Origin of the sequence: Intestinirhabdus alba, assembly GCF_009711095.1 — a bacterium.
GTDB lineage: Bacteria > Pseudomonadota > Gammaproteobacteria > Enterobacterales > Enterobacteriaceae > Intestinirhabdus > Intestinirhabdus alba.
In genome coordinates, this window is sequence record NZ_WMJZ01000010.1 from 1 (window position 1) to 57,671 (window position 57,671).

At 56.9% G+C, this 57,671-nt stretch carries 48 protein-coding genes and 2 pseudogenes (1 of these 50 running past the window's edge); 30 read left to right on the forward strand and 20 right to left on the reverse strand.

Translation table 11 applies throughout. From position 1 onward, the window contains the following. Positions 1-92: 92 nt before the first annotated feature. From GJV78_RS08915 to smrB, 10 genes and pseudogenes are all read right to left on the reverse strand, one after another. The gene (locus GJV78_RS08915) at positions 93-2,192 is read right to left on the reverse strand and encodes a peptidase domain-containing ABC transporter (protein WP_155108009.1); all 2,100 of its coding nucleotides are present in this window, start codon (positions 2,190-2,192) and stop codon (positions 93-95) included. Next, the gene (locus GJV78_RS08920; RefSeq protein ID WP_155108010.1) at positions 2,185-3,471 is read right to left on the reverse strand and encodes an HlyD family secretion protein; all 1,287 of its coding nucleotides are present in this window, start codon (positions 3,469-3,471) and stop codon (positions 2,185-2,187) included. Before GJV78_RS08920 ends, GJV78_RS08915 begins: the two co-directional genes overlap by 8 nt. A gap of 241 nt (positions 3,472-3,712) precedes the next feature. After that, positions 3,713-7,867: a non-ribosomal peptide synthetase gene (locus GJV78_RS08925; RefSeq protein WP_155108011.1), complete on the reverse strand. Its 4,155-nt coding sequence runs from the start codon at positions 7,865-7,867 to the stop codon at positions 3,713-3,715. After that, positions 7,864-11,661 carry an AMP-binding protein gene (locus GJV78_RS08930; protein ID WP_155108012.1) on the reverse strand — a complete coding sequence of 1,266 codons (3,798 nt, stop codon included), beginning with the start codon at positions 11,659-11,661 and terminating at the stop codon, positions 7,864-7,866. The genes GJV78_RS08925 and GJV78_RS08930 overlap by 4 nt, the downstream gene beginning before the upstream one ends. Then, the gene (locus GJV78_RS08935) at positions 11,658-12,128 is read right to left on the reverse strand and encodes a toxin-activating lysine-acyltransferase (protein WP_167519471.1); all 471 of its coding nucleotides are present in this window, start codon (positions 12,126-12,128) and stop codon (positions 11,658-11,660) included. Before GJV78_RS08935 ends, GJV78_RS08930 begins: the two co-directional genes overlap by 4 nt. Before the next feature lie 19 nt (positions 12,129-12,147). After that, entirely contained in the window at positions 12,148-13,677 is a 1,530-nt protein-coding gene (locus GJV78_RS23300) for a hypothetical protein (protein ID WP_209439241.1), read from the reverse strand. A 674-nt stretch (positions 13,678-14,351) separates the two neighbouring features. Then, positions 14,352-14,555, reverse strand: a complete 204-nt coding sequence (locus GJV78_RS08945) for a hypothetical protein (protein WP_155108013.1) — start codon at positions 14,553-14,555, stop codon at positions 14,352-14,354. A gap of 695 nt (positions 14,556-15,250) precedes the next feature. Then, a pseudogene (locus tag GJV78_RS08950) lies at positions 15,251-15,502 on the reverse strand (integrase core domain-containing protein); the annotation flags it as partial. 18 nt (positions 15,503-15,520) lie between these two features. Beyond that, positions 15,521-15,738: pseudogene (locus GJV78_RS08955) on the reverse strand (tyrosine-type recombinase/integrase); the annotation flags it as partial. A gap of 78 nt (positions 15,739-15,816) precedes the next feature. Beyond that, entirely contained in the window at positions 15,817-16,368 is a 552-nt protein-coding gene (gene smrB / locus GJV78_RS08960) for an endonuclease SmrB (protein WP_155108015.1), read from the reverse strand. Positions 16,369-16,534: 166 nt separating this feature from the next. On the opposite strand from smrB, the gene prmB reads away from it, so the two are divergent. From prmB to GJV78_RS08990, 6 genes are all read left to right on the forward strand, one after another. Further along, positions 16,535-17,473 (forward strand): 50S ribosomal protein L3 N(5)-glutamine methyltransferase, encoded by a 939-nt coding sequence (gene prmB / locus GJV78_RS08965; RefSeq protein WP_167519472.1) that lies wholly within the window; start codon positions 16,535-16,537, stop codon positions 17,471-17,473. Between the two features lie 156 nt (positions 17,474-17,629). Further along, positions 17,630-18,715: a chorismate synthase gene (aroC, locus tag GJV78_RS08970; RefSeq protein WP_155108016.1), complete on the forward strand. Its 1,086-nt coding sequence runs from the start codon at positions 17,630-17,632 to the stop codon at positions 18,713-18,715. A 3-nt stretch (positions 18,716-18,718) separates the two neighbouring features. Next, positions 18,719-19,543: a penicillin-insensitive murein endopeptidase gene (gene mepA, locus GJV78_RS08975; protein WP_155108017.1), complete on the forward strand. Its 825-nt coding sequence runs from the start codon at positions 18,719-18,721 to the stop codon at positions 19,541-19,543. After that, a complete protein-coding gene (locus GJV78_RS08980; protein WP_155108018.1) occupies positions 19,543-20,352 on the forward strand; it encodes a sulfite exporter TauE/SafE family protein in 810 nt (269 codons plus the stop codon). Before mepA ends, GJV78_RS08980 begins: the two co-directional genes overlap by 1 nt. After that, positions 20,352-20,900 carry an elongation factor P hydroxylase gene (locus GJV78_RS08985; RefSeq protein ID WP_155108019.1) on the forward strand — a complete coding sequence of 183 codons (549 nt, stop codon included), beginning with the start codon at positions 20,352-20,354 and terminating at the stop codon, positions 20,898-20,900. The genes GJV78_RS08980 and GJV78_RS08985 overlap by 1 nt, the downstream gene beginning before the upstream one ends. A 30-nt stretch (positions 20,901-20,930) precedes the next feature. Continuing rightward, positions 20,931-21,209, forward strand: coding sequence for a YfcL family protein (locus GJV78_RS08990; RefSeq protein ID WP_155108020.1), 279 nt, complete (start codon positions 20,931-20,933; stop codon positions 21,207-21,209). A 29-nt stretch (positions 21,210-21,238) separates the two neighbouring features. On the opposite strand, the gene mnmC is transcribed toward GJV78_RS08990, so the two are convergent. Beyond that, complete coding sequence (gene mnmC, locus GJV78_RS08995; RefSeq protein ID WP_330998794.1) at positions 21,239-23,239, reverse strand: bifunctional tRNA (5-methylaminomethyl-2-thiouridine)(34)-methyltransferase MnmD/FAD-dependent 5-carboxymethylaminomethyl-2-thiouridine(34) oxidoreductase MnmC; 2,001 nt, start codon at positions 23,237-23,239, stop codon at positions 21,239-21,241. Positions 23,240-23,397: 158 nt separating this feature from the next. Between mnmC and fabB the strand changes: the two genes are divergently transcribed. The 3 genes from fabB to GJV78_RS09010 all read left to right on the forward strand — a co-directional run bounded on the left by fabB (position 23,398) and on the right by GJV78_RS09010 (position 26,931). After that, a complete protein-coding gene (gene fabB / locus GJV78_RS09000; protein WP_155108022.1) occupies positions 23,398-24,615 on the forward strand; it encodes a beta-ketoacyl-ACP synthase I in 1,218 nt (405 codons plus the stop codon). A 207-nt stretch (positions 24,616-24,822) separates the two neighbouring features. Next, positions 24,823-25,470: a CPBP family intramembrane glutamic endopeptidase gene (locus GJV78_RS09005; RefSeq protein WP_155108023.1), complete on the forward strand. Its 648-nt coding sequence runs from the start codon at positions 24,823-24,825 to the stop codon at positions 25,468-25,470. A gap of 282 nt (positions 25,471-25,752) precedes the next feature. Then, positions 25,753-26,931 (forward strand): MFS transporter, encoded by a 1,179-nt coding sequence (locus GJV78_RS09010; RefSeq protein WP_155108024.1) that lies wholly within the window; start codon positions 25,753-25,755, stop codon positions 26,929-26,931. Here GJV78_RS09010 and flk read toward each other — a convergent pair. Further along, entirely contained in the window at positions 26,928-27,935 is a 1,008-nt protein-coding gene (gene flk, locus GJV78_RS09015; protein ID WP_155108115.1) for a flagella biosynthesis regulator Flk, read from the reverse strand. The genes GJV78_RS09010 and flk overlap by 4 nt on opposite strands. Before the next feature lie 102 nt (positions 27,936-28,037). Here flk and pdxB point away from each other — a divergent pair, with 102 nt between their 5' ends. The 10 genes from pdxB to GJV78_RS09065 all read left to right on the forward strand — a co-directional run bounded on the left by pdxB (position 28,038) and on the right by GJV78_RS09065 (position 37,890). After that, on the forward strand, positions 28,038-29,174 hold the full coding sequence (gene pdxB / locus GJV78_RS09020) for a 4-phosphoerythronate dehydrogenase PdxB (RefSeq protein WP_167519473.1): 1,137 nt from the start codon (positions 28,038-28,040) through the stop codon (positions 29,172-29,174). 61 nt (positions 29,175-29,235) lie between these two features. Further along, a complete protein-coding gene (locus GJV78_RS09025) occupies positions 29,236-30,249 on the forward strand; it encodes an aspartate-semialdehyde dehydrogenase (RefSeq protein ID WP_155108025.1) in 1,014 nt (337 codons plus the stop codon). Next, positions 30,249-31,061, forward strand: coding sequence for a tRNA pseudouridine(38-40) synthase TruA (gene truA / locus GJV78_RS09030; RefSeq protein WP_155108026.1), 813 nt, complete (start codon positions 30,249-30,251; stop codon positions 31,059-31,061). The genes GJV78_RS09025 and truA overlap by 1 nt, the downstream gene beginning before the upstream one ends. A gap of 60 nt (positions 31,062-31,121) precedes the next feature. Beyond that, entirely contained in the window at positions 31,122-31,772 is a 651-nt protein-coding gene (locus GJV78_RS09035) for a DedA family protein (protein ID WP_155108027.1), read from the forward strand. Between the two features lie 149 nt (positions 31,773-31,921). Then, on the forward strand, positions 31,922-32,836 hold the full coding sequence (accD, locus tag GJV78_RS09040; protein ID WP_155108028.1) for an acetyl-CoA carboxylase, carboxyltransferase subunit beta: 915 nt from the start codon (positions 31,922-31,924) through the stop codon (positions 32,834-32,836). A gap of 192 nt (positions 32,837-33,028) precedes the next feature. Then, positions 33,029-34,297 carry a bifunctional tetrahydrofolate synthase/dihydrofolate synthase gene (gene folC, locus GJV78_RS09045; protein WP_155108029.1) on the forward strand — a complete coding sequence of 423 codons (1,269 nt, stop codon included), beginning with the start codon at positions 33,029-33,031 and terminating at the stop codon, positions 34,295-34,297. Continuing rightward, complete coding sequence (gene dedD, locus GJV78_RS09050) at positions 34,287-34,940, forward strand: cell division protein DedD (protein ID WP_167519474.1); 654 nt, start codon at positions 34,287-34,289, stop codon at positions 34,938-34,940. Before folC ends, dedD begins: the two co-directional genes overlap by 11 nt. A 243-nt stretch (positions 34,941-35,183) precedes the next feature. Further along, positions 35,184-35,672 carry a colicin V production protein gene (gene cvpA, locus GJV78_RS09055; protein ID WP_155108030.1) on the forward strand — a complete coding sequence of 163 codons (489 nt, stop codon included), beginning with the start codon at positions 35,184-35,186 and terminating at the stop codon, positions 35,670-35,672. 35 nt (positions 35,673-35,707) lie between these two features. After that, positions 35,708-37,225, forward strand: coding sequence for an amidophosphoribosyltransferase (purF, locus tag GJV78_RS09060; RefSeq protein ID WP_155108031.1), 1,518 nt, complete (start codon positions 35,708-35,710; stop codon positions 37,223-37,225). Between the two features lie 95 nt (positions 37,226-37,320). Next, positions 37,321-37,890, forward strand: coding sequence for a UbiX family flavin prenyltransferase (locus tag GJV78_RS09065; RefSeq protein ID WP_155108032.1), 570 nt, complete (start codon positions 37,321-37,323; stop codon positions 37,888-37,890). A 6-nt stretch (positions 37,891-37,896) separates the two neighbouring features. On the opposite strand, the gene GJV78_RS09070 is transcribed toward GJV78_RS09065, so the two are convergent. The 3 genes from GJV78_RS09070 to yfcG are packed head-to-tail and all read right to left on the reverse strand — an operon-like array spanning position 37,897 to position 39,873. Continuing rightward, positions 37,897-38,790, reverse strand: coding sequence for a TIGR01777 family oxidoreductase (locus tag GJV78_RS09070; protein ID WP_155108033.1), 894 nt, complete (start codon positions 38,788-38,790; stop codon positions 37,897-37,899). Between the two features lie 20 nt (positions 38,791-38,810). Then, the gene (gene folX / locus GJV78_RS09075; protein WP_155108034.1) at positions 38,811-39,173 is read right to left on the reverse strand and encodes a dihydroneopterin triphosphate 2'-epimerase; all 363 of its coding nucleotides are present in this window, start codon (positions 39,171-39,173) and stop codon (positions 38,811-38,813) included. 52 nt (positions 39,174-39,225) lie between these two features. Further along, positions 39,226-39,873, reverse strand: a complete 648-nt coding sequence (gene yfcG, locus GJV78_RS09080) for a GSH-dependent disulfide bond oxidoreductase (protein ID WP_155108035.1) — start codon at positions 39,871-39,873, stop codon at positions 39,226-39,228. Between the two features lie 248 nt (positions 39,874-40,121). Here yfcG and yfcE point away from each other — a divergent pair, with 248 nt between their 5' ends. Together yfcE and yfcD are read left to right on the forward strand one after the other, a co-directional pair. Further along, positions 40,122-40,673, forward strand: a complete 552-nt coding sequence (gene yfcE / locus GJV78_RS09085; RefSeq protein ID WP_155108117.1) for a phosphodiesterase — start codon at positions 40,122-40,124, stop codon at positions 40,671-40,673. Between the two features lie 56 nt (positions 40,674-40,729). Beyond that, positions 40,730-41,281 carry an NUDIX hydrolase YfcD gene (gene yfcD / locus GJV78_RS09090; protein WP_155108118.1) on the forward strand — a complete coding sequence of 184 codons (552 nt, stop codon included), beginning with the start codon at positions 40,730-40,732 and terminating at the stop codon, positions 41,279-41,281. A 331-nt stretch (positions 41,282-41,612) separates the two neighbouring features. On the opposite strand, the gene GJV78_RS09095 is transcribed toward yfcD, so the two are convergent. The 3 genes from GJV78_RS09095 to ackA all read right to left on the reverse strand — a co-directional run bounded on the left by GJV78_RS09095 (position 41,613) and on the right by ackA (position 46,837). Beyond that, entirely contained in the window at positions 41,613-42,659 is a 1,047-nt protein-coding gene (locus GJV78_RS09095) for a TIGR04086 family membrane protein (protein ID WP_155108036.1), read from the reverse strand. 436 nt (positions 42,660-43,095) lie between these two features. After that, positions 43,096-45,246 carry a phosphate acetyltransferase gene (pta, locus tag GJV78_RS09100; RefSeq protein WP_167519475.1) on the reverse strand — a complete coding sequence of 717 codons (2,151 nt, stop codon included), beginning with the start codon at positions 45,244-45,246 and terminating at the stop codon, positions 43,096-43,098. A gap of 388 nt (positions 45,247-45,634) precedes the next feature. Next, a complete protein-coding gene (gene ackA, locus GJV78_RS09105; protein WP_155108037.1) occupies positions 45,635-46,837 on the reverse strand; it encodes an acetate kinase in 1,203 nt (400 codons plus the stop codon). 337 nt (positions 46,838-47,174) lie between these two features. Here ackA and yfbV point away from each other — a divergent pair, with 337 nt between their 5' ends. The 4 genes from yfbV to GJV78_RS09125 all read left to right on the forward strand — a co-directional run bounded on the left by yfbV (position 47,175) and on the right by GJV78_RS09125 (position 50,787). Beyond that, positions 47,175-47,630, forward strand: a complete 456-nt coding sequence (yfbV, locus tag GJV78_RS09110; protein WP_155108038.1) for a terminus macrodomain insulation protein YfbV — start codon at positions 47,175-47,177, stop codon at positions 47,628-47,630. 81 nt (positions 47,631-47,711) lie between these two features. Beyond that, a complete protein-coding gene (locus GJV78_RS09115) occupies positions 47,712-48,206 on the forward strand; it encodes a YfbU family protein (protein WP_155108039.1) in 495 nt (164 codons plus the stop codon). Further along, complete coding sequence (locus GJV78_RS09120; RefSeq protein ID WP_155108040.1) at positions 48,178-48,876, forward strand: sugar phosphatase; 699 nt, start codon at positions 48,178-48,180, stop codon at positions 48,874-48,876. Before GJV78_RS09115 ends, GJV78_RS09120 begins: the two co-directional genes overlap by 29 nt. Before the next feature lie 78 nt (positions 48,877-48,954). After that, positions 48,955-50,787: an SLC13 family permease gene (locus GJV78_RS09125; RefSeq protein WP_167519476.1), complete on the forward strand. Its 1,833-nt coding sequence runs from the start codon at positions 48,955-48,957 to the stop codon at positions 50,785-50,787. 13 nt (positions 50,788-50,800) lie between these two features. Here the strand turns inward: GJV78_RS09125 and yfbR are convergent, their stop codons facing one another. Both yfbR and alaA read right to left on the reverse strand, forming a co-directional pair. Continuing rightward, positions 50,801-51,400 (reverse strand): 5'-deoxynucleotidase, encoded by a 600-nt coding sequence (yfbR, locus tag GJV78_RS09130; RefSeq protein WP_155108041.1) that lies wholly within the window; start codon positions 51,398-51,400, stop codon positions 50,801-50,803. 128 nt (positions 51,401-51,528) lie between these two features. Then, positions 51,529-52,746: an alanine transaminase AlaA gene (gene alaA / locus GJV78_RS09135; protein WP_155108042.1), complete on the reverse strand. Its 1,218-nt coding sequence runs from the start codon at positions 52,744-52,746 to the stop codon at positions 51,529-51,531. Positions 52,747-53,654: 908 nt separating this feature from the next. Here alaA and lrhA point away from each other — a divergent pair. From lrhA to nuoC, 5 genes are all read left to right on the forward strand, one after another. Beyond that, positions 53,655-54,599, forward strand: a complete 945-nt coding sequence (gene lrhA, locus GJV78_RS09140; RefSeq protein WP_155108043.1) for a transcriptional regulator LrhA — start codon at positions 53,655-53,657, stop codon at positions 54,597-54,599. A gap of 131 nt (positions 54,600-54,730) precedes the next feature. After that, complete coding sequence (locus GJV78_RS09145; RefSeq protein ID WP_155108044.1) at positions 54,731-54,985, forward strand: hypothetical protein; 255 nt, start codon at positions 54,731-54,733, stop codon at positions 54,983-54,985. Positions 54,986-55,536: 551 nt separating this feature from the next. Continuing rightward, positions 55,537-55,980, forward strand: coding sequence for an NADH-quinone oxidoreductase subunit NuoA (nuoA, locus tag GJV78_RS09150; RefSeq protein WP_155108045.1), 444 nt, complete (start codon positions 55,537-55,539; stop codon positions 55,978-55,980). 15 nt (positions 55,981-55,995) lie between these two features. Beyond that, the gene (gene nuoB / locus GJV78_RS09155) at positions 55,996-56,670 is read left to right on the forward strand and encodes an NADH-quinone oxidoreductase subunit NuoB (protein WP_155108046.1); all 675 of its coding nucleotides are present in this window, start codon (positions 55,996-55,998) and stop codon (positions 56,668-56,670) included. 195 nt (positions 56,671-56,865) lie between these two features. Next, a protein-coding gene (nuoC, locus tag GJV78_RS09160) for an NADH-quinone oxidoreductase subunit C/D (RefSeq protein ID WP_155108047.1) crosses the window boundary here: on the forward strand, positions 56,866-57,671 show its 5' end (the start). Its footprint extends 997 nt past the window's final position; the window shows 806 of its 1,803 coding nt (coding positions 1-806); its start codon is at positions 56,866-56,868; the stop codon falls past the right edge of the window.

Sequence of the window (57,671 nt, forward strand, 5' to 3'; positions counted from 1 at the left end):
GCATTTTTAACGTGACACAGAATTCTGAACGCTCTCGATCTTCGATAACATCATTGGCTATGTTAGTGCACATTTCCTGGTATAATCATCTATCATCCTAACTTAATGGCTCGATCGGCCGATGCAATGGTCGAAGGGCGGTGTGCGATTATGATGCGAGTGATGTTCAGTTGCGCAATTGCGTTATTGATATGTGCTTCATTTTCCAGGTCTAAGTGGCTGGTTGCCTCATCCATAAATAATATGCTCGGTCTGCGATATAATGCACGAGCGATCAGAATCCGCTGTTTCTGCCCGCCGGATAGGCTGCCGCCTAATTCTCCGATTAACGTCTCATATCCCATAGGCATATTTTGAATATCGTTATGCATATTGCAGCGACGGGCACAGGCCTCTACACGTTTCAAATCCTGCTCAGAATCAAACCCTGAAATATTTTCAGCAATAGAGCCCGCCAGCAGCTTGTCATCCTGCAAAACACAAGCAATACACTGACGATAGTTATTAACGCCAATACTGCTGATATCCATACCATCGACCATAATAGACCCGCTATCCGGCGTCAGCAGTCCACACATTAATTTCATCAATGTGGTTTTGCCCACACCAGAAGGACCAATGATCGCCACACTCTCACCCGCTGCAATGTCGAGGTTCAAATCCGAAACGACAGGCTTCGTTAGCCGATCGTATTGGTAGCGAAGGTTTCTAATTTGAAGCGCTACGGCCTTGCCTTTAGTGAATAACTGTCGAGCAGGCATCTGCTGTTCTGGTGAGGATAATACTATGTCGGCTATCCTTTCATTGTGCAAACTTAACATCCGAAGTTGAAGCATCATATCGATCAGACTGCTGGCTCGCTCAGAAAACTGGCCTCGATAAGCGTTGAAAGCAACAAACATCCCCAGCGTCATTTCATTGTCGATAACCAATGCTGCTCCTAACCACAGAATGATAATCTGGTCGCAGGTCGCAATAAATGTACCGAAGCCACCAAACATCATATTTAGTTTGGTGAGCTTAATACCGGCGTTGATCGTTTCCACTGTCAGGTTTAGCCAGTATTGCGAGCGAATTGCGGATAATCCCAGCGCCTTCAGCGTACTGATGCTATATAATGACTCCATAAAGTGTGAGCCTGCGCGTGCCGCCTTTACCAGCTGTTCTTCCGACAGTTGCCGATAGTATTGGTAAGTTGATAACCTCAGAGTAATATATGCTGCCGTAAAACCGAGTACTACCCATACCAGCCATCCACCATAGAGCAGCATCATGATAAACACTCCGACAGACATAATGCCATCAATAATACTGCTGACTATGCTGGTAGTGAATGTCGTCCTGATGGTATCCAAAGATCCAAAACGGGATTGAATATCACCGAGTTTACGCTTTTCGAAGAACGAAAGTGGCAGCTTCATCAGATGCTCGAAAACTCCGGCTTTCCACTGTACGTCTATTAATGACCCCATAACAATTGATATCCACGCTCGCAACATAGATACGCAAGCACGGAATAAAATAAAAAACAATAGTCCTATACATATCAACGCAAGAAGATCATGATCGCCAGCCAGAATGACGTGATCCATGACCAGTTGCGTTCCGACCGGCAATAACAGATTAACGGCTTCAATAATTATTGAAAGGCAAAAAATCTTCAATAATGCGCTTTTAAGACCGCGTACATTGCTCATTAATTTACGGAAACGCAATCGACTTTGTTGCTTTATAGGTTGAAACTCATTGTCAGGTGTCAGCTCAAGCGCAACACCGGTGAAATGTCGCGACAATTCATGCAACTCCATCACCTTGCGTCCGAAGGCAGGATCGTGGATCACAGCCCGCCTCCGGCTTACGCTAACAAGAACAACGAAATGCTTCATATCCCAATGCAGGATACAGGGCATTTTTAACGCCCTGAGTTCATCGATATTCAATGACAGCGCGCGTGATTGCAGCTTCAACGCTCCGGCGATATCCATTAGTGCAGACAGTGTTGCACCCCGGGAGGAATAACCGTAGCGACTGCGTAGATTAAACAAATCAATTTGCAACCCGTGGTAATGGCATACCATTGCCAGACAGGCCAGTCCACATTCTGATGCTTCGGTCTGTAAAATTTGCGGTACCCTGCGGTTTAGCGTCAGGTTCAGTTTATTCTTCAATATTTCAAAATAGGTTTCAGTCATTTATCGGGCCCACCAGACTTTTTTTCATATCGTAGAAAGGCGAGAACATCCATTGATATAAAGGCCTTTTCTCCAAAAAGAAAGTTGACTGAGCACGCATACCGTTAGTTAGTTGCAACATTTTCCCCTGATAACTGAGCTGCGTTTTTTCCAATGCGACAATAACCTTATAATAAGATGCCATCTGCTCGACCGTTTGATTGACTGGAGAACTGCTGTAGGTGGACATTTCCTGAATGGATGCCGGGACGTAAGCAATACTTTCTATTTTGCCGGAAAATTGTCCGAATTTCTCATAAGGAAAGGCGTCATAACGAATGTTAATAGCATCGCCAACCGAAACATAAGGGAGACTGCTATTCGGTAGCCATAGTACTAACTGATAAATAGCGTTACTATATGGGATAATCTGTGCCAGATTATCTCCGCTGTTTATCATTTGGCCCAGAGTGACACTGAGGGATTCAATACGCCCATTGGCCGGGGCATTTATAATCAATGTTCCGCTGGCGTCTGCTTCTGACAGTTGCCGCTCTAAATCGCTACGCTGATATTGGTATTGAGAAATCTGATTATCAAAATCAGCCGCACGTGTAACAATATCACTTTCCAGATTAGTAATCTGCAGTGATTCCTGAATATGCTGGCTGTACAGATTCTGGAATAAGTTCTGTTGCTGATAAAATGAATAGGTTTGAGAACTGAGCTGATCTTTCGTTATTAGGCCACGCTGATGATATCCTTTATAGGAAGTCATATTGTTTCGGGCAAAAGCCATCCCTTCACGTGCATTATCAAGCAATTGTCTGGATTGCATGTGTGCTGTTTCATACTGTTTTTTTTGTGCATTCAGATTATGCAGCGTTATGCTTTTATTTTCCTGGAGTTTTTTTATGATATTATCAACATGTTGCAACTGATTCTCCAGCGCCGTCCGCGTATTAGCACTGACCTTACCAGTTTCAGTCACTCGGCTGACATCAAGCTGATAAAGCTGCTGACCTTTACGAACAATATCACCAACATTAACGAAACGTTCAGCTATGAAACCCTGTTGCGGTGAAACAATGTTTATTGAATGAGGAAATGTCGTTATTTCCCCATAGACATTGATGCGCCGAGTATAATTTCCAAACATAATAAAACAGAGAAAACCAAAAATAAACACCAATGACAAGGAAACATACAACCAGACTGGCATACCTGTGATCAATAGCGCACTACCAGCCCATTTTGCGCGTTGATACTCAGTGGCTTCTTTCCGAAATAAATTTTGCATAAAATCCGTTTTTAGATTGAAATTCAAACCTGTCTGAATCTGATAAATAGAGTAAGCAAATCCAGACTATTAATTTTACAAGTTAATTTAGAGAATTTGTTACTGAAATTTCTTCGGGATAACAGAGCGAAAGAAAAACATTCACCAACATTCGGTTAATGAAAAATAAGCAACACCAGAATAACCATAGTTTCATCTGTACCCCGAAAAGTATTATTGGTTCAGCTTATATTGAATCACCTTATTTAACCGATACAGTTGATAAAGTGCCGAGCAGCCCGAGCAAGGCCCGTTGAAGCCGGGCATTATTCAGAATGTTGTAATGGGTTTCTCTGCACCAGTTGAGCTGAACGTTACATGAGGATTGTGCTTTCCATCTTTGTGAAAGCTCAGGCTGTTTACTCCGACGCTCCTCGCTGAGCCACAGCGTCACTGGAATGTCGAGCCGGGGCAGAGGACCTGCATTCTCAATCAGTTCGAACGAGCTTTTCACTGCCCGACAAAAAGCTTCTGCATGCTCAGGAGTCATTTTTTCGCCAATAACTGATTGATTAAGGGCGTAGTAATCCCTGACTTCGTCAGTGAAACTGTTTTGGACATCTGTTCCTTTTTGTCGGCATAAATCGCGCGCAATGCCGAGTGAATCAAAAAGGTTCAGGTAGCACTGCGCAACACTGAACCGGCGTTTCTTCAGCGGCTCAGAAGAGGGCAGACCACTGTCGATGACGATGGCATGAGCAAAAGGCGATCCTTGCTCTGAGGCCAGCGCGGCCATATGAACGGCTAACTGCCCGCCTAATGACCAGCCTGCGATAACGGCAAGAGCACGTCCACTTCGCGGTATGGTCGACAGATGGGCTGCGGCCAGCTGTTGCAGGGTCAGTGTTTCGCAGGCCTCAGGCTCCGCCAGACCGGGGCTGGCGATCGTGATGACATTGGCCCGAAAGCCCAGCGCCCGGATTAAACCGGTATACTGGTGTACCTGACCGCCAGCGCCGTGGACCAGATACAGCGTAGCCAGAGTAGGGCAGTTCACCTTTCCTGACAGCATCGACAGCGCCAGTGGGTGATTTTGACGAAGGCGTTCAGCCAGCGACGTGAGCTGCTGATAGCCGAGAATTTCCGCCAGCGACAGGTCAACGTTCAGGGTTCGCTTAATTCTCCCCAGTAATATGATCCCTGAGAGTGAACTACCCCCATTATCAAAAAAACTGGCGTGCATGTTTATCTGTTCCGGCGAACAATTCAGCGTCTCCGCCAGCAGCGTTTGCAGGTGCAACACTTCGGGCGTGGCAGCAGCAGGGAGACGGGAACCAGCCTGATGATGTACCGTACCCGGGGATAACTGTGAACGATCCAGTTTACCGTTGTGTGAAAGCGGAATACGTTCGATGATGTGGTACCTGGCTGGCACCATATAAGCGGGTAAGAGGGCCATCAGATGTTCCTGTATCCGCTCTTGCGCGCGGGCGTCCAATTTTCCCACTGGCGTCAGCGTAATCCAGGCTTCCAGGTAGCGTTCGTTGCTGCCTGGGTCACCGTGGCATACAACGCAGGCCTCGGCAACCAGTTCGCTGCTATTGAGAGCGCATTCGATTTCACCCAGTTCAATGCGATAACCCTGTACTTTCACCTGCAGGTCTTCACGACCAAGAAATTCGATATAACCGCTGCGGTGCCAGCGACCGCGATCGCCTGTACGGTAGAGGCGTTCGCCAGACTCCGTACAGATTATAAAGCTCTTGTCAGTAGTTAGCCGATCGCGCCAGTATTCCCGGGCAACACCTGCGCCGCCGATAAAAATATCACCAGTTACGCCATAACCGCATGGCTCAAGATTTTCATTCAGTACCCACATACTCTGGTTGGGCAGGGCGACGCCGTAGGGGATGGCGTTTCTGTATTGTGCATCCCGCGCCAGAGGATAGTGGATTGACCAGATGGCGCCTTCAGTGGCACCGCCAAGGCTGGTAATGGCCGCATCAGGACACAGCCTGTGTGCCTGTGCGATTAGCCGCGGAGAAATGCGATCCCCGCTCAGCCAGATCTGCCGCAGCTCCGGCAGGGAAGCGATATTTTCCTGCTCGCAATATTGCATCAGCATTTGCAGAATCGCGGGGACTGAATTCCAGATGCTAATCCGCTGTTGCCGTATCTCGTTCAGCCATGAGGCAGGCTCTCTGGCCGTTTTCGTCGACAGACTGACCACAGTGGCACCGGCGAGCCAGCTGCCGAACAGATCATAAACAGACAGGTCGAAAGCCAAATCTGCGATGGCTAATACATTGTCCTGAGGTGAAACGTTAAACAGATGATTCATTGTTAGCAGGGTGTTGGTGACCGCACCGTGCTCAACAGCCACGCCTTTAGGCGTACCCGTCGTTCCCGACGTGTAAATAACATAGGCGAGGTCATCAGCCTTCCCCGGTGTGAAATGAAATTCATCGCGCAGGTGAGCCGTGGAAAAAATCGCTTCGAGAGTCTGACAGCGAAGCCCGGACGGGTAGCGGGAATGCTGAGAAGTTGCATCATTCAGGACACAGTCGCAGCCTGAAAGACGGATTATATCGGCGGCGCGTTTGTCCGGTAGACCTTCGGCCAGGGGCAAATAAGCGCGTCCGGCTAAAACGATGCCCAGTACGGCGATTGCCTGCTGAGCACCGCGCGGAAGATCGACGGCAATAAGTGCCTGTCGGGCTGTGTAAATTTTCAGCCACTGCGCAATAGCGCTGGCGTTCTGTAGAAGTTCATCGTAATGCCACACACGATTGCCTTCTGTCAGTGCCGGCAGGGCCGCATGGTTCTTACCCGCATGCCACAACCGCTGCGCTAAGTTCTGGTGAAGGAAGTGCGGCATCTCCGTTCCCACAGAAAGAGTGCGCAGTCGTGGGATATCGTCAGCAGGTGTCAGGGTGTAGCGGTCAACGGGCTGCCGGGGATCGTGTGCGATTTGTTGCAGCAGCAGTGTATAAGCCTGCGCCAGCGCCCTGATACGCTGAGGTGCGAATAAGCGGCTATTATATTGCCATTCAAACTGAATGCCTTCTGCGGTGGAGATGACTTCGAGTACCAGGTCAAACTTGGGCGGCGCATAACTTCTCGGCAGAGTGGCAACCTGAGCTGCTCCAAAAGTCAGTTCGTTACTTTTACGATGCTGGCAGACAAACATAATCTGGAAAATGGGATGGAATTTACCGCGGGCAGGCTTCAGTTGCTCAACCAGATAAGAGAACGGTAATCCCTGATGCCTGAACGAGCGGGAGAATTTATCCACACTCTTTTGCAATAACGTACAAAAACTGTCGTCAGCGGCGACATGGAACTGCCAGGCAACGGTGTTGACGAAACTACCGATAGCGGTATTTAACCCGGGCTCGCTTCTGTTGGCAACCGGACTGCCGATGACCACCCGTTCCGATTTCGACTCTCTGGCCATTAACAGCGCGAAGGCCGTGTGCAGCAGGGTAAACAACGAAGTACTGGCACGTCGGGATAGCTGTGTCAACGACTGCTGTAAATTATCCGCAAGGGATTCCCTGATGATATTCTGCATCCTATCCGCTGAGGTGATAGCAATATCATATTCCAGGGCATGTTTGGCCGGAGCATTGTAAAGCTCATCAAGCCAGTATTTGAGACTTTCTTCGACATTTCCGACGGTAATAAAAGGATCTTCAAGAAAACGGAAAAAAGCATGGTCGCTGTTGAAACGTAAAAGCTCCTCCCCGGAGTGGTAGCCATGGCTGAGTTCATCAATCAGCAGGTTAGCTGTCCAGCCGTCCACGACGCAATGATGAAAGGTCAAAAACAGACAGTGGTGTTGCGCGCTTTTCTTCAGGATAAGACAACGCAGCGGCAGTTCACTGCTGAGGTCGAACGGAACGCTGCACTGCGCCTGCAGGGCATCCTTCACTCTTTTTTGCTGTTCCTCGTCATCAGCAGCGCTAATGTCTTCCAGTCGCCCTTCGACAGAGAGTGCATCAGGAGTGGCGATGTCAGCGATGATCTCCACGCCGTCGAGCCGGTAGTGGCCGCGAAGCGCGGCATGTCGTCTGAGCAATTTTTCAAGAGCAGAAAGCAGACGTGCCGGGTCAAAGGGGCCGACGATCTCCCGGGCTATCGGGATATTATACATTGCGCTTTTTTGGGTGAAATTCTCATACAGCCACAGATATTGGCTTGCATAGCGACTGACGAGGTAACCCGGTTTATCCATTTGGGGCCGGGAGGATTTTGCGGGCGCACAGGTGGAAAGGAATGCGGTGATTTCCGAGTGTGCCGCACTGATTTCGGCGTCATCAACTCCCTCGATCTCCGGATGTCGGGATGATAGTCTGCCGAATCTGGCACCCTTTTTCGCCATATCTATAAGTTTGACCAGCCCCATCACGCTCATGAATTTAATCCTTTTTCTTTTATGCTGGAGACGGTGAATACGCGCCTGGTCTGACCGCTGGCGGAAACCTGATTGAGCCAGTCAGACAGATCGCAGAGTTGCATACCTGGGTTCTTTTGCTGTGCAGCGGCGAAAGCGGCATGGTTGTCGATACTCTCGCCATCTTCGATACCCATGCTTTTCAGTACGCAACGGCTCAACCGTTCATATGCGGTATCAAACCTGATGTGTGGAAAATATCCCAGCTGCACGCAGAGAGCGATCAATTCAGACATACCCTCATCAATACGCTGAAGATGGTGGCCAGCCTTACGTATCAGCCGTAGTCTTTCGTGTCGGTAATCGCGCAACAGATCCTGCGCCAGCCTGCCGCTGTTTACCGGGCTATACAGAAAAATCATTTGTTGAACCCGACCCGATAGCATGAACAGCAGGGATGGGAGTGAATTAAGCCAGGCCACATATTGTGACGGTACCTCCGGTACGCTGAATACGGCAGCGACCAGCGGCAGCCCGGCAGTCAGGCGAACCTCATCCTCTGACGTGAGAATACGAGCCTCACACCTGGTGGCGAGGCGGTCCAGCAAATACCTTTCGTCCGTTCCGTCAGGCTTCTGGATAAAGAGCGCAGGAGGAGCCTGGGTGCTTATAGCTGTGGACAGGCACTGGCCAATGGCACAGCGGATGTCCAGGTGGTATTGACTAAGCCCATAACGCGAATGTGCCAGCTTAACCAGATGCTGGTACAAGGCCGCAGGCTCCGGATTTTCAAAAATATCCCGCAGGTTCAAATCGAGCTGGCAGTAACCGTTAAGGGTATTAATGATTTTTATTGCCTGCAGTGACTCGCCACCGAGAGAGAAAAAGTCCCCCTCGTCGCAGCCCAGTATATTCATCCACGTGTCATGGACCAGTGCCATGAACGTTGCCGGACGCGGCTCATATTCTGGCACAGGCGTCCGGGTGTGCCTTTCAAGAGTTCGGTAATCGATCTTGCCGTTAGCCAGCTTTGTCAGCGGCATTTGGTGATGTATAAAATGTTGTGGAATGTGCGAATTGGGTAGCTTTCCGTATAGCGTGCGCCGGATTGATTCGTCCAGCGGCTGAGGGCCATGATAATGCGCGAAAAGCGTGACGCCCGCGTCACCACTTTTCGCCAGCACGGCAACTTCGACAATGCCCGGCAGTTTAGCGATGCAGGACTCTGTCTCGCTCATATTCACACGCTGGCCCGCAATTTTTGTTTCGCGCACTTTTCGCCCCAGAAACAGTAACTGCCGATCGTCAACCATGCAGGCTATATCACCGGTGCGGAATGCAGGCAATTGTTGACCGTTAACCTCAAGAGATACGAATTTTTCCGCGCTCAGCGCTGGTTGATTCAGGTATCCCATGCTGACGGTCGCCCCGGCAATCAGCAACTCACCAGGATTACCAACCGGGACGGGTTTGAGATTATCGCCAACAATCGCGGTAAGGACGCCCTTGAGTGGAGTACCAATCGTAACGGGGGCATCATCATTTTTGACTGCGGCTGCCGTCGCTACCACCGTTGCCTCAGTCGGACCATATGAGTTAATCAATCGTCTGCCGCCGGGATGGTGTAAAAACCAGTGCGCCCGGGTACGCTCCGAAAGGCTTTCCCCGCCGACAATTACAGTCGTGACTGTCGGCGGTAACTGTCGCTCAGCACCGAGCGCAAACAGTAATTCGTTAAAATAGGCGGTAGGAAGATCCAGCAAGCTGATGCGATACGTTTCGCAGAACTGAAGCAGCGCCGGAAACTCATGCGTCGTTATATCTGGCGCAATGTACAGGCTGGCGCCCGATGCGAGTGTAATGAAGATTTCCTCAATACTGGCATCAAAAAAAAGCGGGGCAAACTGTAATATGCGATCGGGCGGAGCGATACAGTAGCGGTTAATGGCGGCGGCGGTGAAAGCGTTCAGAGAATGCCTGCTGCACATAACACCTTTGGGAGTCCCGGTGGAGCCGGACGTAAACATGATATAGCCGATGCCGGCGGGCAGGTCAGTGCGGCTGTCGGGTCTTCGGCATCGGAAAAGGGTGAAATGCGGGTTACCGCCCGCCAGATTTTGCCAGTGGCTCATAGCGCTTAGCAGGTTCTGACGTTTAAATGTGCGTCCGGTGATTAATATGGCGTCGTTGAATTGTTCGAGCACACGCTGATATTCCGCTTCATCGGCTCCTGAATTCAGGTTGACGAATGGCTTATTCAGCTGCAGTGAAGCCAGCATGCAGATGATTGCCTCCGGGCCTTTAGGAAGATCAAGCAAAAGCACCGTATTCGGCGAGCATACCGGGGCAAGCTGGTCGGCGCATGCCACGACATGCTGCTGCAGATGTGCATAAGTTAAATGGCTGAGCGACGCCGAAGGGTGATCCGGTGTGCAAATGGCAAGACGGTGAGGTGCCTGGTTCACTGTGTGTTCAATGCAATGCAGGACATCGTCAACTTTGCAGTTGCTTTCTTTACCGCAGACAGAGAGAGCAAAGTGCTCCCTTAACTGTTGGAGTGAAATGTCTCCCTGCTCAGCATACAGCAGCCTGTACAGTTTCTGTACCGCCTGACCGTGCCGGGCCAGGCTCGCCCGATCGTAAAGCCCCGAGTCAGCATCAATTTCAAACCGAAGCATCTCATTGTCAATATCGGGGCGTATATTGAAAACCAGATCCTGGGCGCTCCCGGATCGCAGGTTGCGTACCAGGCTACGTTGCGGCGGTGAAAACGACGTCGCGGCTTCAAAGGGAATGATATTAACGACAATATTGAACAACGGCGAAAGGTTGAAGTGACTCCGCAGGCTTTTTATCTCTTCATAGCGGAAAACCTGATGCTTTTTAATCTTTTTGAGTTCAAGCTCAATTTCCCGCGCCAGCTGCCGTCCTGTGGTGGCTTCCCCGAGAGTGAGCGCCAGCGGAAGAACATTGGTTTTACATACCAGCGCATGCCGCTCGGGATATCCTGTGCGTGCCATCATCGGAATGCCGATGACCTGTGCTTTTTCTCCTGAGCATAAATACAGATACGCCATCACGGCCGCAACAAGCCCCGATACCCATGAGGGCCGATTCTCCTGTGGAGAAAAGAATCCGGCAGGGCACGTAAAAGATTCTGTATGACGGATAACCCGCCCCGATGGCATATTGTGGCGAGCCAGCGTTGCAGGGTCGGGCAGATGGGGAACGATGGCTTGCCAGAATTGTCTGTCCGCCAGATAATTCGCAGACTCCCGGTAATCCGACTCCGCCCTGAGCAGCGCTTCTGTCGTTGGAAACTGAGTCACGCCAGGCGGAAGCGGCGGCTGATTCTGGCAGGCCTCAGCGACCTGGTGAATAAACAGACAGGTGCCATAGCCATCAAGCAGCAGATGATGGCTGCAGAAGTACCACAGAACATGGTTTTCACCCAGAATGATTATTTTCTGCCTGAATAGCGGCGGTTTATCCAGAGAGAAGGAGCGCTCCGCATCTTTTTCCATCAACGTTGTGGCGGTGGTCAGCCCATCGTCATCCCATGAGAGATCCACCACGTCCAGCGCAGATTCACATGCTGAAGTGTATTGATAAGGGACCCCGTTATCCTCTGCAAAGCCTGCATGAAGCGTCGGGTTCTGGCTTATTACCCAATTAATGGCGCGTTTCAGGTGCGCGATTTCCAGTGGATGAGTTATTTCAACATATTCCGCGATATTGTAGGCGGATTTGTTTTCGCCGATTCTGCTGCCGTAATAAAAGCCAGTTTGCGAATCCAGTAGCTTATTTTTAATCATGGTTTCATCCCAGACTCACTGTATTGTCTTTTTTTCATTGTCATCAGTTTGCCGGATTTTTTGGCCCGCCAGACAATGCGGTCACTCCCGATAACCGGTGCGACGCCTTTCAGATAGTCCATACACAGTCTGGCACTGCCGGGGTGGCAGCAGAAATCCAGAATACACAGGGTTCCCCCTTCGTTCCATTCGGAGCTATGGGGGAGAAACAGGGGATCGTTAATCAGGCGAGCCAGCGTATCATCCCTGAACCAGGCCCAGGTTATATACCCTAAAGGATTCTCCTTATGATCGAATAAAATTTTGAACTGGTTATGATTAATCGCTTTCTGTGTCCAGAGCTGTAGCGTTTTAATATGATACAGGCTGTAATTATTGTTCATCAGCATACAACTCACGGCAAATCCCAGATTTTCATACTGGCTGAATTTGTTTTTGCCATGTCGGCTTTCTGTAATAAAGCTCACAGTAATATCCTTAGATTTATTATTGCAGTGTGTTTACAGCCTTACGTTTAAAGTGAGTCTGGTACGCGCACAGTCGTTCAGAAATATTATCCGGGTCACCATGCCAGTCCGCAATCTCCTGATGGATGGCGTCACGACTCATAAAGGCACGAGAAGACAGTCTCCTGGTGACAGTATCCTTCATTGCTTTTCGCCACTCGTTAGCCGTTTTGCCCTGTGACAGTGATTCCTGAAGGTAGTCAGCGCATAGTCGATGAAATGCCAGAGAAAACCGCTCCTCCGCCGACAAGACGTTCTTCGCTGGTGTGACATTCGCTGAATCATCGATCAACCTGTGTAGCAGGGAAATGGCGGGATGTGTATCTCCCCAACCCAGCCCCTGACGCTGCGAGAAGAAACCCGCAGCCAGATCGAAAAGATTTTGCAAACGGTTGCCCAGGGCAAACAGTTCGTCGGTGAGCTGCAGTGAGTGTAAAAATGCTTTGCCAAAGCCCGCCGTGCCAAGATTTTCCAGTAAGCAGGTTTTTCTGTATGCGGTACTGAAGGACATGCTGATGGCCTGTTGTGCGGCGGCGAGAAATTCTGGCCCGAACATATATTTGGCCAGGTAAAAACCAACATCCTGAACGCCCTGCAGCAGCAGAGGGGCATCTTCAATCATTTTATTGAACTGAATGTAGCTGCGTCCGGCATCCTGGCGCTCATCGGGAAAGGCGCTGCGTACGCCGTGAAAATCGAGCAAGCGACCTTCCAGATCGCAATTAGAAGGCGAGGTCATCATGACTAAATGCCGACTGCGGCACCAGGCAATCTGAGTCGCGAGGCGTTGCGCCAGTTCACAAAGTCCGTAAAGTGCACGTTCGTCCTGCGCAAGTGCCGTCCACTGTTCTTTTTCAAACCTTACGGGACGTGGCAACATCGAAGGTGCTTCCGCGATCTGTTTTTCAACCCGCGCGCAGTCGGTTTGCTGTGAGAGCATGGCGGCATGAGGCTGATAGTAGGGGGCACGACAAAAATGGGCAGGCCGTACCACCGGTTCACGCACCAGTAAGACCCGGCTGGAATGGGCCGTTGATGAAGCCAACGGTATGCTGCTAACGAGGGCATTTTCAGTCAGTAATATCGCCTTGTTCGGCACCGCGCCATACGGCAGCAGCTTAGCCATCACGCCACCCCAGATCGCTTCCAGCACCGCGCCAGTCAACGTCAGTTCACCGTCGACCTGTCTGGACCCCTGACCAACCAGCGCATTGGCACCGATGCCCTTAACTTGCCAGCGTCCATCGAAGCCGCAGCGGGCACCCCCACCGTTGCGTGAAATTGCGCCGCCGCCGTAACGCTCGGCGTAAAATATTTTCTCATTGGTTAAAAGCGGGACGCGGATATCAAAAACAGTATGCCGCTGCTTTTCTTCAATAAGATAACTTGTCGCCTGTTTTAGCTCTTCCCGTTGAGAGTCATCTAAATCATTACTCCAGAGCAGCCGGGTTGATACTTTTTTTGTGATGAAGGGAATCAGGCATTCGGTAAGTCTTGATAGATTATTCATTTTATTTTTTATCCGTACTGAATCATCCTGTATTACCGGGCTATTATGTATACGTGGCGATCGTAACACTGGCTACTGGCGATCTAATTCTTATACTTGCCGGATCGTAAACATAAAGGTATCCACCTACAAAAGATAAGCCTGTTGACTATAGTTCGCTTCAGGCTAATGCCTTGCGGTGGATACCGTATATTAGGGAATCAGACTAATTCGTAGAAGTGTCACTCCACCAACATGTCGCACCATATCCAGCAGCTCCTCCAATTGTACCCAATAAATCTCAGTATAAAGATTTGAGCACCTGAGAGAGATCGTTAACAGATGCAGCCTTTGTAGAAGGCTGCTTTTTTAATTCTAATGAGAATAGCATCAAAAGAAATGGTGGTAACGTTATACATAGAAGACTACAAAATTCAGGTGCAAGCTATATTTTCTTTGAAGACTGCAATCTATTGATTTTCAGTATAAGGATTCTTTCCCATATGATCAGCATGCCAGTAGAAAAAACTAACCACTCTTTATTTGGTGACTGATACATTACAATCATAAAAATCAAAGCCACTACCGTAGTTAATAAAATATTAGCATACATATTCGAAAAGAGAATAGACTTCACCTCTAAGCTGATTAGCCTATCTAGCATATGCGATCTCTCCATTTTTATCTATAGTTAGTTAATTTGTTGAATCATCATAATTACTACTATTATTGCTATAAATACAAGTTCCAATGGCACTAAGGCCAGCGGCTGCTGCTGCGATGGTACCTGCAGCGACAGAAACAACCATTCCTGTCACAGCAAGAGCACAGGCGGTATCAACACTTTCATACATGGATCCTGAAACAATCGCTACTTCACTATCATTTAAATTTCTCATTTTCATCTCCTTTTATATAGATCTATCGCATTCAATAAGAATAATAACCACTTTATGTGACTGAACGCTAACACCAGATATATCACCGCTGCCCGACTATCCGGTTTCGGTATGTCGCTGATGTAATACTGCTTTATCATCTTCACGAAGCACTGAAAGATTATCTATTACACTTAATCTACCGACAATCGCGACGTAGGGTAATACGAACCAGAACCAAAGTTCAGCGATGTCTGAAGTGTTGCTGAATTCATAATAATAACCCTTTACAGTGTCTTATATCCTAAAAAAATTATAAAAGTAGTATTTTGTCGCAGTAATAAAGTATAAACACGTATTTTCTTCATGTTTTTGTCTCAGCCTGGGAATAGAAAAAACATATCACTTATATTCCTTAAAAGAGAATGATTCGTGTTTACGATTTTGGTTGAAGTTGCCATACCCGCCACACATAGTCAAGGGGTATTCTTACACTGATACAAGCCTTAAGGTTTTAATAAAACCATGATATGGATTTTTTGCAGGTGAATATTCTGGTTTTTTTGCAACAAAAAGGAATATAAAACAATCTAAAATCCAAATAAAGAATAAAATTATAAAAACAAAAAATCTATAATCTCAGAGATGGATTTGCCCCTATATTCAGACGCCCTTTCTCTTTTACGGTTGCGATAACTTCCTGACTATGACCGATATTACAGTGTGCCGTGCGGGTAATATTCGCTGTAGTGACTGAACTCCTGCGCCAGATTTATCACCGTTAGCTGGCTGTCTGGTTTTGGCATGATGCTGATGTAATCCCGCTTTATCATCTTCACGAAGCTTTCAGCTATGCCGTTACTTTCCGGGCTTCGTACTGCTTTCGTGTATGGCTCAAGCCCCAATATTCGGGCGAATGTCCTTGATTCATGCGTCCTGTAGGCTGAACCGTTACCCGTCAACCAATCCGTTGACACAATTAATAATCAATCTGCCGTATGCATGTTGCCTTTCAGCTTGGCCACAGCATCGGTCTCCGGCATCTGGAACTGCACCCGGTGGCGGGCGGCAACATCGAGCGCAAAAACTTTCGTGTAAGCCTCTGTGGAACTGATAGATTTGTGGCCCATACCTTCAGTGGAATGCCGGCGTATAGCATGTGCATCGCGTAGCTGTGGCGGAACGTGTGCGGCGTCACCGGAATTTTTCCAGCATGTAAGTTTGAGTGCGATCCAGCAGCCTCTCTACATCTTCTGCCCGGCCTCGCCGCCACGTTCAGCGGTCAGGGAAGTTCGGGCGGCTGCCACTCTTCCACTTCGATCAGCACCAGCAGCGCGGCGTCGCCGCCGTACGCCTTTGGAGCCTGGTGAAAGGCCATGACGTGCGGGTGCTGTGCCAGCCATAGCGGCGTCTGCTGCTTCAGAATGTGCTTGCCGTGGCCGTGCATGACGCAGGCGCAAAAGAGATGCTCGCGGCGGCAGGCGGCAATCAGCGCGCCTAACTCCTGTTTGGCCTGCTGCTGGGTCAGCCCGTGCAGATCGAGAAACAGCTCCGGGGAGTAGTCGCCGCGGCGTAATTTTTTTAGCTCAAAATGGCTGACGTCGGCGCGCACGTACTTTACCGGCCCTTCGCTGTTCAGCAGCGGCTGAAACTCGTCGGAAAAATAGTGGCTGGCATCCGCCTGCTCCTGAAGCAGGCGCTTCTCCGGCACCACGGTGAGCTTTTTCCGCTGCGGCTGATGCACAATCGTATCCTGCTTCATTCGCCGGGTGCCGGTCATCAGCTGGCGAAACAGCGCCTGATCCTCCTCGCTAAGCGATGTTTTCTTTTTCATTTACATTTCTCATTATTCATTTTGCGTTAGTCTAACCGACGAAGAGCGGATACGATCGCGTAAAACGTAATTTTCATCCCTTGCCGCCGTCCGGATGCTGATTTATCACCATCTTCATGGCAAACTAGCCGCCGAATTTAACGCGAGCGCGCCCGGAGGAACAGAGGTGGACAAAATTTTCGTTGATGAAGCAGTAAGCGATCTGCATACCATTCAGGATATGCTGCGCTGGGCGGTAAGTCGTTTTAGCGCGGCGAATATCTGGTATGGTCACGGGACCGATAACCCGTGGGATGAAGCCGTCCAGCTGGTGCTGCCTTCTCTCTACCTGCCGCTGGATATTCCGCCAGAGATGCACAGCGCGCGTCTGACCTCCAGCGAACGCCACCGCATCGTTGAGCGGGTGATCCGCCGCGTTAATGAGCGCGTTCCGGTTGCCTATCTGACCAATAAAGCCTGGTTCTGCGGCCACGAGTTTTACGTCGATGAGCGGGTGCTGGTGCCGCGTTCGCCGATTGGCGAGCTGATCAACAACCGCTTCGCCGGGCTGGTTGGCAAACCGCCGCGCCACATCCTCGATATGTGCACCGGCAGCGGCTGTATCGCTATCGCCTGCGCCTGGGCCTTTCCGGAGGCGGAGGTGGACGCGGTGGACATCTCCGTTGACGCGCTGGCGGTCGCCGAGCACAACATTGAAGCGCACGGCCTGATCCACCAGGTGACGCCAATTCGCTCCGATCTGTTCCGCGAGCTGCCGAAGGTGCAGTATGACCTGATCGTCACCAATCCGCCGTACGTGGACGCAGAGGACATGTCCGATCTGCCCAACGAATATCGCCACGAGCCGGAGCTGGGTCTGGCGTCCGGCAGCGACGGCCTCACATTGACCCGCCGTATTCTCGGCTGCGCGCCGGATTACCTGGCGGAGAACGGCATTCTGATTTGTGAAGTCGGAAACAGCATGGTACACCTGATGGAGCAGTATCCTGACGTGCCGTTTACCTGGCTTGAATTTGATAACGGCGGCGACGGCGTCTTTATGCTGACCAAAGCGCAGCTGATTGCCGCTCGCGAACGCTTCGGCCTCTATACAGACCAGGCTTAGTGCCTTAATCGTTCACGGACAGAGCATTCAGGCCCGGAGCACGGCGTGTGCCGTCGTCGCAGGCTCGTCCCCCTGCGCCCTGATGACGCGCCTGGCTAAGGGATGCAGCTTAAAACGCACCACCACACCACAACGTAAAACCCTAACGGAGCGGTAATGGCAGGAAACACAACAGGACAACTCTTTCGTGTCACCACCTTCGGTGAGTCGCACGGACCGGCGCTCGGCTGTATTGTTGACGGCGTGCCGCCGGGCTTTCCTCTGAGCGAGGCCGACCTGCAGCACGATCTCGACAGGCGGCGTCCGGGCACCTCGCGCTACACGACCCAGCGCCGGGAGCCGGATCGGGTCAAGATCCTCTCCGGGGTCTTTGAAGGCGTTACCACCGGCACCAGCATTGGCCTGCTGATCGAGAACACCGATCAGCGCTCGCAGGACTACAGCGCCATCAAGGACCTTTTCCGTCCCGGCCACGCCGACTACACCCTGGAACAGAAGTATGGCCTGCGCGATTATCGCGGCGGCGGCCGCTCTTCCGCTCGTGAAACGGCAATGCGCGTGGCGGCCGGGGCGATTGCCAAAAAATATCTCGCCGATCGGTACGGCATCATGATTCAGGGCTGCCTGACCCAGATGGGGGATATCCCACTGGCGATTAAGGACTGGCAGCAGGTGGAGCAAAACCCGTTCTTTTGTCCGGACCCGGATAAAATCGCGGCGCTCGATGAGCTGATGCGCACCCTGAAGAAAGAGGGCGACTCCATCGGGGCGAAGGTAACCGTGGTGGCCAACGGCGTGCCGCCGGGCCTCGGCGAGCCGGTCTTCGATCGCCTGGATGCCGATATCGCCCACGCCCTGATGAGCATCAACGCGGTGAAGGGCGTGGAGATTGGCGACGGCTTCGACGTAGTGGCGCTGCGCGGCAGCCAGAATCGTGATGAAATTACCCGCGCCGGTTTTCAGAGCAACCACGCCGGGGGGATCCTCGGCGGTATCAGCAGCGGGCAGCAGATTATCGCGCATATGGCCCTGAAACCTACCTCCAGCATCACCGTGCCGGGCCGCACCATCAACCGCTCCGGTGAAGAGGTGGAGATGATCACTAAGGGACGACACGATCCGTGCGTCGGTATTCGCGCGGTGCCCATTGCCGAAGCGATGCTGGCGATGGTGCTGATGGACCACCTGCTGCGCCACCGGGCGCAGAACGCGGATGTGAAAACTGATATTCCACGCTGGTAAAAAATGAAAAAAATCGTAATTGCGCTGCTGGCCCTGCTTGCCTGCGGCACAGGCCAGGCGGCGACGCCGTGGCAGAAAATCACCCAGCCGGTGCCGGGCAGCCCCCGGTCGATCGGCAGTTTTTCCAACGGCTGCATCGTCGGTGCCGCCACGCTGCCCGTAGAGTCAGACAGCTATCAGGTGATGCGTACCGATCGGAACCGCTACTTTGGCCATCCGGACCTGGTGCGGTTTATCCAGCGCCTTAGCGCCAGGGTGAGCGATGAGGATCTGGGGACGCTGCTGGTCGGCGATATGGGAATGCCCGCAGGCGGCCGCTTCAACGGCGGCCACGCCAGCCATCAGACCGGGCTGGACGTCGATATTTTCCTGCAGCTGCCGAAAACGCGCTGGACCCCGGCGCAGCTGCTGCGCCCTCAGGCGCTGGACCTGGTCTCCCGGGACGGTAAACGTGTGACCTCCACCCTGTGGACGCCGGAGATCGCCAGCCTGATTAAGCTGGCGGCCCAGGATAATGAGGTTACGCGCATTTTTGTTAACCCGGCCATTAAGCAGCGGCTCTGCCTGGATGCCGGAACCGACCGCGACTGGCTGCGCAAGGTGCGGCCCTGGTTCCAGCATCGCGCGCATATGCACGTGCGGCTGCGCTGCCCGGACGACAGTCTGGAGTGTATCGATCAGCCCGCGCCGCCGCCGGGCGACGGCTGCGGCGCGGAGCTGCAGAGCTGGTTTGCCCCGGCAAAACCCGGAGCAACGCCGCCCGTGAAGAAGACGCCGCCGCCGCTGCCGCCTTCCTGCCAGGCGCTGCTGGATGAGCATGTACTCTGATGGACAGTTTTCTCGATCTGTTTATGGTCTCCCCGCTGCTGCTGGGCATCCTCTTTTTTGTGGCGCTGCTGGCCGGTTTTATTGACTCACTGGCCGGCGGCGGCGGGCTGTTGACCATTCCCGCCCTGATGGCCGCAGGCATGTCCCCGGCCCACGCGCTGGCCACCAATAAGCTGCAGGCCTGCGGGGGATCGATTTCCGCTTCCGTCTATTTTATCCGGCGTAAGGTAGTTAACCTCAGCGAGCAGAAGCTGAATATCGCGATGACTTTTATCGGCTCAATGAGCGGCGCGCTGCTGGTGCAGTATGTGCGGTCGGAAATGTTGCGTCAGATCCTGCCCATCCTGGTTATCTGCATCGGCCTGTACTTTCTGCTGATGCCAAAGCTGGGGGAAGAGGATCGTCAGCGCCGCCTCTACGGCCTGCCCTTTGCGCTGGTGGCGGGCGGCTGCGTCGGCTTCTACGACGGCTTTTTTGGCCCGGCGGCCGGTTCGTTCTACGCGCTGACGTTTGTGACCCTGTGCGGCTTCAATCTGGCGAAATCCACCGCTCACGCCAAGGTGCTGAACGCCACCTCAAATATCGGCGGCCTGCTGCTGTTTATGCTCGGCGGCAAGGTGGTCTGGGCCACCGGCCTGGTGATGCTGGTGGGCCAGTTCCTCGGGGCGCGCATAGGCTCACGGCTGGTGCTGAGTAAGGGACAGACGCTGATCCGACCGCTGATCGTCATCGTTTCGGCGGTGATGAGCGCTAAGTTACTTTATGATAACCATGGACAGGAGATCCTCCACTGGCTGGGGATGAGCTAATGAACGATACGCACCATTATGAACAGCTGATTACTATTTTTAACCGCTGCTTTGCCGATGAGTTTTCCACCCGTCTGGTCAAGGGGGACGACGAGCCGATCTATCTTCCCGCCGACAGCGAAGTGCCCTACCACCGGATCGTCTTTGCGCACGGCTACTACGCCAGCGCCCTGCACGAGATTTCCCACTGGTGTATCGCCGGGAAAGCGCGCCGCGAGCTGGTTGACTTTGGCTACTGGTACTGCCCGGACGGCCGCGACGCCCGGACCCAGAGCAAATTTGAAGATGTCGAAGTGAAGCCGCAGGCGCTGGACTGGCTGTTTTGCGTGGCGGCGGGCTATCCGTTTAACGTCAGCTGCGACAACCTCGACGGCGACTTTGAGCCGGATCGCGTGGCCTTCCAGCGTCGGGTACATGCGCAGGTCATGATCTATCTGGAAAAGGGCATTCCGGAGCGCCCGGCGCGCTTTATCCGCGCCCTGCAGGATTACTATCACACGCCTGAGCTGAGGGCGGAACAGTTTCCGTGGCCGGAAGCGCTCGTCTGAGCCGACGCCACGTTCTTATGAGGAAAAAAGATGATCGCAGAGTTTGAAACACGCATTCTGGCACTGATTGACGATATGGTAGAGCACGCAAGCGATGACGAGCTGTTTGCCAGCGGCTATTTGCGTGGGCACCTGACGTTAGCCGTGGCCGGGCTGGAAAGCGGGGACGACCACTCTGCGCAGGCGGTTTACGCCAGCGTTATCCACAGCCTGGAAAAAGCGATTGAGGCGGGCGAACTCTCTCCGCGCGATCGGGCGCTGGTCCGGGAAATGTGGGACGCTCTGTTCCAGAAGGCAAACCAGCCCTGACCGCAGGCCGGGCGCGCCGACGCCCGGCATCACTTCACCGCCTTTCCCTTGAGCAGCTTGCGCACCCACAGACGATTCGGATGCAGCGCCGCCAGCGTGTCGGCGTCCAGCGGGATGGGTTCGCCGCTCATCTGCGCGGCGAGGATCTCGGCGCACAGCGGCGCGGAGCACAGCCCGCGCGAGCCTAGCGCGCCCAGCATATAGAGATCGGGGTGGACCGGCGCGCCTGCCGCCTTCGCCGTCGAGTGGGCCAGATCGGCGTACTGCGCCAGCGTGGCCTCGTAGTCCGGCACGCCTCCCACCATTGGCAGATGGTCGCGGGTGGCGCAGCGAACGCCCACCCGCGCGTCATTGGCGCTGACGTCCACCTCCTGCGCCCAGACGGCGTCCGGGAAGCAGTCAATCAGACGCTGGCGGTTGCGCTGCTGATCCTCCTCGCTGAAGGCCATCTCGCGCACGCCGCGATGATAGCTCGCTCCGATACAGTGGCTGCGGGTGGCCGGATTCTGCGGCGTCAGGTAGCCGTCATAGCAGAGCACCTGACGAAGCTGCGAGAGGGCCTCGCCGCCGGGAATATGGCTCACCTGGCCGCCGACGGCGTATACCGGCAGCTGCGCCGTCTGCGCCAGCTGATTGAGGTTATGCCCGGTCGCCAGAACCACGCTGGCGGCGGGGGCGGTTTCGCCATCGCTAAAGCGCAGCTGCCACCGGTCCGGGTGCCTGTTGAGCTGCACCAGCCGTTTATTCCAGTGAATGACCAGGCCCTGCCGCTGCGCCAGGGCTAGCGCGGCGGCGGTCAGCTGCGCCGGGGAGAGCCAGCCGCCGGTCGGATACTGAATGCCGCCGCAGCCGGTGTCGACGCCCGCCGTGGCGGCGACGTCCCGGGCGGTGACCGCCCTGGCAAGCGCCTCCGGCAGCGCCAGCGATAACATCTGGTCAATTTTCTGCTGGCTCTTTTCGTCCCAGCCGAGCTGGGTGACGCCGCACCACCGGTGGTCAAACTCAACGGGCAGCGAATCATACAGGCGGCGGGCGAAGGTAAAGGCCGCCGGAAAAAAGGCCGCCAGCGCCGGATCGTGCGCGCTCAGCAGCGGGTACAGCGCCCCCTGACGGTTGCCGGAAGCGCCCTGGGCGGGCTGCCCGTCGGCGCAGTAGAGGGTAACCTGCCAGCCGCGGCGCAGCAGCGCCAGCGCCAGCAGGGCGCTGGCGATACCGCCGCCGATGAGCGCCGCTTCGCGCCGGCTGCTGCCGACGCGGGCGAACCAGGGGGCGGCGGAGGCGATGGGGGCGGCCGCCGACATCGTGCCGCAGAGCATCTCACGCTTGCGGCCAAAGCCTTTGTGCTTGCGCATCGTGAACCCCGCCTCCTGCAGTCCCCGGCGCACAAAGCCTGCGGAGGTGAAGGTTGCCAGCGTGCCGTCGGGGCGGGCCAGCCGGGCCATCGCGTTAAACAGGGATGGGGTCCACATATCGGGATTTTTTGCCGGGGCGAAGCCGTCGAGAAACCAGGCGTCGACCTGCCGGTTCAGGGAGTCGTCCAGTTTTTCGGTCAGCGCGTTGATATCGCCAAACCACAGGTCCAGCGTGACCCGCCCGTCGTCGAGCAGCAGCCGGTGGCAGCCGGCCAGGGGCTGCGGCCACCGGGCGTGCAGCTGCTCCGCCCAGGGAGCCAGCTCCGGCCAGCGCCGGTGCGCCTCACGCAGATCCGCCAGGGTCAGCGGAAATTTTTCAAAGCTGATGAAATGGAGCCGCCGCAGGGTTGCCCGCGGGGTCGCCTGATGAAAGCGGGCAAAGGCCTGCCAGAGCGTCAGAAAGTTCAGCCCGGTGCCGAAGCCGCTCTCTGCCACCACCAGCTGCGGCCGGGGATGTTCTGCAAAGCGTTCCACAAGACGGTTGCCGCCGAGAAAAACATAGCGGGTCTCTTCAAGTCCATTATCATTAGAAAAATAGACGTCATCAAAATCTCGGGAAACAGGTGTACCCTCAGCGTTAAATTCGAGGTTGGCGGGGTGTATCGCGTTATATTTCACGTAAGTTACTCGTCCGGCAGGCAGTGCACCGATCTTAATGCTGTGGCTCCCCGGGCGCAAATTTCCGCAGATTTTGGCTGATCGGACTTGTTCAGCGTACAAGTGTACGCTATTGTGCGACTCGAAACTTACTATAGTGCGACTTACAGAGGTATTGAATGAAACGTGCAGTGATTACTGGCCTGGGCATTGTTTCCAGCATCGGTAATAACCAGCAGGAAGTCCTGGCATCTCTGCGTGAAGGGCGTTCAGGGATCACTTTCTCTGAAGAGTTTAAAGATTCTGGTATGCGTAGCCACGTATGGGGGAATGTCAAACTGGATACCACCGGTCTGATCGACCGTAAAGTGGTCCGTTTCATGAACGATGCCTCTATCTATTCCTGGCTTGCCATGCAGCAGGCCGTTGAAGATTCCGGACTGAAAGATGAGCAATATCAGAATAATCCTCGCGTCGGCCTGATCGCCGGTTCCGGCGGGTCTTCTAAATATCAGGTTTTCGGTGCCGACGCGATGCGCAGCCCGCGCGGCCTGAAGGCGGTGGGTCCCTATGTGGTGACCAAGGCGATGGCGTCTGCGGTTTCCGCCTGCCTCGCCACGCCGTTTAAAATTCACGGGGTTAACTACTCCATCAGCTCCGCCTGCGCCACCTCCGCGCACTGCATCGGCAACGCGGTAGAGCAGATCCAGCTGGGCAAACAGGATATCGTGTTTGCCGGCGGCGGCGAAGAGCTTTGCTGGGAGATGGCGTGCGAGTTCGACGCCATGGGCGCGCTCTCCACCAAATACAACGACACGCCGGAGAAAGCTTCCCGCACCTATGACACCAAACGCGACGGCTTTGTTATCGCCGGCGGCGGCGGTATGGTCGTGGTGGAAGAGCTGGAGCACGCGCTGGCGCGCGGGGCGCATATCTATGCGGAAATCGTGGGCTATGGCGCGACCTCTGACGGGGCCGACATGGTTGCCCCATCCGGCGAAGGCGCGGTGCGCTGTATGCGGATGGCGATGCAGGACGTTGACACCCCAATCGACTACCTCAACTCTCACGGCACCTCCACGCCGGTTGGCGACGTGAAGGAGCTGGGGGCAATCCGCGAAGTGTTCGGCGATCGCAGCCCGGCCATTTCCGCGACCAAAGCGATGACCGGCCACTCTCTGGGGGCGGCGGGCGTACAGGAAGCCATCTATTCCCTGCTGATGCTGGAGCACGGCTTTATTGCCCCAAGCATCAACATCGAAGAGATGGACGAGCAGGCGGCGGGTCTGAACATCGTGACCGAAACCATCGAACGCGAGCTGCACACCGTGATGTCCAACAGCTTCGGCTTTGGCGGGACTAACGCCACGCTGGTTATGCGCAAGCTGAAAGCGTAAGCGGAATTTGCTTCAGGCCGCGCGCTGGCCGTGGAATGCCCCGACGCCTCCCGGAACCTGGGCATTTCGGGCGAGTCTCACGGATGAGACAAGCAACCAAAGCCAACGCTCAGCTAACATGCACGGATACTGACGAAGAACGGGTCCCCTGACGGCGGCCGGTTCTTTTGCCATTCAGGAAGAGTGAATAACAGGGATGTATAAATAATGGATAGCGTATCAAAACGTCTGACGCACAGCAGCTTCTGCGTCGCGGTGTTCGTCGGCTGGTTCTGCTGCCTGTTTCTGAGCGGGCTGCTGCCGGGCTTTGCCACCCTATATCAACTTGGGCTGGCGATGGCGTTTTTGCATATGGGCATTCTGCTGCCGTACGCGCTGTTTTGCTGGCGCAGCTACTCCCGGCGCTGGGCCTACCTGCCGCTGGGGCGCTTTTCTCTGCGCGACCTGCTGCTTCCCGCGCTGGCGCTGTTCGTATTGATGCTGATCCACGGACACTTTGCCCGGCCTGAAACCTGGATGAACGAACTGTTCAGAAAAAGCGTCGGGGTGAACGTGCTGACGATCCTCACGCTGTGCCTGGCGGCACCCATTGGTGAAGAGATTATTTTTCGCGGCTTTGTGCTGAACAGCAGCATCGGCTGGGGCGGGGGGGCAAAGAGCGTCGGTATTGTGACGACCTCGCTGCTGTTTGCGGTTGTTCATATGCAGTATCAGTCCGCAATAACGCTGGTTTTTCTGTTTGTTTTTTCAGCGATACTGTGTGTTGTCAGAATGCATACCCGCAGCCTTATCGCCCCTATCGCGCTGCATATGCTGAATAACGGCTGGGTCGTGCTGGCCCTGCTGAGCCAGTAAACGCGGCGGCCGGATAAATCCCATTGACACCCCGTTGCCCGCGCTGGCAAACTCCACCGCCGATATTATACCCAATCAGGTTAAGGCGGCCTGGGGCTGCCGGACGTGTCGCTCGTCCATCGCATCATTCGGCCTGACGGCCTCTCTCCCGCAGCGTTGCGGTTTTTCAAAACGTGAAGCCTGAGCGGGTAAGTCGCGCAGGCCTGACAATCTTCCCCGACCAACCGTAAGCGGCCATTATGCGTCGGGGCGCAGCGTAACGTTAGCAATCTGGAATAACGTATGACAGCAGTAACCCAAAAAAATGACGCGCCCGCCGCGAATGTTCAGCTATTTCGCATCGCCTTCGCCGTCTTCCTGACCTATATGACGGTCGGCCTGCCGCTGCCGGCGATCCCGCTGTTCGTCAGGCACGAGCTGGGCTATGGCAACACCATGGTCGGCATTGCGGTGGGCATTCAGTTTCTGGCGACGGTCTTAACGCGCGGCTATGCCGGACGGCTGGCGGATCAGTATGGTGCCAAACGCTCCGCGCTGCAGGGGATGTTTGCCTGCGCGCTGGCGGGAGCGGCGTGGCTGCTGGCGGCGCTGCTGCCGGTTTCCGTTCCGGTTAAGTTCGGCCTGCTGGTGGTCGGCCGGCTGATCCTCGGCTTTGGCGAGAGCCAGCTGCTGACCGGCACCCTGACGTGGGGAATGGGGCTGGTGGGGCCACGGCAATCCGGGAAGGTGATGTCGTGGAACGGTATGGCGATCTACGGCGCGCTGGCGGTCGGTGCCCCGCTCGGTCTGCTGATCCACAGCCGCTTCGGCTTCGCCGCGCTGGCGGGAACCACCGTGGCGCTGCCGCTGCTGGCGTGGGCGTTCAACGGCACGGTGCGCAAGGTTCCGGCCCATGCGGGCGAACGTCCGTCGCTGTGGAGCGTAGTAGGGCTTATCTGGAAGCCGGGGGTTGGGCTGGCGCTGCAGGGGGTCGGTTTTGCGACTATCGGCACCTTTGTCTCCCTCTATTTCGTCAGCCGGGGCTGGGCGATGGCGGGCTTTACCCTGACGGCGTTCGGTGGGGCATTTGTTCTGATGCGCGTGCTGTTTGGCTGGATGCCGGACCGCTTCGGCGGCGTGAAGGTGGCCGTCGCCTCGCTGCTGGTGGAAACGGCCGGGCTGCTGCTGCTGTGGCAGGCCCCTTCGGCGTGGATGGCGCTGCTGGGGGCGGCGCTGACCGGGGCAGGCTGCTCGCTGATCTTCCCGGCGCTGGGCGTTGAGGTGGTGAAGCGCGTTCCCTCCCAGGTGCGGGGAACCGCGCTGGGCGGCTACGCCGCGTTTCAGGATATCTCCTACGGCGTCACCGGCCCGCTGGCCGGGCTGCTGGCCACCTCCTGCGGCTATCCGTCGGTGTTCCTTGCCGGGGCCATCTCCGCCGCGGTGGGGATCGTGGTTACGCTGCTCGCCTTCCGCCGCCCTTAGACCAGCAGCCAGAAAAGCAGCAGGATGACGAACAGCGCGATAAACAGCAGGCCGGGCCGCCCGGTCGCCGGGCGCAGCAGATCGAGCACCGGCGCGAAGGGGCTGAAAATGGGCTGGACGTAGCGCGGATCGTTAAGTTCACGATCCCGCTCCCGCTCCACCCGGCGCAGCACGATCTGATTCAGCAGATCCTGCACCTGGGCTGCGGTCAGCACGCTTTGCGGCTGAACCTGCCAGGCCTGGCGGGCATACTCCGTTAACGAACGTTGCTCCTCCGGCTCCAGCGGCTGCTTCAGCGCGGCCTGCAGCGAGTGCAGGGTGGGGGCGCTCTGCTGGCTCAGGGTCTGTCGCGCCGTAAGCCAGGTCGTCAGATGGGGAAACTGCTTCGCCGGAATAAGATCGCCGCGCTTTACCCCGGACAGCTCCAGCATCGACTGCCAGATCTGCTTGCCGGATTCGCCGGTGGCGGCGGCCAGCCGGGTCACCATCTGGTTGAGCGTGCTATGTTCGGCCGGCAATAAGGGGCGGTCGGTGGCCGGGCGCTGCTGGGGCTGCGGGATCGACAGCTCGCCCTGGCGCAGCATAGTTAGCACGGTTTTCAGCTGCTCCGGCGTCAGCTGGCTCAGGGCCGTCTGGCCGAACTGCTGGCGAATAAAATCGCTGACCGCCTGGCGGTTGTTGCCCTGGTTCAACAGCCCGGTGAGCTGCGCCAGCACCTGCCGGGTGGCGTGATTCTGCGTCGCCGCCTCCAGGCGCTGGTTCAGGTTCTGTTCGGCGGCGGGAAAGTGGCGCGACAGCAGCGGGGAGCCGCTCTTGACGCCAAGATCGTGCTTGATTCCGGCCCACACCTCGGCCCCCTGCTGACGGGTCAGCGAGCAGAGCTGGGTGATAAGCTGTTCCAGCACGGTGCGCTGCCGGGTGGACAGCGGCAGTTCGCCGGCGGCAGGAGGCGCGTTCAGCCCTTCGCCGGGAGGACGTGCGGGAGGGCCGGAGAGGGGTTGCATCATCACGTATCCTTAAACCATAAATCCGGGCAAGTATGCCTGGCGGCCAGATTATGGCACACTTGTCCGGCTAACTCTCGTTCTTAAACAGGTACGACAGACGTGAAAATCCTCGTTGATGAAAATATGCCTTACGCCCGCGAATTGTTCAGCCGTCTGGGCGAGGTGAAGGCGGTTTCCGGCCGCCCGATCCCCGTCGCCGAACTGGACGATGCGGACGCCTTAATGGTGCGTTCGGTCACCAAAGTAAACGCCTCGCTGCTCGACGGCAAAGCGGTGAAGTTCGTGGGCACCGCCACCGCCGGCACCGACCATGTAGACGACGGCTGGCTCCGGCAGGCGGGGATCGGCTTCTCCGCAGCGCCGGGCTGTAACGCCATCGCGGTGGTGGAATATGTTCTTTCCGCGCTGCTGATGCTGGCCGAGCGCGACGGCTTTGCGCTAAGGGAGCGGACGGTGGGCATCGTCGGCGTCGGCAACGTTGGCGGCCGCTTGCAGGCGCGGCTGGAGGCGCTCGGCATCCGCACGCTGCTGTGCGATCCGCCGCGTGCCGCGCGCGGGGAGGAGGGCGATTTTCGTCCGCTGGAGGCGCTGGTCCGGGAGGCGGATATCCTTACCTTCCATACGCCGCTGTTCAAGGACGGCCCGTATAAAACCCTGCATCTGGCGGACGAGGCGCTGATCCGCCGCCTGAAGCCGGGCGCGATTTTAATCAACGCCAGCCGCGGCCCGGTGGTCGATAACCAGGCGCTGCTGGCGCGCCTGAACGCCGGCCAGGCGCTGAGCGTGGTGCTGGATGTCTGGGAGGGGGAGCCAGGCCTTGACGTTGCGCTGCTGGAGAGGGTTGATATCGGCACCCCGCACATCGCTGGCTATAGCCTCGAAGGCAAGGCGCGCGGTACGACGCAGGTTTTTGAGGCATACAGCGCCTTCCTCGGCCGTGAACAGCGCGTGGCGCTGGACACCCTGCTGCCCGCGCCCGAATTTGGCCGTATTACCCTGCACGGGCCGCTGGATCAGCCGACGCTGAAAAGGCTGGCGCATTTAGTGTATGATGTGCGCCGCGACGACGCGCCGCTGCGCAGGGTGGCCGCCGTTCCCGGCGAGTTCGACGCTCTGCGCAAAAACTACCCGGAGCGGCGCGAGTGGTCTTCACTGTACGTCATGTGCGATGACGCCGCCGCCGCCGCGCTGCTGCTTAAGCTTGGTTTCAACGCCGTTCATCATCCGGCGCGTTAACATTCTTTTTATCGCTCCCTGCCCGCGGCGGGGAGCCTGTGCTTTTCTGGAGTAAACCACCATGTCTGAAGGCTGGAATATTGCCGTCCTGGGTGCCACCGGTGCCGTAGGCGAAGCCCTGCTCGAAACGCTGGCTGAACGCCAGTTTCCGGTTGGGGAAATTTATGCGCTGGCGCGTAGCGAAAGCGCGGGCGAATATCTGCGCTTTGGTGGTAAGTCGCTGATCGTACAGGACGCCGCCGAATTTGACTGGACCCAGGCGCAGCTGGCCTTTTTTGTTGCCGGTGCCGGGGCGACGGCGGCCTGGGCCGATGAGGCGACCGGGGCAGGCTGCCTGGTCATTGACGCCAGCGGCCTGTTCGCCCTCGACCCGGACGTGCCGCTGGTGGTGCCGGAGGTCAACCCCTTCGTGCTGGCGGATTACCGCAACCGCAACCTGATCGCGGTGCCCGACAGCCTGACCAGCCAGCTGCTGGTGGCGCTGAAGCCGCTGGTCGAGCGCGGCGGCCTGTCGCGCATTACGGTTACCAGCCTTCTTTCGGCCTCCGCTCAGGGTAAAAAAGCGGTAGACGCGCTGGCCGGTCAGAGCGCGAAGCTGCTCAACGGCATCCCGATTGATGAAGCGGATTTCTTCGGCCGCCAGCTGGCGTTCAATATGCTGCCGCTGCTGCCGGATCGCGAAGGCAGCGTGCGCGAAGAGCGGCGTATTGTCGATGAAGTGCGTAAAATCATGCAGGATGAAGGGCTGGCGATCTCCGCAAGCGTTGTGCGTTCGCCGGTGTTCTACGGTCATGCGCAGATGGTCGCCTTTGAGGCGATGCGCCCGCTGGCGGCGGAAGAGGCGCGTGACGCCTTCGCCCTCGGCGAAGATATCGCACTTTCTGAAGAGAGTGAATTTCCGACTCAGGTGGGCGACGCCTCCGGCAACGCCCGTCTCTCCGTGGGCTGCGTGCGCAACGATTACGGCGTTCCGGAGCAGGTGCAGTTCTGGTCGGTGGCGGACAACGTTCGCTTCGGCGGCGCGCTGATGGCGGTGAAAATCGCCGAGAAGCTGGTGCAGGAGTATCTGTACTGATGTCTGAACAGCAGGAAGCGCCGCGCGTTAAAATTGCGCTGGGCGTAGAGTATGACGGCAGCCGCTATTACGGCTGGCAGCGCCAGAACGAAGTGCGCAGCGTGCAGGAGAAGCTGGAAAAGGCGCTCACGCAGGTTGCCAACGAGCCGGTTAACGTTTTCTGCGCCGGGCGAACCGACGCGGGGGTCCACGGTACGGGGCAGGTGGTGCATTTTGAAACCACCGCCCGGCGTAAGGACGCGGCCTGGACGCTGGGCGTCAATGCCAATTTACCCGCTGATATAGCGGTGCGCTGGGTCAAAACGGTGGCGGATGATTTTCACGCCAGGTTTAGCGCAACGGCGCGCCGTTATCGCTATATCATCTACAATCATCGACTGCGGCCGGCGGTGCTGAACGGGGGCGTGACCCATTACTACTCGCCGCTGGACGCGGAGCGTATGCATCGGGCGGCCCAGTGTCTGCTGGGCGAAAATGATTTTACCTCGTTCCGGGCGGTACAGTGCCAGTCGCGCACCCCCTGGCGCAACGTGATGCATATCAACGTGAGCCGTCACGGAGCCTATGTGGTGGTGGATATTAAAGCGAATGCTTTCGTGCATCATATGGTCAGGAATATTGTCGGTAGCCTGATGGAAGTGGGGGCCAACAACCGGCCGGAAAGCTGGATGGCGGAACTTCTGGCGGCGAAAGACAGACGGCTCGCGGCGGCCACGGCGAGGGCGGAGGGGCTGTATCTGGTGGCGGTGGACTACCCGGAGCGGTTCGGTCTTCCTGTAACGCCGCCAGGCCCGCTGTTTTTGGCAGATTAAGCGTATTCTGCGGGACCCGGTCGCCGGGCCCGCCCTGACCCATAAAAAGGTATAAGCAAAATGGACGTCATTTACTTCTTTATTGATTTTATCCTGCACATTGATGTGCATCTGCCGAAGCTGGTCGCAGAGTACGGCGTCTGGATTTACGCCATTCTGTTTCTGATCCTGTTCTGCGAAACCGGCCTGGTGGTGACGCCGTTCCTGCCGGGGGATTCGCTGTTGTTCGTCGCGGGCGCGCTGGCGACTAACGATCTCAACGTGCATCTTATGGTGCTGCTGATGCTGGTCGCCGCCATCCTTGGTGACGCGGTGAACTATACGATCGGCCGGCTGTTTGGCGAGAAGCTGTTCCGCAACCCGGAGTCGAAGATTTTCCGCCGCAGCTATCTTGATAAAACGCATCAGTTTTACGAGAAACACGGCGGTAAAACCATTATTCTCGCCCGCTTTGTGCCCATCGTCCGCACCTTCGCGCCGTTCGTGGCGGGCATGGGCAAGATGTCGTATCGCCAGTTTGCGGCCTATAACGTGATCGGAGCGCTGCTGTGGGTGCTGCTCTTTACCTACGCCGGCTACCTCTTTGGCAACATGCCGGTGGTACAGAATAACCTTAAGCTGCTGATTGTCGCGATCATCGTGGTTTCGGTGCTGCCGGGGGTCGTGGAGATTATTCGCCATAAACGCGCGGCGGCGCGGGCGAAAAAATAGCCGCAGACCGCGCGATTCGACCATTTTTTTATCCAAAGTTTCGGGCTGTTATGTTTTAATGTGCAACATTTATGGTCTGCGGCGGGCAAAAATGGCATTATGCGCCCCTTACTAAAAAGCTGACTAAGATTCAGACAGAAAGGTCATCAATGAGCTGGATTGAACGAATTAAGAGCAACATCACCCCCACCCGTAAGGCAAGCATTCCTGAAGGGGTGTGGACCAAATGTGACAGCTGCGGCCAGGTTCTGTACCGCGCCGAGCTGGAACGTAATCTTGAGGTCTGCCCGAAGTGCGATCATCACATGCGCATGTCGGCGCGCAATCGTCTGCACAGCCTGCTGGACGAAGGTTCTCTGGTAGAGCTGGGCAGCGAGCTGGAGCCGAAGGACGTGCTGAAGTTCCGCGACTCCAAAAAGTATAAGGACAGGCTGGCCTCGGCCCAAAAAGAGACCGGCGAGAAAGACGCGCTGGTGGTCATGAAGGGAACCCTGCACGGTATGCCGGTGGTGGCGGCGGCCTTTGAGTTCGCCTTTATGGGCGGCTCGATGGGATCGGTGGTCGGTGCCCGCTTTGTTCGCGCGGTAGAACAGGCGCTGGAGGACAACTGTCCGCTGATCTGCTTCTCCGCCTCCGGCGGCGCACGTATGCAGGAAGCGCTGATGTCGCTGATGCAGATGGCCAAAACCTCTGCGGCGCTGGCGAAAATGCAGGAGCGCGGTCTGCCCTATATTTCCGTGCTCACCGATCCGACCATGGGCGGCGTCTCCGCCAGCTTTGCGATGCTGGGCGATCTCAACATCGCCGAACCGAAGGCGCTGATCGGCTTTGCCGGGCCGCGCGTTATTGAACAAACCGTGCGGGAGAAACTGCCGCCGGGCTTCCAGCGCAGCGAGTTCCTGATTGAAAAAGGCGCGATCGATATGATCGTCCGCCGCCCGGAAATGCGCCTGAAGCTGGCAAGCATTCTGGCGAAGCTGATGAACCTGCCTGCGCCGAACCCGGACGCGCCGGGTGAAAGCGTGGTGGTGCCTCCTGAACCCGATCGGGAACCCGAGGCCTGATAATTTACTCTATGGATTTCGGGTTGCAGGTCGGCGGCAAGAGAGTTCATCCCGATGAGCTTGCACAGGCAAGTGATTCGGGTGAACGAGAGCAGCCAACAAGCCTGCAGCCTGAAAGACGACGAGTACAAAAGGGCAGGGCCAGCTGGCGCTGCCTTTTGCTTTTCATAACGTAACGAATTTACGGGCATCATGGATAACAAACGCACTCCTCAAGCCGCGTCGCCCCTGGCCTCGTGGCTTTCTTATCTGGAAAAGCTGCACGCTAAAACCATCGATCTCGGACTGGACCGCGTCAGCCGGGTGGCCGCACGCCTGGCGGTGCTGAAGCCGGCACCGTTCGTCTTTACCGTCGCCGGCACCAACGGCAAGGGCACCACCTGCCGAACCCTGGAAGCTATGCTTATGGCGGCGGGCTATCGGGTCGGCGTTTACAGCTCGCCGCATCTGGTACGCTACACCGAGCGCGTGCGCATCCAGGGCGCAGAGCTGGCGGAGTCGGCGCACACCGCCTCGTTTGCGGAAATCGAAGCGGCGCGCGGCGACACGTCGCTCACCTATTTTGAATATGGCACCCTGTCGGCGCTGTGGCTGTTTAAGCAGGCGAAGCTTGACGTGGTGATTCTGGAGGTCGGGCTGGGCGGCCGCCTGGACGCGACCAATCTCGTGGATACCAACGTCGCGGTTATCACCAGCATCGCCCTCGATCATACCGACTGGCTGGGGCCGGATCGGGAAAGTATCGGCCGGGAGAAGGCCGGGATCTTCCGCGCGGAAAAGCCGGCGGTGGTGGGGGAGCCGGAAATGCCCTCTACTATCGCCGACGTGGCGCAGGAGACCGGCGCGCTGCTGCTGCGCTGCGGGGTGGACTGGCGCTATGCGGCGTCGGCCGACGGCTGGTCGTTTACCGACGCCCGTGGAACGCTGGCCGATCTGCCGCTGCCGCAGGTGCCGCAGCCGAATGCCGCCACCGCGCTGGCCGCCCTGCGCGCCAGCGGGCTGGCGGTGGGCGAGCGGGCGATCCGTGAGGGCATCGCCCGGGCGGCCCTGCCCGGACGCTTCCAGATCGTCGGCACCTCGCCGCGGCGGATCCTTGACGTCGCCCACAATCCCCATGCCGCAGAGTATCTTACCGGCCGGCTGAAAAGGTTACCGAAAACCGGACGGGTGCTGGCGGTTGTCGGTATGCTGCATGATAAAGATATTGCCGGCACCCTGGCCTGGCTGAAAAGCGCGGTTGACGTCTGGTACTGCGCACCGCTGGAAGGGCCGAGGGGGGCGACGGCGGAGCAGCTGTTGGAACATCTGGACAATGGCAGTGTCTATGGCAGCGTAGCGCTGGCCTGGCGTGCCGCCATGGCGGACGCGAAGCCAGAAGATACCGTGCTGGCGTGTGGTTCATTTCACACCGTTGCGCAGGTCATGGCAGCGATAGAAACGGAGAGTGGCGGTGGCGAGTAAATTTCAGAATCGTTTAGTCGGCACGATTGTGCTGGTCGCGCTTGGGGTGATTGTGCTGCCGGGGCTGCTCGACGGGCAGAAAAAACATTATCAGGATGAGTTCGCCGCGATCCCGCTGGTGCCAAAGCCGGGGGATCGCGACGAGCCGGATATGATTCCTGACGCCACCCAGGCGCTGCCCACCCAGCCGCCGGAAGGGGCGGCGGAGGAGATCCGTGCGGGCGACGCGGCGGCTCCCTCCCTCGATCCGTCGCGGATGGCGACCAACAATAATATTACTCTGGAGCCGGTGCCCGCGCCCGCGGAGCGGCCTGAGCCGAAGCCGGTCGATAAGCCGAAGATAAAACCGCAGCCGCCGGTGCAAAAGCCGGCCGCCGGGGAGAAAACGGCACCGACGGGCAGGGCGTATGTGGTGCAGCTGGGCGCGTTGAAAAATGCCGATAAGGTCAATGAGATCGTGGGCAAACTTCGCGCGGCGGGCTTCCGGGTTTATACTGTGCCGACGACGCCGGTGCAGGGTAAAATTACCCGCATTCTCGTCGGGCCTGACGCCTCTAAAGAGAAGCTGAAGGGGGCGCTGGGCGAGCTTAAGCAGCTCTCCGGCCTGAGCGGCGTGGTGATGGGCTATACGCCGAACCAGTAAGCCAGCAAAGCCTGCCGCTCTGCGGCCTGAGCGGCAGAGCGATGGGGCAGCCGGCGTGCCCGGTGGGAGCGAAAGCGGGTTCTGAGGCGCGTCGGCTCGTGGGCAAAAAGCACGCTGGCAATGACGATTTTTTCAGCGCTGTTTTTATTTTTGCACGGGAAGGAAATCCCTACGCAAACGTTTTCTTTTTCTGTTAGAATGCGCCCCGAACAGGACGGCAGGGCGTAAAATCATGGAACACTTATGGTCTGGATTGATTACGCCATTATCGCGGTGATTGGTTTTTCCTGTCTGGTTAGCCTGATCCGCGGCTTTGTACGTGAAGCATTATCGCTGGTAACGTGGGGATGCGCTTTCTTTGTCGCCAGCCGCTACTACACTTACCTGTCTGTCTGGTTTTCGGGCTTTGAAGAGGAACTGGTTCGCAACGGAATCGCCATCGCGGTGCTGTTTATTGCCACGCTGATTGTCGGCGCGGTCGTCAACTACGTGATAGGCCAGCTGGTTGAGAAAACCGGCCTGTCGGGCACCGACCGGGTGCTGGGCATCTGCTTCGGCGCGCTGCGCGGGGTGTTGATTGTCGCCGCCATTCTGTTTTTTCTCGACACCTTTACCGGTCTGTCGAAAAGCGACGACTGGAGCCGGTCGCGGTTGATACCTGAATTCAGTTTCATCATCAGATGGTTTTTTGACTATCTGCAAAGCTCGTCAAGTTTCTTGCCCAGAGCGTAACCGCTCTGAGATGTGGCTTAACGAGGAAAAGACGTATGTGCGGTATTGTCGGTATCGCCGGTGTTATGCCGGTAAACCAGTCGATTTATGACGCCTTAACGGTACTTCAGCATCGTGGTCAGGATGCCGCTGGCATCATCACCATCGATGCCAACAACTGCTTCCGTTTACGCAAGGCGAACGGGCTGGTAAGCGATGTGTTTGAGGCGCGCCACATGCAGCGTTTGCAGGGCAATATGGGCATCGGCCACGTGCGTTATCCAACGGCCGGCAGCTCCAGCGCCTCCGAGGCTCAGCCTTTTTACGTCAACTCGCCCTATGGCATTACCCTTGCCCACAACGGCAATCTGACCAACGCCCACGAGCTGCGTAAAAAGCTGTTTGAAGAGAAGCGACGCCACATCAACACCACCTCCGATTCAGAGATTCTGCTGAATATCTTCGCCAGCGAGCTGGATAATTTCCGCCACTATCCGCTGGAAGCCGATAACGTCTTTTCCGCCATTGCCGCGACGAATCGCCAGATCCGCGGCGCGTACGCCTGCGTGGCGATGATCATCGGCCACGGCATGGTGGCCTTTCGCGATCCGCACGGCATCCGCCCGCTGGTGCTGGGCAAGCGCGACATCGGCGACGGCCGCACGGAGTATATGGTAGCCTCCGAAAGCGTGGCGCTCGACACCCTCGGCTTTGAGTTTCTGCGCGATGTGGCTCCCGGCGAGGCGGTCTATATTACCGAAAAAGGCCAGCTGTACAGCCGTCAGTGCGCGGAAAATCCGGTCAACAATCCCTGCCTGTTCGAATATGTCTATTTTGCGCGCCCGGACTCGTTTATCGACAAGATTTCCGTCTACAGCGCCAGGGTGAATATGGGCATGAAGCTGGGGGCAAAAATCGCCAGGGAGTGGGAAGATCTGGATATCGACGTGGTCATTCCGATCCCGGAAACCTCCTGCGATATCGCGCTTGAGATCGCCCGCATCCTCGGCAAACCGTATCGTCAGGGGTTCGTGAAGAACCGCTACGTCGGCCGCACCTTTATCATGCCGGGCCAGCAGCTGCGTCGTAAATCGGTGCGCCGCAAGCTGAACGCCAACCGCGCCGAATTTCGCGGCAAAAACGTGCTGCTGGTGGACGACTCCATCGTGCGGGGCACCACCTCGGAGCAGATTATCGAGATGGCGCGCGAAGCCGGGGCGAAGAAAGTGTATCTGGCCTCCGCCGCGCCGGAGATCCGCTTCCCGAACGTGTACGGCATCGACATGCCCAGCGCCAACGAGCTGATCGCCCACGGTCGTGAAGTGGATGAGATTCGTAAGATCATCGGTGCCGACGGGCTTATTTTCCAGGATCTGGAGGATCTGATCGACGCGGTGCGCGCTGAAAATCCGGATGTGCATCAGTTTGAGTGCTCAGTCTTTAACGGCGTTTACGTCACCCGCGATGTCGACCAGCAGTACCTTGACTTCCTCGATTCCCTGCGCAACGACGACGCCAAAGCGGTTCAGCGGCAGAATGAAGTGGAAAACCTGGAAATGCATAACGAAGGATAATCTCTCTGCGGCAGGGGCGTCCCGGCGGTGCCCCGCTTGCAACTTCCGGTAAAATCCTGCAAAGTCAGCCCGGTATCTGAACAGGGCGATAACATATGAAACGACTCATCGTAGGGATCAGCGGTGCCAGCGGCGCGATTTATGGCGTGCGTCTGCTGCAGGTGTTGCGCGCCGTCCCGGAGGTGGAGACCCATCTGGTAATGAGTCCGGCCGCCCGGCAGACGCTCGCTCTGGAGACCGACTTCTCCCTGCGCGAGGTGCAGGCCCTGGCCGACGTGGTTCACGACGCCCGGGATATCGCCGCCAGTATCTCCTCCGGCTCTTTTCAGACGGCGGGCATGGTGATCCTGCCCTGCTCGATCAAAACCCTCTCCGGGATTGTTCACAGCTATAGCGACGGGCTGCTTACCCGGGCGGCGGACGTGGTGCTGAAGGAGCGCCGTCCGCTGGTGCTCTGCGTGCGGGAGACGCCGCTGCATCTGGGCCATCTGCGGCTGATGACCCAGGCCGCCGAGCTTGGCGCGGCGATCGTGCCGCCGGTGCCGGCTTTTTATCACCGGCCGGTGACCCTGGACGATGTGATTAACCAAACGGTCAATCGGGTGCTGGACCAGGTGGCCATCCAGCTTCCGCAGGATCTCTTTGCCCGCTGGCAGGGCGCGTAGCGGCGGTCAGCGCAGCACGTCCGTCAGCGCCTCCTGCAGATCGTACCAGCGGAAGGCAAAGCCGGCGGCTTCCAGCCGCTTCGGCAAGGCCCGCTGCCCGCCCAGCACCAGCGCCGCTGATTCGCCCATCAGCAGGCGAACGGCGGTCTCCGGCACGCGCAGAAGGGCCGGGCGGTGCAGTACCCGCCCCAGCGTATGGGCGAACTGAGCGTTATGCGCCGGATAAGGCGAGACCATATTGAAGGGGCCGCGCAGATCGTTATCCAGCAGCCAAAGGATGCCGTTGACCATATCGTCGATGTGGATCCACGGCAGGTACTGTCGCCCGCTGCCCAGCGGGCCGCCCAGGCCGAGGCGAAACGGCGGCACCATTTTCGCCAGGATGCCGCCCTCCGCTGCCAGCACAACGCCGGTGCGCAGCAGGCAGACGCGGGTGCGGTCGCTCTGCGCCTCGCAGGCGATCTGCTCCCAGCGGGCGCACAGCCTGTGGGTGAACTCATCGTGCGGCGGCTCCTCCTCTGTCACCACCGCCTCGCCCAAATCGCCGTAGTAGCCGGTGGCGGAGCCGGAGATCAGCACCGCAGGTGGCGTATCGCTGGCGTTAATCAGATCCACCAGCCGCCGGGTAATCATCCAGCGGCTCTGGCACAGCCGCTCCTTTTGCTGCGCGGTCCAGCGCCGGTCGGCAACAGGCTCTCCCGCCAGGTTAATAACGGCGTCGATACCGTTGAGATGGGCGCGCTCGTGGAGCTCATGCCACAGCTCAACCCTGGCGTCGAGACGCCGCCGGGCCTGCTCCGGCCGCCGGGTTACCACCGTCACCTGATGGCCCAGCGTCAGCAGGCGCGGGATCAGCTGGCGTCCGATCAGGCCGGTCCCGCCGGTAATCAGTATGTTCATATCGCCTCCGGTCAGTGCGTTCAGCGCCGCCAGCTCAGGGTCATCGACACCGAATCGGCGTAGCGTAGCGCGTGAAGTTTATCGATCTCCACTTCAGCGCAGGTGACCCAGCGGTGTTCACGTGCGATGTCGAGTACATCCTGGGTTAATTTTTCCAGCAGGGAGAAGCGGTTGTTTTCCACGTGCTGAATAATACTTTTGCTAAGGGTTCGGTAGTTCAGCGCGTCGTTGATATCTTCACTGACGCGCGCCTTTTCCGCCGGATAGTGAATGGCAACGTTGATGACGATATCCTGGCGGTTAGCGATCTCTTCCTCGTTAATGCCGATAAAGGTGCGCAGGCGAAGGTTTTTTATTCGAATAATTGCATCAGGTTGTGGCATTGCAGATTTCTCCATCGTTGAACCTTCGCATCATACACCAGCAGAGGGCCTGTTAACCCCTGGCGCATTCCGGATGGAGCTGCGCCTGCAGCAGGGCGCGGGCGGTAGCCGGGCGCGTGCGGATGCGCTCAAACCAGTTGTTGACCGCCGGATAGGTGGCGAGATCAATACGCTGGCGCGGGTGGGCGTTGACCCAGGGCCAACAGGCGATATCGGCGATGCTGTAATGTTCGCCTCCCAGCCACGGCGCTTTCTCCAGCCGCCGGTTGAGCACGGTATACAGCCGCTGAGTTTCCACCTGATATCGCTCAATGGCGTAGGGGACGGCCTGCGGAGCGAAGTGGCTGAAATGGTGATTCTGCCCAAGCATCGGCCCAAGGCCGCCCACCTGCCAGAACAGCCACTGCAGGGTGGTATGACGCTCGCGCAGCTCGCCGCTGAGCAGCTTGCCGCTCTTTTCCGCCAGGTAGAGCAGAATTTCGCCAGATTCAAACAGGCTCAGAGGTTCGCCGCCGTCCGCCGGATCGCGATCGACGATCGCCGGGATCTTGTTGTTCGGTGAAATAGCCAAAAATTCGGGACGAAACTGGCTGCCCTTGCTGATATCCACTTTGATCAGCCGGTAGTCCAGTTCGGCCTCCTCCAGAAAAAGGGTGATCTTATGGCCGTTGGGCGTCGGGGCGTAGTACAAATCGATCATTGCAGCTCCTGGTCTTAAATTGTTAATCAGACACCACAAGTATAGAAAGCCTCTTGCGTGGCGTGCGCTTCGGCCGGGCATAAAATGACAGGGCAATCGCCTCAGCCACGCGGTTGGGGCAGGGCGGTGTACCGCCAACGCAATAGGCGATGGAATGACGTTTTATCGCACGGCTGGCGCAGCGTTCCGGCTGATAAAGGCGCGGCGATTGGCTATCATAGTGCGGTTTTTAGCAAGAGGAGCGCATGATGAAACTGATGTTTGCATCGGATATCCACGGGTCGCTGCCGGCCACCGAGCGCGTGCTGGAGCTGTTTTCCGCCAGCGGGGCGCGCTGGCTGATTGTTCTGGGCGATATTCTGAATCACGGCCCGCGCAATGCGCTGCCGGAAGGGTACGATCCGGCGCAGGTTGCCGGGCGGCTGAACGACGTGGCGGAGCGTATTATCGCCGTGCGGGGCAACTGCGACAGCGAGGTGGATCAGATGCTGCTCCGCTTTCCCATCGTCGCGCCGTGTCAGCAGATTTTACTGGAAAATCAACGGCTTTTTCTGACCCACGGCCATCTGTTTGGGCCGGACAATCCGCCGCCGCTTTGCGATGGCGACGTGCTGGTTTACGGTCATACTCATCTGCCGGTGGCGGAGAAACGCGGCGCGGTGTTCCATTTTAATCCGGGGTCGGTGAGTATTCCAAAAGGCGGCTTTGCGGCAAGTTACGGAATTCTGGCTGATAATATCCTGAGCGTCATCACACTAAACGATCGCCGCACCATTGCGCAGGTCGCGATTAACCCGTAATTTACTCCACAACCCTGAACGCGCCGTAAGAGCGCATGAATGAAGAAGGTTTTCTGATGGTGGAACAGCGTCGTTTGGCAAGTACGGAATGGGTGGATATTGTGAACGAGGACAATGAGGTCATTGCGCAGTCCAGCCGGGAACAGATGCGGGCGCAGCGCCTGCGTCATCGCGCGACCTATATCGTGGTGCATGATGGTATGGGCAAAATACTGGTGCAGCGCCGCACCGAAAGCAAAGATTTTATGCCCGGTATGCTGGATGCCACCGCAGGCGGCGTCGTGCAGGCCGATGAGCAGATGCTGGAGTCGGCCCGCCGGGAGGCGGAAGAGGAGCTGGGCATTGCCGGGGTGCCTTTTGCCGAACACGGGCAGTTCTATTTTGAAGATCCCCACTGCCGGGTGTGGGGCGGGCTGTTCAGCTGCGTGACCCACGGGCCGTTCGCCCTTCAGGAGGATGAGATCAGCGAGGTCTGCTGGCTGACGCCGGAGGAGATCACCGCCCGCTGCGACGAGTTCACCCCGGATTCGCTGAAGGCGCTGGCGCTGTGGATGACGCGCAACGCCAACAACGAAACGCTGAAAGAGAAGCAGGAAGAGACGGAGTAACTGTTTTAGGTCGCCCCCGGTCGGCGCATATGCTGGCCGCGATGCGGGCGGCCAGGACCTGTTGTTTCGTCCCCTCACGGCGGTAACGTTATGCTGGCGGAGCGCGCGGCGGCAGGGCGTTTATTGCCCCGGCGGCTATCAATAAACAGGGCGGCTAAGGGCCGCCTTCAGGTTGCTGATAAAGGGGAAAACTGCGGTTTCCCCTTTATGGTTTTCAGCCGCAAATTAAAGAATTGATTTTCAGCAGAGGGGATGAACGTCTCCACCCCACGTTTGTCTATCGTTTCAGGGCGACTGAGCGCCGCCCTGCGGTGTTGACGGTGGTCCGCCGTTAGTCGCGGGTGGTGGGGCGCTGATGGCTCAGCACCTGACGCGGCTGGGTGCGACGGCCAACCATCCCCATAACCCCGGCCAGCACGGCCTCGACGATCATCATAAAGAAGGCAAACCAGCTGGCCTTCGCCGTGGCGGCCGCGGCCTTGTCTGCGGCTTCACGGGCCTTCTGTTCCGCCTGCTGCTTCAGCTCGGCATATTTCTGGCGCGCCAGCTGATAGTTTCTCTCGGTCTGGGCAACAATCTGCTCCGCTTCCGCATCGCTTTTACCGGTGCGCGCCTTGATGATGTTCTTCAGCGCGTCGCGGTCGGCGGCCTGCAGAGTATCCTGATTACGGTCAATTAAGCCTTTCACCCAGTTGGCGATATCGGTATCCGCATTCTGCGGGTTGTTGGCGGTAGCCTGCGCCTGATTCTGGGCGCTGTCCACGGCGTTCTGCGCGTCGTTCTGCAGATTCTCCGGCTGCAGCTCAGGCTTGCCGGTCTGGCGCAGGGTCGTTTCCAGCTCGCTCTGCAGGCTGTCGAGATTAATGCCGTTCTCCTGCAGCTTATCCTGCGCCATGCGCGCGGCGTGCGGCGCGGCGGCAGAAACAGTGCTGCCGATCGCGCTCAGCCCGGCACCCATCACGTTCATTGCACCGCTGACGGTGTAGTTCACCAGGGTGACCGCCAGCCAGACGCTGAACAGCGTATTGACGCCAAACATCAGCAGGCCGTGCAGCGCGCCTTCACGCTGGGCGAGGCGTCCGCTGATCCAGGCACCGACGGCAATCGCGATCAGCATGCTGATGCCGGTCCAGATGGCGGCCCCGGTGCCGATGCCGTCCAGCGGATGCTGTTCCTGCAGCGGATCGATGGTGGATGCGCCGATGGCGGTGCCCAGCAGGGTGAGCAGCAGATGGATCACCACGGAGCTGATGACGCCCGCGAAAATCGCGCTCCAGGAGATACGTTTTAGCGGTACGCCGCCGGACGGCACTTCGTGTACCGTCTCTATCCAGCCCGCGTCGTGCCGGGTATGTAAGTGCTCATGATGCTCGTTCATACTCGTTTACTCCCTATTGTTAACGTTAAGGCGTTGCCATAGAGTCAGTTTTCAACGCTGAAATAAGCGTGTTACCTGCTACTAAGGCTAGTTAGGGAATGCTGTTTTGACCAAAAAGTTTGTGAAAAGACAGTGGAAAAGAGGAGGTTTGCCCGTCTCCGTGGTCAGATTGTCCAAAGGCAGGAGGGATTTTCGCTGGGGAAGAAGATTGAAAAACGCTTTCGCCAGCCAATAAAAAGGCGGCCCGCAGGCCGCCTGAGACTGATGACAAACTCCAGGCCGAACTCGTTCGGCCATAATCACCACAAAAATAAACAAGGAAAATCAATTCATTGATTTTCGGCTGCTAACCACAAAGAGGGGAAAACCACGTTTTTTCCCTCTTTGTCAGCAATCTGAGGCGGCCCGCAGGCCGCCAGGTTACAGAGGGAATGAATCAGCCCTGCTGCTCAGCCTGGGAAGACTGGATCGCGGTGAGGGCGATGGTGTAGACAATGTCGTCAACCAGCGCGCCGCGGGACAGGTCGTTCACCGGCTTGCGCATACCCTGCAGCATCGGCCCGATGGAGATCAGGTCGGCAGAGCGCTGAACCGCTTTGTAGGTGGTGTTACCGGTGTTCAGATCGGGGAAGATGAACACGGTAGCGCGACCGGCAACCGGCGAGTTCGGCGCTTTGGATTTCGCGACGTCAGCCATCACCGCAGCGTCATACTGCAGCGGGCCGTCGATCATCAGATCCGGACGTTTTTCCTGCGCGATGCGGGTGGCTTCGCGCACTTTCTCTACGTCGCTGCCCGCGCCGGAAGTGCCGGTGGAGTAGGAGAGCATCGCCACGCGCGGCTCGATGCCGAAGGCGATCGCCGACTCCGCAGACTGGATAGCGATTTCCGCCAGCTGTTCAGCGGTCGGGTCCGGGTTGATGGCGCAGTCGCCGTAGACGTAAACCTGCTCCGGCAGCAGCATAAAGAACACCGAGGAGACCAGCGAGCTGCCCGGCGCGGTTTTGATCAGCTGCAGCGGCGGACGGATGGTGTTGGCGGTGGTGTGAACCGCGCCGGAAACCAGGCCGTCGACTTCGTTCTGCTCCAGCATCAGGGTGCCGAGAACCACGTTGTCTTCCAGCTGTTCGCGGGCGACGGTTTCGGTCATGCCTTTGTTCTTACGCAGTTCGACCAGGCGCGCAACGTAGCTTTCGCGCACCACGTCCGGATCGACGATTTCGATACCGGCACCCAGCTCAACGCCCTGAGAAGCCGCGACGCGGTTGATCTCGTCCGGGTTGCCCAGCAGAACGCAGGTGGCGATACCGCGTTCGGCGCAGATGGCCGCCGCTTTGACGGTGCGCGGCTCGTCGCCTTCCGGCAGGACGACGCGCTTACCGGCTTTCCGCGCCAGCTCGGTGAGCTGATAGCGGAACGCCGGAGGCGACAGACGACGGCTGCGCCCGGAAGTCGCGGTCAGCGACTCGATCCAGTCGGCGTTAATGTAGCCCGCCACATACTCCTGAACTTTTTCGATGCGTTCATGATCGTCAACAGGTACTTCCAGATTGAAGCTCTGCAGGCTCAGGGAGGTCTGCCAGGTGTTGGTGTCGACCATAAATACCGGCAGGCCGGTAGCGAAAGCGCGCTCGCACAGTTTGGCGATGCGGGCATCCATTTCGTAGCCGCCGGTCAGCAGCAGGGCACCGATTTCCACGCCGTTCATCGCCGCCAGGCAGGCGGCCACCAGCACGTCAGGACGGTCTGCGGAGGTCACCAGCAGCGAGCCTGCGCGGAAGTGTTCCAGCATATGCGGAATGCTGCGCGCGCAGAAGGTAACGGACTTCACGCGGCGGGTGTTGATATCACCTTCGTTGATGATGGTGGCGTTCAGGTGACGCGCCATGTCGATGGCGCGGGTGGCGATCAGATCGAAGCTCCACGGCACCGCGCCCAGCACCGGCAGCGGGCTGGAATCCTGCAGCTTCGCCGGATCGATTTTGATTACCTTGGCTTTGGAGGAGTCGTCGAAAATCTCCGACAGATCCGGGCGGGTGCGGCCCTGCTCGTCAACCGGCGCGTTCAGCTTGTTGACGATAACGCCGGTGATGCTGCTGTTTTTCGCGCCGCCGAAGCTGCTGCGGGTCAGCTCGATCCGCTCTTTCAACTGCTCCTGAGTGTCGGTGCCCTGAGACATGACGAAGACGATTTCCGCGTTCAGGGTTTTGGCGATTTCGTAGTTCAGGGACTGGGCGAACTGATGCTTACGGGTCGGTACCAGGCCTTCAACCAGCACCACTTCTGCATCTTTGGTGTTGGCGTGGTAGTTGGCGATGATCTCTTCCATCAGCACATCTTTCTGATTGCTGGAGAGCAGAGATTCAACGCGGCTCATTTTCAGCGGTTCCGCCGCCGGCAGGCTGGAGTTGGCCCGCACGATAGCGGTAGTCTGGTCCGGCGCGTCGCCGCCGGCGCGGGGCTGGGCGATAGGTTTAAAGACGCTCAGACGAACGCCTTTGCGTTCCATTGCGCGGATCACGCCGAGGCTGACGCTGGTCAGGCCGACGCTGGTTCCGGTAGGGATGAGCATAATAATACGGGACACGGTTTATCCTCTTTCGTTGCCGCCGCTTTGGGCGGGAGACAAAACTGCATCACCAGCTTCCCGTGATACTTCAGGCTGCAAGTGCGTTAGCTTTTAGGCGAGCTGTCTCATCCATAAGCGTTGCCTCTGGGCCGTCGACGTTGGGCGTTTTCGGTTCCCGGCGGGCTTTCCCCCCTGCGGCGTACCCGTTGTACGCTTTCGGGGAAGGAGGCGAGGAACCTCCCTGTTCCTCAATCAAGGCAGCCTGCGGCCGCGCAAATTCGTTTTGCACGAATTTGCCGCTCGCCGCCGCGTGGTTCGCCTTATCCTTTCGGGATCGGCTTTTCAGCGTACCTTGCGCCTGGCCCTGCAGCTTGACCTATCCAGGGTTATCGCTGGTGGTGTGACATCAGGCGGTCAGACGGCTCGCATCCTGCGCGATAACCAGCTCTTCGTTGGTCGGGATGACCATCGCAGGGCGGGTGCCTTCTTTGTTGATGAAACCTGACTTGCCGAAGCGCGCGGCCAGGTTACGTTGGTGATCGACTTCAAAGCCCAGCACGCCCAGCTTGCCGAGAGACAGTTCTCGAACCATCGCCGCGTTTTCGCCGATGCCGCCGGTGAATACGATGCCGTCCAGACGGCCTTCCATCATGGCGGTATAGGAGCCGATGTACTTCGCCAGGCGGTGGCAGTAAACGTCCATCGCACGCTTCGCGTCAGCTTTGGTTTCGTAGTTATCTTCAACGTAGCGGCAGTCGCTGGTGACTTCGGTCAGGCCCTGCAGGCCGGACTCTTTGGTCAGCATTTTGTTGATCTGGTCAACGCTCATGCCTAAGTTGTCGTGCAGGAAGAAGATGATAGCCGGGTCGATATCGCCGGTACGGGTGCCCATCACCAGGCCTTCCAGCGGGGTCAGACCCATAGAGGTGTCAACGCACTTGCCGTTGCGGATAGCGGAAACGGAACCGCCGTTGCCCAGGTGGCAGGTGATGATGTTCAGCTCGTCAACCGGCTTGTTCAGCATCTTCGCGGCTTCCTGAGTCACATAGTAGTGGCTGGTGCCGTGGAAGCCGTAGCGACGCACGCCGTGCTCTTTGTACAGGCTGTAGGGCAGGGCGTACAGGTAAGACTCTTCCGGCATGGTCTGATGGAACGCGGTGTCGAAGACGGCTACGTTTTTGTCTTTCAGATGCGGGAAGGATTTCAGCGCTTCGGTAATGCCGATCAGGTGGGCCGGGTTGTGCAGCGGAGCAAACGGCGCGGCGTCTTTGATGCCCTGAATTACGGTTTCATCAATGACCACGGAGCGGGTATATTTCTCGCCGCCGTGAACGATGCGGTGGCCGATGGCGGTCAACTGTGCGGACAGCTCGGGTTTTTGCGCCAGAATGGTGTTAACGATAAAGTTCAGCGCTTCGCTGTGAGCGGCACCTGCACCTAAAGCCGCTTCCTGTTTGCCGCCGTCCATTTTCCATTTGATGCGCGCTTCAGGCAGATGGAAACACTCGGCTAAACCAGAAAGGAATTCTTCACCGTTGAGCGCATCGATGATCGCAAATTTCAGTGAGGAGCTACCGCAGTTCAGAACCAGTACTAACTTACTCGACATGGAAGTACCTATTATTGATACGTGGCTAAAAAAACGTCAGTGGGTCACAGAGCGTAGCGCATGACGACGCTGACGTTTATGATTAACATCATGCGCAGGCTTTTTTTTGGCATGATGGAAGAATTACCCTATGAGTCTATGCCATATTGCCTGTTTTTCAGCCTATGGCACGCTGTGCATGACGTTGACGACCCGATAATTTTGCACTAAAGACCTTTACAGGCGATACAGGATACCCGAAGGTGGGTAGCAAAGACAAAATGTTTTGAACGTTGTCCTCTCCAGTTGTTGTTTTGCACAATTTTTTGAAATTTTATATGTGAAGTTGAGGTAAGCCATGTCGACACCGGAAGATCGTTCCGTCACTTTTTTTGGTCTGTTTCGCCGGGGACAGCACTATTCCAGGACGTGGCCGCTGGAAAAACGCCTCGCTCCCGTCTTCGTTGAGAATCGCGCCATCCGCATGACCCGCTACGCGATCCGCTTTATGCCGCCGATCGCCGTCTTTACCCTCTGCTGGCAAATCGCGCTCGGCGGAGAGATCGGCCCGGCGGTCGCCACGGCCCTGTTTGCCCTCAGCCTGCCGATGCAGGGGCTGTGGTGGCTGGGAAAACGTTCCGTGACGCCGCTGCCGCCGTCGATCCTGAACTGGTACTATGAGGTGCGCGACAAGCTTCAGGAGTCCGGCCAGGCGCTGGCCCCGGTAGAGAGAAAGCCGGATTACCAGGCGCTGGCTGACACGCTTAAGCGCGCCTTCAAACAACTGGATAAAACTTTCCTTGATGATTTGTAATTGCCCCCGGATTACGCATATAAAAGAAGGCACACCGATGCCTTCTTTTTTTATGCCGAACCCGTGCCACAGGAGCCGAAAATGGAAATGACCCATGCGCAACGTCTTATTTTGTCAAACCAGTACAAAATGATGACCCTGCTCGATCCGGAAAACGCCGAACGCTATCGCCGCCTGCAGACCATTATTGAACGCGGCTACGGCCTGCAGATGCGCGAGCTGGATCGCGAGTTTGGCGAGCTGAAAGAGGAAACCTGCCGCACCATTATCGATATTATGGAGATGTATCACGCGCTGCACGTCTCCTGGAGCAACCTGAAGGAGGGGCAGACCATCGACGAACGCCGTGTGACCTTCCTGGGCTTCGACGCCGCCACCGAAGCGCGCTATCTGGGCTATGTGCGCTTTATGGTGAATGTGGAGGGGCGCTACGCCCATTTTGACGCAGGCACGCACGGCTTCAACGCCCAGACGCCGATGTGGGAAAAGTATCAGCGCATGCTCAGCGCCTGGCACGCCTGCCCGCGGCAATACCACCTGAGCGCCAATGAGATTAATCAGATCGTCAACGCCTGAGGGGGTCAGCGTGCGCTGTAACGGATTTTTGTTCGACCTGGACGGGACCCTGGTGGACTCCATTCCCGCGGTAGAGCGGGCCTGGTGTCGCTGGGCCGATCGCTTTGCGCTTTCCCACGATGAGGTGCTGGGATTTATTCATGGCAAGCAGGCGATCGCCGCGCTGCGCCACTTTCTGCCGGATCGCCCGGAGGAGGAGATAGCGGAGGAGTTCCGCCTGCTGGAGCAGACGGAGGCGGCGGATACGGACGGCATCACCGCGATGCCGGGGGCGCTGGCCCTGCTTGATGCCCTCAACGAGGCCGCGATTCCCTGGGCTATCGTCACCTCGGGAACCATGCCGGTGGCGCGGGCGCGCCATCAGGCGGCCGGTCTGCCTGTCCCGGAGGTTTTTGTCACCGCCGAGCAGGTTAAGCGCGGTAAGCCGGAGCCGGACCCCTGGCTGCTGGGTGCCCGGCTGTTGGGCCTCTCGCCCGACGGCTGCGTGGTGGTGGAGGATGCCCCGGCGGGCATCGTTTCCGGCCTCGCCGCCGGTTGTCGCGTTATTGCGGTGAACGTTCCGCTGAATGCGCCGCGTCTCAACGAGGTGGATCTGGCCCTGAGCAGCCTGGAGCAGATAACGGTCACGAAATGTCCAGACGGTGAAGTGATGGTCGTAAGAAATAACTGAACATGATTTAGCCCCGCATTGTCGGGGCCTGATTATGGCAAAATTTTGCTATTCCCCCGCTTCTGACAAGGAAAGGTTGTGTCCGGTGAATTGATTTGGGTTGTTTGCTTACTGGCGTTTGCCGTTGTCCTGTTTGCGACGGGCAAAGTGCGCATGGATGCGGTGGCTTTGCTGGTCATCGTCGCTTTTGTCATGAGCGGAACCCTGACCCTCTCCGAAGCCTTTTCCGGCTTCAGCGATCCTAACGTGGTGCTGATCGCCGCGCTGTTTATTATTGGCGACGGGCTGGTGCGCACCGGGGTGGCCACCAGTCTGGGAAGCTGGCTGGTGAAAATGGCCGGCAGCAGCGAAGCGAAGATGCTGACCCTGCTGATGCTGACGGTTGCCGGGCTGGGGGCGTTTATGAGCTCTACCGGCGTGGTGGCGATCTTTATCCCGGTGGTGCTGAGCGTCTCCCAGCGTATGCAGACCGCGCCGTCGCGGCTGATGATGCCGCTCAGCTTCGCCGGCCTGATCAGCGGCATGATGACCCTGGTGGCGACGCCGCCGAACCTGGTGGTTAACAGCGAGCTGCTGCGTGAAGGGCTGGAGGGCTTTAGCTTCTTCAGCGTGACGCCGATTGGTCTGGTGGTGCTGGCGCTCGGTATTCTCTACATGCTGCTGATGCGTTTTATGCTCAAGGGGGACGATCCGACGACCCAGCGCGAGGGCTGGAAGCGGCGAACCTTTCGCGATCTGATCAGAGAGTACCGCCTGACCGGGCGGGCGCGCCGCCTGGCCATTCGCCCCGGCTCGCCGCTCATCGGCCAGCGGCTGGACGATCTGCAGCTGCGTGAGCGCTACGGAGCCAACGTGATCGGCGTGGAGCGCTGGCGGCGCTTTCGGCGGGTTATCGTTAACGTTAACGGGGTATCGGAATTTCGTGCCCGCGACGTTCTGCTGATCGATATGTCCGCCGCCGAGGTCGATCTGCGGGAATTTTGCAGTGAACAGCTGCTGGAGCCGATGGTGCTGCGCGGTGAATATTTCTCCGACCAGGCGATGGACGTGGGCATGGCGGAGATATCCCCGATTCCTGAATCGGAGCTGATCGGCAAATCGGTGCGCGAGATTGGCTTTCGCACCCGCTATGGCCTGAACGTCGTTGGCCTGAAGCGCGACGGCGCGGCCATCGAAGGGGCACTCATCGATGAAGCGCTGCGGCTGGGGGATATTATCCTGGTGGTGGGTAACTGGAAGTCAATCTCCCTGCTGGTAAAAGAGGGGCGCGACTTTGTGGCGCTCAATCCGCCGGCGGAGATGAGCGAAGCCTCTCCTGCGCACAGCCAGGCACCGCACGCCATCTTCAGCCTGGTGCTGATGGTGGCGCTGATGCTGACCAACGAGGTGCCGAATCCGATTGCGGCCATCGTCGCCTGCCTGTTGATGGGAAAATTTCGCTGCATTGATGCCGAAAGCGCGTGGAAAGCCATTCACTGGCCGAGCATTATTCTGATTGTCGGCATGATGCCCTTCGCCCTGGCGCTACAAAAAACCGGCGGGGTGGACCTGGTGGTTAAAGGGCTGATGGACGTGGGCGGCGGCTACGGGCCGTACGTTATGCTGGGCTGCCTGTTTGTGCTGTGCGCGGTGATTGGCCTGTTTATCTCCAATACGGCGACGGCAGTATTGATGGCACCCATTGCGCTGGCGGCGGCGAAAACGATGGGAGTCTCACCCTATCCGTTTGCGATGGCCATTGCGATGGCCGCCTCGGCCGCCTTTATGACCCCGGTCTCCTCGCCGGTGAATACGCTGGTGCTCGGGCCGGGCAACTACCGCTTCAGCGACTTCATAAAGCTGGGCGTGCCGTTCACTCTTATCGTGATGGCGGTCTGCGTGGTGCTTATTCCGGTTCTGTTTCCGTTCTGATTTGCGCCGCTGGCTACAGCGGCGAGTCCTGGCTGATTTCATCCAGCGACAGCTGGAAGCTGGGAACGAACACGGCCATAAAGTAGTCCATCTCCTCGCTGCGCCGGGAGGCCAGCGTCTTTTCCAGACGCCCCCTGGCCAGCAGGAACTCGTTATTGCCCGCCGACAGCTCCTCCAGACATTTCAGATAGGCGCAGAGCGCATCGGCCTGCTTAACGATCAGCTGCTCTTCTTCGCTGTGCGCCTGCTCATCAATCAGCGAAGTAAAAATATCCTGTAGCTCCTCAGGCACCATCTCAATCAGCTGGCGGCGGGCTATCTTCTCAATGGCCTTATATTCCTGGGCAATCTGCGAATTGAAATACTTGACCGGGGTCGGCAGATCGCCGGTGAGCACCTCCGAGGCGTCGTGATACATCGCCAGCAGGGCGATACGCTCCGCGTTGAGGGTGCCGCCAAATTTGCGATTTTTGATAGCGGCCAGCGCGTGGGCAACCATCGCCACCTGCAGGCTGTGTTCAGAAACATTCTCTGTGCGCACGTTGCGCATTAAGGGCCAGCGGTTAATCAGTTTAAGACGGGAGAGATGGGCGAAAAAATGGCTCTGCTTCATAGTGACCTTTGGGGATGAACAAGCTGATAGGTATTGTGCGCAGAGAAGGCGGTTGGATGCAAATATAGCCGTCGCCCGAAGGCCGTGGATGCTCCGGCCAGACGACCGGAGCGTCGTTTTGCCCCAGGCTACGGCTGACGATAGCCCGACAGGAAACGGCCGAACTTGTTCAGCGACATTTCGATGTCGTCGATACGCGGCAGGGTGACGATGCGCACATGGTCCGGCTCCGGCCAGTTAAAGGCGGTGCCCTGCACCAGCAGCACTTTCTCCTGCAGCAGGAAGTCGAGCACCATTTTCTGGTCGTCGTGGATGTTAAACCGTCTGGCGTCAATTTTCGGGAACATGTACAGCGCGCCGCGCGGCTTCACGCAGGAGACGCCGGGAATATCATTTATTATCTCCCAGGCCCGGTTGCGCTGCTCATACAGGCGTCCGCCGGGCATGATAAATTCGCTGATGCTTTGATAGCCGCCGAGGGCGGTCTGAATCGCGTGCTGGGCCGGAACGTTGGCGCACAGGCGCATTGAGGCCAGCATCTCCAGCCCTTCAATGTAGCCTTTGGCATGTTTCTTTGGCCCGTTGAGCACCATCCAGCCCTGGCGGAACCCCGCCACGCGGTAGGTCTTGGACAGGCCGTTAAAGGTGACGGTCAGCAGATCCGGGGCCATAGCGGCGATAGAGTGATGTTCGGCATCGTCGTAAAGGATTTTGTCGTAGATCTCGTCGGCAAAAATGATGAGGTTATGCTGCCTGGCGATGTCGACAATCTCCATCAGCAGCGCCTTCGAGTAGACCGCCCCCGTGGGGTTGTTGGGGTTGATAATCACGATGCCGCGGGTGCGCGGGGTGATTTTAGCGCGGATGTCGTCGAGATCCGGGAACCAGTCCGATGATTCATCGCAAAGGTAGTGCACCGCGTTTCCGCTGGAGAGCGATACCGCCGCCGTCCACAGCGGATAGTCCGGGGCCGGAACCAGCATTTCGTCCCCGCTGTTCAGCAGCGCCTGCATCGCCTGGACAATCAGTTCGGAAACGCCGTTGCCGATGTAGATATCTTCCACGGTCACGTCGCGCATCCCTCGCGCCTGGTAGTGCTGCATAATCGCCTTGCGGGCGGAATAGAGGCCCTTCGAGTCGCAATATCCCTGCGCCGTCGGCAGGTTACGAATGACGTCCACCAGAATCTCATCGGGCGCTTCAAAACCGAAGGGGGCGGGGTTGCCAATGTTCAGCTTCAGAACCTTATTGCCTTCCTCTTCCAGGCGCTTTGCTTCTTTCAGAACCGGGCCGCGGATGTCATAACAGACGTTTTCTAATTTGCTGGATTTTTCAATGGGGGACATGAACTTTGACCTTTTTGCTGTTATCGCCACTCCCTGCCGTGGAAGTCAGCTCGGAACAATGTACTCTCCCCTTGGGGAGTTTTGAAGGGTGTGCAGAGGAAGATTTTGCCCGACAGTGTCGGGGGAGGGGGTAATTAAAAGGCTGTTTATCAATAAATAATTAGTTAATAATTCTGATTTATTCCTTATATTTAGTTTTTAAATCTAATTCATGGCGTCTTTAATGACTCTTTGTCTTGCAGTGATTTTGACGATTTTATCGCTTCTGCCGCCGTGGCTTTTAATAACCTGACGTTACTGGCGTGAGGGCGGCACAGAACCATAACCCTGTACAGCGCTGTAGCGACGGCAGTGTGAAGCGAATGTTAAGCAGGGCTAAGGCAGAATGTTAATGCTGATTAATTGTTATTTAATATTTTAATGACGCTTAACGACAGCATTAATAATATGTGCAGGAGGGCTGAATTTATCAGCGTTATGCATCAGATTATTCGCATTGACACTTATAAATAAGAATTTTTTGAGTTAAGATACCGGAGACGAAATGGCGTAAGATTCAACTTAAGTGCAATTAACCTGAACTGAATTCAAATGATAACAGTTTGTTATACATGGTGATTTCTTTGATTCTCTGCAGGAGTGATATTTATAGCGTTACCTCGTTTATCCCATAACCGTAAGTGAGACAGCGCCAGCCGTTTTAATTGCTGATGGTTTTCCTGACGATATATTCATAAGAAAAAAATCATGTATTAGCGCCGGGTTTCGTCAGACTGATGATATACATTTTTACTTTTGCCTGGTCCTCCATGGCACCCGTAAGGGAAGCGGATGACAAATGGATTTGCTTGTTTCTGTATGCACAGTAATGAACCGGCTCGGCATGAGCCGTCAGTAAGTGAAAAATTATGATAAATGCAAATCGTCCGATAATTAACCTCGACCTCGATCTGCTGAGAACATTTGTTGCCGTTGCCGATCTGAACACCTTTGCGGCGGCCGCGGCGGCAGTGTGTCGTACTCAGTCTGCGGTTAGCCAGCAAATGCAGCGCCTTGAGCAGCTCGTGGGAAAAGAACTGTTTGCTCGTCACGGGCGCAACAAACTGCTGACTGAGCACGGCATTCAGCTTCTGGGCTACGCCAGAAAAATTCTGCGTTTCAACGATGAGGCCTGCTCGTCGCTGATATTCAATAACCTTCAGGGCGTGCTAACCATCGGTGCTTCCGATGAATCTGCCGATACCATCCTGCCGGTGCTCCTTAACCGCATTAGCTCTGTATATCCGAAGCTGGCGCTGGACGTCAGGGTTAAGCGCAGCGCCTACGTGGTCGATATGCTGAAAACGCAGGAGGTGGATCTCATTATCACCACCAGCCGCCCCGGCCCGTTCGTTAGCCTGAACCTGCGCACTTCACCCACCCACTGGTACTGCTCCTCTGAATATGTCCTGCCGAAAGGCGAGCCGGTTCCGCTGGTGCTGCTGGACGAGCCAAGCCCGTTCCGCGAGGTGGCGCTGGCGGCGCTGAACGCCGCCAATATCCCCTGGCGGCTGGCCTACGTTGGCTCAACCCTGTCGGCCGTTCTCGCGGCGGTGAAGGCGGGGCTGGGCGTAACGGCGCGCCCCGTTGAGATGATGAGTCCGGATTTACGTGTGCCCGGTGTGTTGGAAGGACTACCGACGCTGCCGGATACCCAATATCTGCTGTGCCGCGATCCGGCGAGCACCAACGAGCTGGCGCAGGTCATCTTTCAGGCGATGGAGGCCTGGCATAATCCGTGGCAGTACAGCCTCGCTGCGCCGGAAGAGGGGAGCAGAGCGGCGATGACTGAAAGCATGGCGAGCCAGGCCTAAGGTCAATCTTTTAGCAGCGGCAGAGGGCACATTTTTTCTCTGTGGGTTAACCGCGATAATACAGAGAGGTGCCCGGTCGCCGTCCGCCGGCGCAACACTAAGGCCAGCTTATCCCCCCATCTCCGCTGGTGTTGAAAAACAGCCAGCAGCTTTATCTGCGCGCCGCTCCAGGGGCGGTGGCTTTGCGAAACATATCTCCCTCTGCGCTGGTGTTGAAAAACGGCCAGCAGCTTTATCTGCGCGCCGCTCCAGGGGCGGTGGCTTTGCGAAACATATCTCCCTCTGCGCTGGTGTTGAAAAACGGCCAGCAGCTTTATCTGCGCGCCGCTCCAGGGGCGGTGGCTTTGCGAAACATAGAAACATATCTTCCTCTGCGCTGGTGGTGAAAAACGGCCAGCGACTTTATCTGCGCGCCGCCGGTGGCGATCGCCCGTCTCAGGCGCGGCGACATTTGCAAAATGTTCTCCACCCGTCGGCGGTGCGGTTGACAAAGTGTGAACGCGAAACGGCGGCTTTCATGTTAAAAAAACGGGAGGAAATGTTGTTGTTTTATAGGGTGAATTAACAAAAGCGTGTCGCAGATCAAGAAAATAGTCTTATTCAGGGGGAGGAATCTTCACCAAATCCTGTCAAAATAGACACGTATGCTTCTTTTACTTCACAACGGACTCGATTCAACAACGTTTGTTTCGCACCGCAGGCTTCGGAGCGTGGTATTCAGAAACTAATATTGTTGATGTAGTGTAAATTAATGTGAGGGAACTTTTGTTAAAGTTGACAAAAGGTTATAGAAAGGGGTAAAAAAGCCTGGCAATTGGCCGTTCAAACTGGTTTCTGCAGTTAATTGTAAGGTTTTTTTTATTCCTCCCATGAATCGATGTGGCGCTCATCTGCCGGAAAGAGCAGAGAAGCTGACGCCGCTTTTGATGAGTAAGCAATGAGTATGTCAACAACCACTGAAGTCATCGCTCATCACTGGGCATTCGCTATCTTTCTTATTGTTGCCATTGGCCTGTGCTGCCTGATGCTGGTCGGCGGTTGGTTTTTAGGCGGTCGCGCCCGCGCAAGATCTAAAAACATCCCGTTTGAATCCGGTATTGACCCGGTCGGCACCGCCCGCTTACGCCTGTCTGCCAAGTTTTATCTGGTAGCCATGTTCTTCGTTATCTTCGACGTTGAAGCGCTGTATCTGTTCGCATGGTCATCCTCGGTTCGCGAAAGCGGATGGACGGGCTTTGTGGAAGCTGCAATTTTTATTTTTGTGTTACTGGCTGGTCTGGTTTATCTGGTGCGTATCGGCGCGCTGGACTGGACGCCCGCGCGTTCACGCCGCGAGCGTATGAACCCGGAAACGAACAGTATCGCTAATCGTCAACGCTAACCGCGAGGCAATAAGATGGATTATACGCTCACCCGCATAGATCCTAACGGTGAGAATGACCGTTACCCCCTGCAAAAACAGGAGATCGTAACTGATCCCCTGGAACAAGAAGTTAACAAAAGCGTGTATATGGGCAAGCTCGAACATGCGCTACATGACATGGTTAACTGGGGGCGTAAAAACTCGATCTGGCCGTACAACTTCGGTCTTTCATGCTGCTATGTGGAGATGGTGACCTCCTTTACCGCCGTTCACGACGTGGCGCGTTTCGGCGCAGAAGTGCTGCGCGCCTCTCCGCGTCAGGCCGATCTGATGGTGGTGGCCGGCACCTGCTTTACCAAGATGGCACCGGTGATCCAGCGTCTCTACGATCAGATGCTGGAGCCGAAGTGGGTCATCTCCATGGGCGCATGTGCCAACTCCGGCGGCATGTACGATATCTATTCGGTGGTGCAGGGCGTAGATAAGTTTATCCCGGTTGATGTCTATATCCCGGGCTGTCCGCCGCGCCCCGAAGCGTATATGCAGGCGTTAATGCTGCTGCAGGAGTCCATCGGCAAAGAGCGTCGTCCGCTCTCCTGGGTCGTAGGCGAGCAGGGCGTTTACCGCGCCAATATGCAGTCAGAGCGCGAGCGTAAGCGTGGCGAACGCATTGCGGTAACGAACCTGCGTACGCCTGACGAGATTTAATTTGCGCCTGTCGGCAGCGGCGTTTCACTTCGCTTATTATTAAATAGACACAATCATTCAGGTGGTGTCAGTGCGGTAGCTGAGCGAATTTTCCTGACGCCTGCCCCGTTCAGCGGCCGATGCGGAAGCCGCCTGATGGATAACGTGAAATAAATAGCGCGAAGCCCTGTCGACAGTCACCACGGACCATTTGCAATGGTGAATACTATGACCGACTTAACCGCGCAAGACGCCGTATGGCTTACCCGGGATCACCTTGACGACCCGGTTATTGGCGAACTGCGCAACCGTTTTGGGCCGGATGCCTTTACCGTCCAGGCGACCCGCACCGGGGTTCCCGTTGTCTGGGTAAAGCGCGAGCAGCTGCTTGAGGTGGGCGAGTTCCTGAAGAAACTGCCGAAGCCTTACGTCATGCTGTTTGACCTGCACGGCATGGATGAGCGTCTGCGCACCCACCGCGAAGGGCTGCCCGCCGCGGACTTCTCCGTTTTCTACCATCTGATCTCTATCGAGCGTAACCGCGATATCATGCTTAAGGTGGCGCTGAGCGAAAACGATCTGCGGGTGCCGACCTTTACCCGACTGTTCCCCAACGCCAACTGGTACGAGCGCGAAACCTGGGAGATGTTTGGCATTGATATCGAAGGCCATCCGCACTTGACGCGCATTATGATGCCGAAAACCTGGACCGGCCACCCGCTGCGTAAAGACTACCCGGCGCGTGCCACGGAGTTCGACCCGTTCGAGCTGACTAAAGCCCGGCAGGATCTGGAGATGGAGGCGCTGACCTTCAGGCCGGAAGAGTGGGGGATGAAGCGCGGCACCGACAACGAGGACTTTATGTTTCTCAACCTCGGCCCGAACCATCCGTCCGCTCACGGCGCGTTCCGTATCATTCTGCAGCTTGACGGCGAAGAGATCGTCGACTGCGTGCCGGATATCGGCTATCACCACCGCGGCGCGGAGAAGATGGGCGAGCGCCAGTCCTGGCACAGCTACAT

Excerpts from the sequence above, each read along its gene's own strand:
- GJV78_RS08990 (WP_155108020.1), top strand. The coding sequence starts at position 20,931 with ATGATCGCAGAGTTTGAAACACGCATTCTGGCACTGATTGACGATATG.
- GJV78_RS09070 (WP_155108033.1), bottom strand. The coding sequence starts at position 38,790 with ATGAACATACTGATTACCGGCGGGACCGGCCTGATCGGACGCCAGCTG.
- GJV78_RS09065 (WP_155108032.1), top strand. The coding sequence starts at position 37,321 with ATGAAACGACTCATCGTAGGGATCAGCGGTGCCAGCGGCGCGATTTAT.
- truA (WP_155108026.1), top strand. The coding sequence starts at position 30,249 with ATGTCTGAACAGCAGGAAGCGCCGCGCGTTAAAATTGCGCTGGGCGTA.
- GJV78_RS08945 (WP_155108013.1), bottom strand. The coding sequence starts at position 14,555 with ATGAGAAATTTAAATGATAGTGAAGTAGCGATTGTTTCAGGATCCATG.
- smrB (WP_155108015.1), bottom strand. The coding sequence starts at position 16,368 with ATGAAAAAGAAAACATCGCTTAGCGAGGAGGATCAGGCGCTGTTTCGC.
- nuoB (WP_155108046.1), top strand. The coding sequence starts at position 55,996 with ATGGATTATACGCTCACCCGCATAGATCCTAACGGTGAGAATGACCGT.
- GJV78_RS08915 (WP_155108009.1), bottom strand. The coding sequence starts at position 2,192 with ATGACTGAAACCTATTTTGAAATATTGAAGAATAAACTGAACCTGACG.
- aroC (WP_155108016.1), top strand. The coding sequence starts at position 17,630 with ATGGCAGGAAACACAACAGGACAACTCTTTCGTGTCACCACCTTCGGT.
- yfcG (WP_155108035.1), bottom strand. The coding sequence starts at position 39,873 with ATGATCGATTTGTACTACGCCCCGACGCCCAACGGCCATAAGATCACC.
- nuoA (WP_155108045.1), top strand. The coding sequence starts at position 55,537 with ATGAGTATGTCAACAACCACTGAAGTCATCGCTCATCACTGGGCATTC.
- ackA (WP_155108037.1), bottom strand. The coding sequence starts at position 46,837 with ATGTCGAGTAAGTTAGTACTGGTTCTGAACTGCGGTAGCTCCTCACTG.
- cvpA (WP_155108030.1), top strand. The coding sequence starts at position 35,184 with ATGGTCTGGATTGATTACGCCATTATCGCGGTGATTGGTTTTTCCTGT.
- yfbR (WP_155108041.1), bottom strand. The coding sequence starts at position 51,400 with ATGAAGCAGAGCCATTTTTTCGCCCATCTCTCCCGTCTTAAACTGATT.
- fabB (WP_155108022.1), top strand. The coding sequence starts at position 23,398 with ATGAAACGTGCAGTGATTACTGGCCTGGGCATTGTTTCCAGCATCGGT.
- GJV78_RS08920 (WP_155108010.1), bottom strand. The coding sequence starts at position 3,471 with ATGCAAAATTTATTTCGGAAAGAAGCCACTGAGTATCAACGCGCAAAA.
- accD (WP_155108028.1), top strand. The coding sequence starts at position 31,922 with ATGAGCTGGATTGAACGAATTAAGAGCAACATCACCCCCACCCGTAAG.
- GJV78_RS09025 (WP_155108025.1), top strand. The coding sequence starts at position 29,236 with ATGTCTGAAGGCTGGAATATTGCCGTCCTGGGTGCCACCGGTGCCGTA.
- yfcD (WP_155108118.1), top strand. The coding sequence starts at position 40,730 with ATGGTGGAACAGCGTCGTTTGGCAAGTACGGAATGGGTGGATATTGTG.
- folC (WP_155108029.1), top strand. The coding sequence starts at position 33,029 with ATGGATAACAAACGCACTCCTCAAGCCGCGTCGCCCCTGGCCTCGTGG.
- GJV78_RS08930 (WP_155108012.1), bottom strand. The coding sequence starts at position 11,661 with ATGATTAAAAATAAGCTACTGGATTCGCAAACTGGCTTTTATTACGGC.
- GJV78_RS23300 (WP_209439241.1), bottom strand. The coding sequence starts at position 13,677 with ATGAATAATCTATCAAGACTTACCGAATGCCTGATTCCCTTCATCACA.
- GJV78_RS09005 (WP_155108023.1), top strand. The coding sequence starts at position 24,823 with ATGGATAGCGTATCAAAACGTCTGACGCACAGCAGCTTCTGCGTCGCG.
- mepA (WP_155108017.1), top strand. The coding sequence starts at position 18,719 with ATGAAAAAAATCGTAATTGCGCTGCTGGCCCTGCTTGCCTGCGGCACA.
- GJV78_RS09115 (WP_155108039.1), top strand. The coding sequence starts at position 47,712 with ATGGAAATGACCCATGCGCAACGTCTTATTTTGTCAAACCAGTACAAA.
- GJV78_RS08980 (WP_155108018.1), top strand. The coding sequence starts at position 19,543 with ATGGACAGTTTTCTCGATCTGTTTATGGTCTCCCCGCTGCTGCTGGGC.
- lrhA (WP_155108043.1), top strand. The coding sequence starts at position 53,655 with ATGATAAATGCAAATCGTCCGATAATTAACCTCGACCTCGATCTGCTG.
- GJV78_RS09095 (WP_155108036.1), bottom strand. The coding sequence starts at position 42,659 with ATGAACGAGCATCATGAGCACTTACATACCCGGCACGACGCGGGCTGG.
- GJV78_RS09120 (WP_155108040.1), top strand. The coding sequence starts at position 48,178 with ATGAGATTAATCAGATCGTCAACGCCTGAGGGGGTCAGCGTGCGCTGT.
- alaA (WP_155108042.1), bottom strand. The coding sequence starts at position 52,746 with ATGTCCCCCATTGAAAAATCCAGCAAATTAGAAAACGTCTGTTATGAC.
- purF (WP_155108031.1), top strand. The coding sequence starts at position 35,708 with ATGTGCGGTATTGTCGGTATCGCCGGTGTTATGCCGGTAAACCAGTCG.
- folX (WP_155108034.1), bottom strand. The coding sequence starts at position 39,173 with ATGCCACAACCTGATGCAATTATTCGAATAAAAAACCTTCGCCTGCGC.
- GJV78_RS09035 (WP_155108027.1), top strand. The coding sequence starts at position 31,122 with ATGGACGTCATTTACTTCTTTATTGATTTTATCCTGCACATTGATGTG.
- GJV78_RS08925 (WP_155108011.1), bottom strand. The coding sequence starts at position 7,867 with ATGAGCGTGATGGGGCTGGTCAAACTTATAGATATGGCGAAAAAGGGT.
- GJV78_RS09010 (WP_155108024.1), top strand. The coding sequence starts at position 25,753 with ATGACAGCAGTAACCCAAAAAAATGACGCGCCCGCCGCGAATGTTCAG.
- yfcE (WP_155108117.1), top strand. The coding sequence starts at position 40,122 with ATGAAACTGATGTTTGCATCGGATATCCACGGGTCGCTGCCGGCCACC.
- flk (WP_155108115.1), bottom strand. The coding sequence starts at position 27,935 with ATGCAACCCCTCTCCGGCCCTCCCGCACGTCCTCCCGGCGAAGGGCTG.
- GJV78_RS08985 (WP_155108019.1), top strand. The coding sequence starts at position 20,352 with ATGAACGATACGCACCATTATGAACAGCTGATTACTATTTTTAACCGC.
- yfbV (WP_155108038.1), top strand. The coding sequence starts at position 47,175 with ATGTCGACACCGGAAGATCGTTCCGTCACTTTTTTTGGTCTGTTTCGC.